Raw genomic sequence first — 57,671 nt, 5'->3', positions numbered from 1 at the left:
CATCATCATCCTGGGCTCCGGCCCCAACCGGATCGGCCAGGGCATCGAGTTCGACTACTCGTGCGTCCACGCCACCATGGCGCTGCGTGAGGCCGGCTACGAGACCGTGATGGTGAACTGCAACCCGGAGACGGTCTCCACGGACTACGACATCTCCACGCGCCTCTACTTCGAGCCGCTGACCCTCGAGGACGTCCTCGAGGTCATCGCCGCCGAGGAGCGCACCGGCGGCGTGCTCGGCGTCTTCGTGCAGCTCGGCGGGCAGACGCCGCTGAAGCTCGCCCAGGAACTGGCCGACGCCGGCATCCCGATCCTCGGCACGTCACCGGAGGCGATCGACCTCGCCGAGCACCGCGGTGCGTTCAGCCGCGTCCTCGACGCCGGCGGGCTGATCGCGCCCAAGAACGGCACCGCCGTCTCCTTCGAGGACGCCAAGCGCATCGCCGACGACATCGGGTACCCCGTTCTCGTCCGGCCGTCCTACGTGCTCGGCGGGCGGGGCATGGAGATCGTCTACGACGAGGCCAACCTCTCGCGCTACATCGCCAACGCGACGGAGATCACCGAGGCCCATCCCGTGCTGATCGACCGCTTCCTCGAGGATGCCATCGAGATCGACGTGGACGCCCTCTACGACGGCACCGAGATGTACCTCGGCGGCATCATGGAGCACATCGAGGAGGCCGGCATCCACTCGGGCGACTCCGCCTGCGTGCTGCCGCCGATCACCCTCGGCGCGGATGTGCTGCAGCGCGTCCGCGAGGCCACCCTCGCGATCGCCGAGGGCGTGGGCGTCCGCGGCCTCATCAACATCCAGTTCGCGCTGGCCTCCGACGTGCTCTACGTGCTCGAGGCCAACCCGCGGGCGTCCCGCACCGTGCCGTTCGTGTCCAAGGCCACCGGCGTCCAGCTCGCGAAGGGCGCCGCGCTGATCGGGACGGGAGTGACTGTCGCGGAGCTCCGGACCCGGGGACTCCTGCCCGCGCAGGGCGACGGCGGATCGCTGCCGCTGGACGCCCCGGTGTCCGTGAAGGAGGCCGTCCTGCCGTTCAGCCGCTTCCGCACCCCGGAGGGCACCGTCGTCGACTCGCTGCTGGGCCCGGAGATGCGGTCCACGGGCGAGGTCATGGGGATCGACAAGTACTTCGACACCGCGTTCGCCAAGAGCCAGGCCGCGGCCAACGCCGCGTTGCCCGTCGAGGGCAAGGTGTTCGTCTCCGTGGCGAACCGCGACAAGCGCGCCATCATCATGCCGGTCAAGCGGCTCGTGGACCTCGGCTTCGAGATCGTCTCCACCGGCGGGACGGCCGACGTGCTGCGTCGCAACGGCATCCAGGCCACGACGGTCCGCAAGGTCGCCGAGGGAACGGGAGCGGGTGGCGAGGGAACCATCGTCGACCTCATCACCGAGGGCGGGATCGACATGATCATCAACACGCCCTCCGGCGGCCAGGCGCGCGGTGACGGCTACGAGATCAGGGCCGCGGCGACGTCCTACGGACTGCCGGTCATCACGACCATCCCCGAGGTGGGAGCGGCCGTCCAGGCGATCGAGGCCATGCGCTCCTACGAGTGGTCGGTCACGAGCCTGCAGGAGCACGCCGCGAACCTCCGCGCGTCCACAGAGGCCCGCGATGCCTCCTGAGGCGGCTCCCCGGGCGCCGTTCGGTGAGCGGCTCGCCGCGGTACGCGCAGCCCGGGGGAGCCTCTGCGTGGGCATCGACCCGCACCCGGCACTCCTGGCAGCCTGGGGACTGGAGGATTCCCCCGCCGGCCTCGAGCGTTTCTCGCTCGCGGTGCTCGACGCCGTCGGGCCCGTGTCCGCGGCGCTCAAGCCGCAGGTGGCCCTGTACGAGCGGCACGGCGCCCGGGGGCTCGCCGTCCTCGAGACCCTGCTGTCCCGTGCACGCGACGCGGGCGTGCTCACCATCGCCGACGCGAAACGCGGCGACATCGGGTCCACCATGCAGGCCTACGCGGACGCATGGCTGGGGGAGGACCGGCCCCTCGCTGCGGACGCCGTGACCCTCAACCCCTACCTAGGCTTCGAGTCCCTCCGGCCCGCGATCGACCTCGCACGCGAGACCGGCAGGGGTGTGTTCGTCCTGGCCCTCACCTCGAATGCCGAGGGGCAGTTGGTGCAGCACGTGGGCGGCGATTCGTCGGTCGCACGGTCGATCGCGCACGCCGCGGCCGCCGAGAACCGCCGTGCCGGAGGCGCAGGCCATGTCGGCCTCGTGGTCGGCGCGACCATCGGCGACGCGGCCCATCGCCTCGGCCTCGACCTGGCCGCCCTGAACGGCCCGATCCTGGCCCCGGGTGTCGGGGCGCAGGGCGCAGGGACAGCGGAACTGAGGGCAGCCTTCGGCGACGCGCTGCCGTTCGTCCTGCCGACGTCGAGCCGTGCCATCCTCGCCGCGGGACCCGGTGCGGCGGAGTTGCGGGCGGCGGCCGAGCGGACGCGCGACGAGCTCGCCTGATCCCGCCGGTGCATTGATTTCAGTGCCGTGCGCCCGGTAGGTTCGGTTCGAGCCCGATCCCGGATCTTTGACCTGTCCATACGACGAGCGGTCGCCGCCATACGTGGTGCGTCCAGCGCAGGGAGCACCAGTGAGCCTGAAGCCATTGACGGATGTCGAACGAACCCAGGCGCGTGAGAAGGCGACGGCGGCGCGTGCGGTACGGGCGGACGTCAAGACCCGGCTGAAGACCGGTAAGCTCTCAGTGGCGGACGTGGTCGAGAACCACGACGGCGACGACGCCGTAGGACGCCTCAGGGTCCTCGATCTCCTCAAGGCGCTACCCGGTGTCGGCGACGTGCGGGCAGCAGCCATCATGACGGAGGTCGGCATCGCAGCGACGCGCCGCGTCCGCGGACTCGGTATCCACCAGCGCACAGCGCTGGTCTCGTATCTCGAACACCATCACACCGGCACGGCCGGTAAGTAAGGAACATCAGTGTCACAGCCGCGGTTGACAGTCCTCGCCGGCCCGACGGCGGTCGGCAAGGGGACGGTCTCCACCTACATCCGGGACAACTACCCCGAGGTGTGGCTCTCCGTCTCGGCCACCACCCGGCCCCCGCGGCCGGGCGAGGTGGACGGCGTGCACTACTTCTTTCTCTCGTCCGAGGAGTTCGACCAGCTGATCAGCGACGGACAGCTGCTCGAGTGGGCGGTGGTCCATGGACGGAACCGCTACGGCACCCTGCGCCGGACCGTCCAGGCCGCCATGGACGAGGGCCGGAGGGTGCTCCTGGAGATCGATCTGCAGGGCGCACGGCAGGTGAAGGAGACCATGCCGGACGCCACGTTCGTGTTCCTGGCTCCGCCCAGCTGGGAGGAGATGGTGCGCCGTCTGGTGGGCCGCGGCACCGAATCCGCCGAGGAACAGCAGCAACGGCTGGAAACGGCTAAACTGGAGCTTGCCGCTGAGCCGGAATTCACCCACACCGTCGTCAACGACACCGTGGAGCATGCGGCAGACGAGCTCGTATCACTGATGGGACTGCTTCCGCTGCAGCGCTGACAACGCCCTGCACCCGCCGTCCCGCCTAATATTTTTGGAGATTCTGTGTCAACTCAGCCCGAAGGCATCATCAACCCGCCGATCGATTCTCTGCTGGAGGCCTCGGACTCGAAGTACGCCCTCGTGATCTACGGTGCCAAGCGTGCCCGCCAGATCAACGCGTACTACTCGCAGCTCCACGAGGGCCTGTTCGAATACGTCGGCCCGCTCGTGGACACCAAGCTCAACGAGAAGCCACTCTCCATCGCGCTGCGCGAGATCAACGAGGGCATGCTCGTCTCGACGCCCATGGAGCAGTCGGAATAACGCGACGATTCTCGTAGGCGGCAGAGCAGGGTGCGCATAGTACTCGGTGTCGGAGGAGGGATCGCAGCCTACAAGGCTGCATCCCTCCTCCGTCTTTTCACGGAGGCCGGACACGACGTCACGGTGATCCCGACCGACGCGGCCACGCGTTTCGTCGGGACCGCCACCTGGGAGGCGCTGTCCGGCCATCCGGTGAGCAACAGCGTCTGGGACGACGTGGACAGGGTGAACCATGTGCGCCTGGGCCACGAGGCCGAGCTCATCGTCGTCGCGCCCGCCACCGCCGACGTGCTCGCGCGGGCAGCGGCGGGCCTCGCCAACGACCTCCTGACGGGAACCCTCCTGATGGCGCGCGGCCCCGTCGTCATGGCACCGGCCATGCACACGGAGATGTGGCAGCACGCTGCGACCCGCGCCAATGTCGAAACCCTCCGGGCACGCGGCGTGATCGTGCTCGAGCCGGCGTCGGGCAGGCTCACGGGATCCGACTCGGGGCCCGGACGGTTGCCCGAGCCCGCCGACATCTTCGCTGCTGCCCTGGCGGCCACCGCAGTAGCCACAGGGGATGCCGGGCCGATGACGGGGAAGCGGGTCACCATCTCCGCCGGCGGAACCCGCGAGGCGCTGGACCCCGTGCGGTTCCTCGGGAACCGGTCCTCCGGGAAGCAGGGCATGGCCCTGGCTGAGGCCGCGCTGGCGCAGGGCGCCCACGTGACCCTGATCCTCGCCCATGCCGAGGTCCCGCCGCCGGCCGGCTGCGACGTCGTCCGGGTGGACTCCGCGCTCCAGTTGCGTGACGCCGTCCTCGACGCACTGCCCACCACCGACGTCCTCGTCATGGCGGCTGCGGTGGCCGACTTCCGTCCGGCCGAGATGGTGGCCACCAAGATCAAGAAGACCGATGACGGCGCCGATCCGGTGATCACCCTCGTGCGCAACCCCGACGTGCTCCGGGAGGCCGTCGTCGCACGGGCCTCCCTTCCCGGGCCTCTCGTGATCGCCGGCTTCGCTGCCGAGACGGGGGACTCCTCTGCCGATCCGATCACGCACGCGCGGGCGAAGCTCGCGCGGAAGGGATGCGATCTCCTCGTCCTGAACGTCGTCGGCGCCGACCTCGTGTTCGGCGAGGACTCGAACGAGGTCACCATCCTGTCCGCCGACGGCAGCGAAGCGGCTCCTGTCCGCGGATCGAAGCGCGTGGTCGCGGACGCGGTCATGGAGCATGTCGCGCGCCTGATCGCACACTGACGCCCCCTGACGCCCCCTGACGCCCCTGACCCCGCCACCGCCGCCTGACCGCTTCCGTGCATGCTCCGGGATCCCTCGGCGGCCGTGTCGCACCGCGTCGTCCCCGGCAGGATCGTCCCACCGACCAAGTAGAGTGAGCACGTGAATTCACCCAGCACCGGTTCCCCCCTGCGCCTCTTCACCTCGGAATCGGTGACGGAGGGCCATCCGGACAAGATCTGCGACCAGATCAGCGACGCCATCCTCGACGGCCTGCTGCGGCAGGACCCCGATTCCCGCGTGGCCGTCGAGACGCTCGTCACCACCGGCCTCGTCCACGTGGCGGGTGAGGTCACCACCGAGGCCTACGTCGAGATCCCCGAGATCGTCCGCAAGACCATCCTCGGGATCGGCTACGACTCCTCCGCGAACGGCTTCGACGGCGCCCGCTGCGGCGTCTCCGTGTCCATCGGCCAGCAGAGCGCCGAGATCGCGTCCGGGGTCTTCACCTCCCTCGAGACCCGCGAGGGAACCGGCGTGGATCCATACGACGCGCAGGGTGCCGGCGATCAGGGCATCATGTTCGGCTACGCGAGCGATGAGACCCAGGTCCTCATGCCGACCCCCATCTGGCTCTCCCACCGGCTCTCCGAGCGCCTCACCACGGTGCGCAAGGACGGCACCCTTCCGTACCTCCGACCCGACGGGAAGACGCAGGTCACCATCGGGTACGACGGCGACCGCCCGGTCTCGATCGATTCGGTCGTCATCTCCTCGCAGCACTCGGCCGATGTGTCCCTCGAGGAGCTGCGCGCGGACCTCGCCGAGCACGTCATCGTCCCCGTGCTCGCGGAGGCGGACCTCGACACCTCGTCGGTCCGCCACATCCTGAACCCCGGCGGCGCCTTCGTGATCGGCGGACCCGTGGGCGACGCCGGCCTGACGGGACGCAAGATCATCGTCGACACGTATGGCGGGATGGCCCGCCACGGAGGCGGAGCCTTCAGCGGAAAGGATCCCTCCAAAGTAGACCGCTCCGCCGCCTACGCCATGCGCTGGGTGGCCAAGAACGTCGTCGCCGCCGGTCTGGCGAGGCGGGCGGAGATCCAGATCGCGTACGCGATCGGCATGGCGCAGCCCGTGGGCATCTACGTCGAGACATTCGGCACGGAGACCGTCGATCCGCAGGCGATCGGCGACGCCATCCGCGAGGTCTTCGATCTCCGCCCGCTCGGCATCATCAACGCCCTTGACCTGAAGCGGCCGATCTACCAGCGCACCGCAGCGCACGGCCACTTCGGCCGCGAGGAGGAGGGCTTCACCTGGGAGCGCACCGATCGCGTGGACAAGCTCCGGAGCTACTTCAACGCCTGACGCGGAAGGACAGCGCGTGCCGACCCAGCCGGCCCGCGGCGAGAGAATGACGGAGAACGCGAGCCACAGGACGCGGAAGCAGCCCCGGGAGCCCGAGGGGAGCGGGGGACAGCTGTCCCTCCTGCACGGGTTCGCAGCGGCGAAGCTCCCGCAGGCCGACCCCGAGCGGGCAGCATCCTTGCCCGTCGCGCGCGTGGTCCTGGATGCGCAGCTACCCCACCTCGACCGGTTCTTCGACTACTCGGTGCCCGCCGGAATGGATGCCGAGGCGCAGCCGGGCGTCCGGGTGAAGGTGCGCTTCGCCGGTCGTGAACACGCCGGATTCCTCGCCGAACGCGTGGCGGAGGCGAGCACGACGGCCACCCTGCTGCCGCTGGGGAAGGTCGTCTCGCCGCTGCAGGTCCTGACACCCGAGATCCTCGCCCTGTCAACGGCGATCGCAGCACGCTCCGTCGGTACCGTGAGCGACGTCCTGCGGTCCGCCGTCCCCCCGCGCATGGCCCGGGTCGAGAACGAATTCCTGCCGGGTTCCGCGTCCGAGAGCGTGCCGGGAACCGCGCCGGGCACCGCCGAAGAGGGCACGGCCGAACCAGGCGCACGACCGGCACCCTCCGGGAGCTTCCAGCGGTACACGAACGGGCCCACCTACCTCCAGCATCTCGCGGCCGGGGAGTCGCCTCGTGCCGTCCTCACGAGCCTCGGCGGGTACGGACCCACCGCCTGGCCGGAGGAGATGGCCGACGCCGTCGCCGCGACCGCCTCCTCCGGACGCGGCGCCCTCGTCGTCGTTCCCGACCAGCGCGACCTGGCACGCGTGGAGGCAGCGCTCGTGGCCCGGCTCGGTAGCACCGCGATCGCGCGGTTGACGGGGGAGGACGGAGCCACCCCTCGCTACCGCAACTTCCTGCGCATCCTGCAGGGTACGGCGAGGGTCGCGATCGGCACCCGCTCTGCCGCCTATGCGCCCGTCCGTGACCTCGGGCTCGTGTGCCTGTGGGACGACGGCGACGACCAGCACATCGAGCAGCGGGCGCCCTACCAGCATGCGCGCGACGTCCTGCTCCTCCGCGCGGAGCACGAGGGGGCGGGACTGCTGCTCGCCTCCGTCGGACGCTCCACGGAGGCACAGCGCCTCGTCGACACGGGCTGGGCGCGAGCCATCGAGGCCGACCGCCGCGAGGTCCGGCGTGCTGTGCCCCGCGTCGTCCACGCGACCGACGCCTATCAGATGGAACGGGACCCGCTCGCGGCTCAGGCCCGGATTCCCCACGCGGCCTGGGCCGCCGCGCAGGCCGGCCTGCAGCACGGTCCGGTCCTGCTGCAGGTGGCCCGCACCGGTTTCTCGCCGGCGCTCGCGTGCGATCGCTGCCGCCACCCGGCCCGTTGCCGCGCCTGCGCGGGGCCGCTGGCACAGTCAGGACGCCACGCGCCGCTCTCGTGCCGCTGGTGCGGGCGCCCCGACAACCACTGGGAGTGCCAGGAGTGTGGCGGGACGAGGGTTCGCGCAACGGTCGCCGGTGCCACGCGGACCGCCGAAGAGCTGGGCCGGGCCTTCCCTGGAGTGCCCGTGATCTCCTCGGCCGGCGCGCACATCGTCGACTCCGTCCGCGACGCGCCCGCCGTCGTCGTCGCGACACCCGGCGCCGAACCGGTGGCGCCGACCGGGTATGCGGCCGTGATCCTGCTCGACGGCAACGCCCTTCTCAGTAGGGAGTCGCTGCGCGCCGGCGAGGACGCGCTGCGCCGCTGGTTCTCCGCGGCCGTCCTGGCCCGCCCCGCGCCTGCCGGCGGCACCGTGGTGATCACGGGCGACGACGACGTCGCGGTGGGCCACCTCGTGCGCTGGGACCCTGCCGGGGCGGCCTCCCGCGAACTCGCCGAGCGTCACGTCCTGGGGCTTCCGCCCGCCGTCCGGTACGCCGTGCTGACGGGTACGCGGGAGGCTCTCACGCACTTCCTCGAGGGAGCGGAGCTCGAGGGGGCGGCGCGCGTCGTGGGGCCGGCTCCGGTGCCCCCGGACGTGCGGCGGGAAGCGATGCTCGCGGCCCGTGCGGCCGCCGCGCCGAACGGCTCCACCGGACCGGGACCGGCCGACACCCTCGCCGGTCACGGGAGCCACCGCGTCCTGGTGTTCTTCCCCTACCGGGCCGCCGGCGACATCACCCGCCGGCTCCGCGCCCGCCGGGCCGCGCTCTCGGCGAAACGCACGGGTGAGCCGGTGCACATCCGGCTGGATGCCCTGGACGTGCTCTGACGGGAATCACCGGTACACCCTGCCGTCACGACCTGCCGACACGACCTGCCGACGTGACCTGCCGACATGTGCGGAAGTCAGGCGCTCGGTGCGCCGGGGTGATCGACGGGCCGCCAGCCGTCGGCGTCGATCTCGACGACGGCCGGGAGATCACCCGGCAGGCCGCGAGAGCGGAGGACGAGCATCAGGTCGGCCATCGGGGCGAGGACCACGAAGGCCTCCCCGCGGTACTCGTCGGACTTCTCGTCGATCAGGACGCCGGCATCGTGCGGTGCGCTGAAGCGACCGGCGACCCTGAAGCGATCGAGCCAGGAGGGCAGGACGCCGTCCTCCGGGAGGAGGATGGCGGTCGCCGGGCACTGCAGATCACCCACGACGGCTTCTCCGCACGGCGTACTCCTCCATCGCGCGCCGGCATGCCGCCCTCAACTGGTCGGCGGAGGCGGTCCAGGAGTAGCTCCGGGCGCGCTCCCGACCCCGCCGGGAGGCCTCGGCCCACCGGTCGGGCTCCTCGAGGGACTGCACGGCGTCGGCGACGGCGCGGGGATCGTCCGGATCGACATAGAGCGCCGCGTCGCCCCCCACTTCGCGGAAGATCGGGATGTCGCTTGCGATGACGGGTGTGCCGGTGGCCATCGCCTCGATGATCGGCAGGCCGTACCCCTCGGCCCGGGACAGGGTGACCAGGGCCGTCGCGTCGTCGAGCAGGTCCTCGTACTCGGCGTCGGACACGCCGTCGTGGACGGCGAGCCGGGCAGGATCCGCCGTCAGGGCTTCGAGCTCGGCACGGCGCTCGGGGGTGATCCGACTGAGGAGGTGGAGCACATGCCCGGGCAGGTACGCCATCGCCCGGACGAGCGTCTCGACATTCTTGTACGGCATGAACGAGCCCATGTAGAGCAGGGAGGCCGAGCGCTGCGCCGCGGTGTCCCGGACGCGCGTCGCGGGCTGGGGAGCATTCCCCACGAGCATGACGGGGCGCCGCGTCAGCCGATGCTGTCGCATCAGCGCGGCCGTGGTGTGGGAGATCGTCGCGACGACGTCGGCCCGGTCCAGGAGGAGCCGCTGCGGCCAGTAGGCGAGGTGGTAGACCCGCCACAGGAGCCGGACGGGCAGGGGGAGGAACGAGGGCGCGGTCGGATTCTGGTAGTAGATCAGATCGTGCAGGGTCAGGACGAGGGGGTATCGCCGACCCCACGAACCCATGGTCTGCATGGGGCAGACGACGACGTCGGGCTGCAGCCGGTTGATCCGGCAGGCCACGAACAGCTCCCGCGGGGAGAGCGGACTGTTGATCAGTACGTGCGGCACATCGGGCAGGAGCGCGAGCTGCCGGACGTCGCTGACCATCATCACCACGTCGTCGGCGCCGGACAGTGCGGCGATGAGGCTCGCGCCGTAGCGGCTGATGCCGTCGTGGTGGTCGGTACGGGTGAAGCGTGCATCGAACAGGATCCTCATACGGGAACGGCCTCCAGGAAGGTGTCGATGAGCGCGGCCGCCTCGCGCGCCTTCTCGTAGTGGACGAGGTGTCCGACCTCGGGGATGACCGCGAGAGTCGCATCGGGCATCCGTGCGGCCAGGTCCTCCTGGCTCGCGACGGAACCGATGTCGTCCTGCGCGGCGGCCACGAGCAGGACCGGGAGGGTCAGGTCGGACGCACGGTCACGCACCGTGTCGGAGATCGATGCGCGGAAGGCCTCGAGGACCACGCGGCGGCTGGCGAATGCGCTGAAGTAGGACGCATGCTGGCCGTGGATCCAGCGCCGGAGCGTCCGGTCCCTCGTCTTCGCCATGAAGATGCTCATCATGCGCACGATCAGGGCATTCGACAGGAGTGCGCGGCCCGCGCGCTCGGGGAGGCGGTCCGCGGCCACGTAGTAGCCCTCCGCGATGCGCGATGCAGCACGGCTGGGGCCCTCGAGGGCGGGCGCGCTGATGGGATTGACAAGGACGAGGGCGGTCGCGAGGTCCGGTGTCACGGCGACGGCCTCGGACGCGACGATCGATCCGAACGAATGACCGAGGAGCACGCGCGGCCCGGGGGCGAACCGGAGTGCGACCTCGCGGATGAAACGTGCATAGGACGCGACGTCGTGCCGGCCCTCGAGCTCCTGGCCCTGGCCGAAGCCCGGAAGGTCCGGGAGCACGACCCGGTAGGCCGGCAGCTCCTCGACGAGCCGCAACAACCCGTGGTGATCCCCGCGGAAGCCATGGACCATCACGAGCGTGGGCCTCGCCGCAGCCCCCGGCGACCGGGCGGGCAGCACGGCCGGGAAGTCCCACACGCGCTGCAGAGTCCCGTCCCACGTGATCGTGGAGACGCGGGCGTCGCGCATCAACCCACCTGGTCCGGGTGGGAACCGAACCGCCGGTCCCGGTCGAGGGCGTCGAGCACCGCGAAATGTTCGTCCCCCAGCTCGAATCCGAAGATGTCGAGATTGGCTTCGATGCGGTCCCTCGGGCTGGCCTTCGGAATGGTCAGGACTCCGCGCTGGTGGTGCCAGCGGAGGATCACCTGTGCCGGAGTACGCCCGAGTTCCTCAGCCACCGCGAGGATGTCCGCGTCCGCCAGGACATGCCCCCGTCCGAGCGGGCTCCAGGCCTGTGTCGCGATGCCGTGGCGCTCGTGGAAGGTACGCAACGCCCGCTGCTGCAGGTACGGGTGCAGTTCCACCTGGTTGAGGACGGGGGCGGTCCCGGTCTCGGCGAGCAGCCGCTCCAGGTGTGCCTGCTGGAAGTTCGAGACTCCGATGGACCTGACCCTGCCGTCGTCCCGGAGACGCTCCAGGGCACGCCAGGTCTCGACGTACAGGTCCTTGGACGGGCACGGCCAGTGAATGAGGTAGAGATCGAGCTGGTCGAGGCCCAGCAGCTCCATGCTCGCGTCGAACGCCCGCAGGGTGGCGTCGAAGCCGTGGTCGTCGTTCCACACCTTGGAGGTGACGAAGAGCTCCTCGCGGGCATGGCTGCCGAGGAAGGCACGGGCTGCCGCGCCGACCCCCGCCTCGTTCCCGTAGAGGGCCGCGGTGTCGAGCAACCGGTACCCGGCGTCGAGCGCCGTCGCGCACAACGTCTCCGTGTCCTCGGGCGGTACCTTGTACACGCCGTACCCCAGCCTGTGGATCAGCGTTCCGTCGGCGAGCGCTGCGCGGGGAACGGGGTGAGGTGCTGAGGACGTCATGCGTGAACTCTATCCACCAGGCGTCGTCCGGGCGGGTCGGCGGATACGTGTCGGCCGCGCTGCAGCGTCGATATTCAGCTGTGCACGAGACGCCGGGCGGAGCCCTCGTCCAGGATCAGATCGGTGGCGAGCCCGGCCGCGAGGGCCCCGCGCAGCCCGTCGATCTTGGACTCGCCCGAGACGACGCAGATGCGCCGCCGGACCGTACCCAGACGGTCCAGGTCCGGGCCTGTGCTGCGGGAATTGAGTTTGATGTCCCGGTGGGTCCCGTCCGCCCTGAAGAACATGGTGGCGACATCGCCCACCACCTCGTCGGTCTCCAGGGTCGCGAGGTCCTCGCGGTCGAGATACCCGCCGCTGTACACGTGGCTGGGGATGCCGGCGCTGATGGATCCGACGCCGAAGATCGCCATGGTCATGCGGTGCTGCAGATCGAGGATGCGGCGGACGCTGCGTTCCTCCCACATGGCGGTCTTGGTCTCCGCGTGGTCGAAGAACGCCGGGACGGGGAACTGTTCCACGCGCGCTCCATAGGCCTGCCCGAAGCTCCGAAGGATCTCGCTCGCGTAGGTGATGCCCGTGGTCTGGGTGTTCCCCGCGCCGTTGAGCTGCACGATCGTGCTGTCATGTGTCTGCTTGCGGGTCAGGTGGTGGCTGACGGCGCTCAGGGTCGATCCCCAGGCCACACCGATGATCGCGTTCGAATCCACCAGGGGACCGATGGTCCGGGCGGCCTGGATGGCCACACGGTCCAGGACCTCCGAATCGTTGACCGAATCGGCGATCGGCACCACGTGGGCCTCGACGCCGAAGCGGCGCCGGATCTGCTGCTCGAGTGCCGGTGCCCGTTCCGAGGGGTTGTTGACCTGGATCTGCACGAGCCCGGTCTCCCGGGCGAGGGACAGCAGACGGGAGATCGTGGACCGCGATGTCCGCAGTTCGCGTGCGATCGCGTTCATGGTGAGGTCCTGCAGGTAGTACATCTGGGCGGCCCTCAGCGCGTCGCGCGATCGGTTGCCCGGGAGCCGCTCGTGGTCTGCGCCGTCATCCGACAGCGGGTCGCCCATCATCGTCATGGCGCCAGTCTGCCCGCGTCTGCACGTTTGTGCAATCGGGTTGACTGGTATTCCCACTCCTCGAAGAATTGATCCGGAGGAACCCTTCCAGACAGAGACGTTACGGAGAAGCACTGTGAGTACTGAAGCCGGCCGGACCAACGGCGAAGGCATGACCACTTCGACCCGCACCGTGGTGCAGACGCTCAGGGAGAACCCCCGCGCATCCGTGCTCATCATCGGTGGCGGCATCAACGGCGTCGGCACGTTCCGTGACCTCGCGCTGCAGGGTGTGGATGTCGCACTCGTCGAGCGGGGCGACTACTGCCAGGGCGCCTCCGGTGCGTCCTCGCACATGATCCACGGAGGTATCCGCTACCTCGAGAACGGCGAGTTCCGCCTCGTCCGCGAGTCAGTCATCGAGCGCAACGCCCTCATGAAGATCGCCCCCCACTACGTCAAGCCCCTCCAGACGACCATCCCCATCTACACCACCTTCTCGGGGATCCTCTCCGCCCCCCTGCGCTTCCTCACGCACAAGCAGGGCAAGCAGGTGGAGCGCGGCGCCTTCCTCATCAAGGCGGGGCTCACCATGTACGACTTCTTCTCGCGCGACGGCGGCAACGTGCCCCGCCACTCCTTCGTCGGTCGCAAGAAGGCGCTCGCCGCGATGCCGGATCTCCGCAAGGACGTCAAGTACGCGGCCACCTACTACGACGCCTCGGTGCACAACCCCGAACGTCTCACCCTCGACGTCCTGCGGGACGGCCAGGTGGCCAATCCCTCGGCGCGGGCCGCGAACTACGTGAGCGCCGTCGGAACCACGGAGGACGGCGTGCTGCTCCGCGACGAGCTCACCGGAGAGACCTTCGGATTCCGGGCCGATGTCGTGGTGAACGCCACCGGCGCCTGGACCGACGGCACCAATGCGGCGCTCGGAGCCGAGACGCTCTTCATGGGCGGCACCAAGGGTTCGCACATCGTCCTCGACCACCCCGAGCTCCTGAAGGCCTGCAACGGGACGGAGATCTTCTTCGAACACGTCGACGGCCGGATCGTGCTCATCTACCCGATGGGCGACCGCGTCCTCGTCGGCACCACCGACATCGATGTCGACGTCAACGAACAGGCCGTCTGCACCGACGACGAGATCGACTACTTCTTCGAGCTGATCGGGCACGTGTTCCCGGACATCGCGGTCTCGCGGGAGGACATCGTCTACAGCTTCTCCGGTGTACGGCCCCTGCCCCGGCACGATGACACCCAGCCGGGATTCGTCTCCCGCGACTACCGCATCGAGAAGCGCGAGGAGACGCTCGGTGGCCGCGCGGTCACGACCCTCAGCCTCGTCGGCGGCAAGTGGACGACCTTCCGGGCGCTCTCGGAGCACCTGGCGGACGACACCCTGGCCGCCCTCGGTGCCACCCGGAAGACCTCGACCGCCGGCGTGCCGATCGGTGGGGGCCGGGACTTCCCGACCGACGACGCCGGGGAGAAGGCGTGGATCCGGAAGGCCGTCCGGCCGGGTATCGACGAGGCCCGCGTGGAGGTCCTGCTCACCCGCTACGGGACACGTGCCACCGATGTCATCGATTACCTCGCCGGCGGCCCCGACACGATGTTTACTTCCACCAGGGAGCTGAGCACGCGCGAACTCGCCTACATGGTGGAGCACGAGCAGATCGGCCACCTGATCGACGTCCTGATCCGCCGGACATCCCTCGCGTTCCGGGGTCTCGTGTCCGAGGAACTCCTCGCCGAACTCGCCGAGACCCTCGCCCCGATGCTGGGGTGGGACGCCGCACGGTCGGCCGCGGAGATCGGGCTCGCCGGGAAGGTCCTCGCCGAGGCCCACAGGGTGCAGGTCAAGAGCCTGGTCCCGTAGGCGGCTTCCGCCACCTACGCGATCGAACCGCTGTCACTCGCAGCGGAGCAATGCCAACGGCAGCGGTTGCCGGGGGGAACCAACGGGTGCCGTCGAGGCGGCGGCACCCGTCGACAAATGAATAGATGAGGAGTCAACGATGTCTCTGGAAGTATTTGTTGCCGAAACTTTCGGCACCATGCTGCTGTTGTTGCTGGGTACTGGTGTGGTCGCGAACGTCGCGCTCGCCAAGACCAAGGGAAACAACGGCGGCTTTCTCATGGTCAACTTCGGCTGGGGCCTCGCGGTCTTCGCCGGTGTCTACGTGGCCGCTCTCTCGGGTGCGCATCTGAACTTCGCCGTCACCATGGGGCTGCTGTTCAACAGTGACGCTGCGGAGTACGCGCCCGGCGTGGACAAGACCTTCGCCACGACCCTGGCCTACCTCGCAGCCCAGATGATCGGTTCGATCATCGGCGCTGTGCTCTGCTGGCTCGCCTACAAGCAGCACTTCGACGAGGAGCCCGACCCCGCCAACAAGCTCGGTGTCTTCGCCACAGGTCCCGCCATCCGCTCGTACGGCTGGAATCTCGTGACCGAGATCATCGGCACCTTCGTGCTCGTCCTGGTCATCCTGTCCTTCGGCAACACACCTTCGGGACTCGGCCCGCTCGCCGTCGCGCTCCTCGTGGTCGGCATCGGCGCCTCGCTCGGCGGACCCACGGGCTACGCGATCAACCCGAACCGTGACCTCGGCCCCCGTATCGCCCACGCCTTCCTGCCCATCAAGGGCAAGGGCGGCAGCGACTGGGGCTACGCCTGGGTACCGATCGTCGGTCCGATCGTCGGCGGTGCACTGGCCGGCATCGTCATCCAGTTCATTTCGTTCCCGGCCGTCGCAGCCTAGAGCGTCCCGATCAGCGGCTGTGAATGGCCGCACCCACACGTCATCCAATGAAGGAGTAAGACATGTCGCAGCAGTACGTCATCGCCATCGACCAGGGCACAACCTCCAGCAGGGCCATCGTGTTCGACCACAAGGGAGACATCGTGTCCTCCGGTCAGAAGGAACACGAGCAGATCTTCCCGAAGGCCGGCTGGGTCGAGCATGATCCCGCCGAGATCTGGGACAACACCCGCGAGGTCATCGGTACCGCCCTGTCCAAGGCCAACCTCACGCGCCACGACATCGCCGCCGTCGGCATCACGAACCAGCGCGAGACCGCCGTCGTCTGGGACCGCACCACCGGCAAGGCCGTCTACAACGCGATCGTCTGGCAGGACACCCGGACGCAGAAGATCGTCGACGAGCTCGCCAAGGACGGCGGCGTGGAGCGCTACGAGCCCAAGGTGGGTCTGCCCCTCGCGACCTACTTCTCGGGCACGAAGATCAAGTGGATCCTCGACAACGTCGAGGGCGCGCGGGAGAAGGCGGAGGCCGGGGACCTCATCTTCGGCAACACCGACTCCTGGGTCACCTGGAACCTCACGGGCGGTACCGACGGCGGCGTGCACATCACCGATGTCACCAACGCCTCGCGCACGCTGTTCATGGATCTCGAGACCCTCTCGTGGGACGAGTCGATCCTCGCCGACTTCGGCGTCCCCGTGTCGATGATGCCGAAGATCAAGTCGTCCTCCGAGGTCTACGGCACCGTCCACACGTCGCAGCTGCTGCGCGAGACTCCCGTCGCCGGCATCCTCGGCGACCAGCAGGCGGCCACCCTCGGTCAGGCGGCCTTCGACAAGGGTGGCGCCAAGAACACCTACGGCACCGGCAACTTCATGATCGTGAACACCGGTGAGGAGATCGTCCACTCGAAGAACGGCCTGCTCACCACGGTCTGCTACCGGCTCGGCGACGCGAAGCCGGTCTACGCGCTCGAGGGTTCCATCGCCGTCACCGGCTCGCTCGTGCAGTGGCTCCGCGACAACCTGGGCATCATCAAGAGCGCCCCCGAGGTCGAGCAGCTCGCCACGACGGTCGAGGACAACGGTGGGGTCTACATCGTCCCCGCCTTCTCCGGCCTCTTCGCCCCGTACAGGCGTTCCGACGCCCGCGGCGCGATCGTGGGGCTGACCCGCTTCGTCAACAAGGGTCACATCGCCCGTGCGGCCCTCGAAGCGACGGCGTTCCAGACCCGCGAGGTGCTGGATGCGGCCAACGCCGACTCCGGCGTCAACATGGAGGACCTCCGGGTCGACGGCGGAATGGTCGCCAACGACGCCCTCATGCAGTTTCAGGCGGACATCCTCGGCATCCCCGTGATCCGGCCGAAGGTCACGGAGACCACGGCGCTCGGGGCGGCCTACGCAGCCGGCCTCGCGGTCGGCTTCTGGAAGGACACCGACGAGCTGGCCACCAACTGGGCCGAGGACAAGCGATGGGAGCCCTCGATGGACGAGGCCGAGCGCGAGCGTCAGCTCCGACTCTGGAAGAAGGCCGTCACCAAGACCTTCGACTGGGTCGACGAGGACGTCAACTAGGACGTCAATTGGGACGGAGCCCACGGGTTCCGCAGCACGCTGCAGGGGCACGCGCCCGGTCCGTCGACAGACGGACCGGGCGCGGTCGTTCCCGGCACGGGTCCCCGCGCGACGCACTGCTAAAGTAGGTCCATGCCGTCGACCCTCCTGCTTACCTAGCCGTACGGTCTCGACCGTACGGCGGCCCCTCCTGCGTGAGGGGCTTTTGTGTGTCCGGCGCCGTCCGCGCAGGACCACCCCTTCACCGGCAGCAGGGCCGGCAGGGCAGATGCAGCACCAGGCTCCACCAGGTTCCACCGACAGGACAGGTCATACAGTGAGCAGCAACCCCGAGGTCGCCCAGCCCGACGAGAACACCTACGACGTCGCGGTCATCGAAGCGCGGTGGCCCGCAGTCTGGGACCGGCTTCGGCCCTTCACGCCGGCGGACGACGGCAGCCGCGAGCGGCGCTACGTCCTCGACATGTTCCCCTACCCGTCGGGCGATCTGCACATGGGGCACGCGGAGGCCTTCGCCATGGGCGACGTCGCCGCCCGCTACTACCGGCAGAAGGGCTTCGACGTCCTCCACCCGATCGGCTGGGACTCGTTCGGCCTGCCTGCGGAGAACGCCGCGATCAAGCGCAATGCCCACCCCGCCGAGTGGACCTACGCGAACATCGACACCCAGGCCACCTCCTTCAAGCGGTATGCCATCAGTGCGGACTGGGAGCGTCGCCTCCACACCTCGGACCCCGAGTACTACCGCTGGACGCAGTGGCTGTTCGTGCGTTTCTTCGAGAAGGGCCTCGCGTACCGCCGCAATTCGCCGGTGAACTGGTGCCCGAAGGACCAGACCGTCCTCGCGAACGAGCAGGTCATCAACGGGGCGTGCGATCGCTGCGGCACCCTGGTGACCAAGAAGAACCTGAACCAGTGGTACTTCAAGATCACGGATTACGCCGACCGCCTGCTGGACGACATGGAGCAGCTGAAGGGCCACTGGCCCGAGCGTGTGCTCGCGATGCAGCGCAACTGGATCGGTCGGTCCGAAGGCGCGCACGTGCGCTTCCGCATCGAGGCCGTCGGTGAGCAGCCCGCGTCGGACGTCGCCGTGTTCACCACCCGGCCCGACACGCTGTACGGAGCGACCTTCTTCGTCGTCGCCGCCGACGCCGACCTCGCCCTGGACCTGGTCACGCCCGAGAACCGTGCCGCGCTGGACACCTACCGCGAGCAGGTCAAGGGACTGTCGGAGATCGAGCGGCAGGCCACCGAGCGCGAGAAGACCGGTGTCTTCACGGGGCGGTACGCCGTCAATCCCCTCACCGGCGAGAAGCTGCCCGTGTGGGCCGCCGACTACGTGCTGGCCGATTACGGGACGGGCGCGATCATGGCCGTGCCGGCCCACGACCAGCGCGACCTCGACTTCGCCCGTGCCTTCGACCTGCCCGTGCGGACCGTCGTGGACACGGGGGCGGAGGATGCGGCCGTCAGCGGTATCGCGACGACCGGAGAGGGAACCCTCGTCAACTCCGGTGAACTCACCGGGCTGGACAAGCCCGCCGCCATCCGACGCGCCGTCGAACTCATCGAGGGACAGGGGACCGGCGAGCACACCATCAACTACCGCCTGAGGGACTGGCTGCTGTCCCGCCAGCGCTTCTGGGGTACGCCCATCCCGATCATCCACTGCCCGTCCTGCGGTGAGGTGCCGGTACCGGACGACCAGCTGCCGGTGACGCTGCCCGAGGGGTTGCGCGGCGAGTCGCTCGCCCCGAAGGGCACCTCGCCGCTGGCCGCCGTCGAGGACTGGGTGAATGTCTCCTGCCCGTCCTGCGGTGGTGCTGCGAAACGCGACACCGACACCATGGACACCTTCGTCGACTCGTCCTGGTACTACCTGCGCTTCGTGAACCCCGACCTGGAGACGGCCCCCTTCGACACGGAGGCGGTCAACCGCTGGCTGCCGGTCGGTCAGTACGTCGGCGGGGTGGAGCACGCCATCCTGCACCTGCTGTACAGCAGGTTCTTCACCAAGGTCCTCTTCGACCTCGGCATGGTCGGCTTCACGGAGCCCTTCAGCGCCCTCCTCAACCAGGGGCAGGTCCTCAACGGCGGCAAGGCCATGAGCAAGTCGCTCGGCAACGGCGTGGACCTCGGCGAGCAGCTCGACCGGTACGGCGTCGACGCCGTGCGCCTCACCATGGTCTTCGCCTCCCCACCCGAGGACGACGTCGACTGGGCTGACGTCTCGCCGTCCGGTTCCGCGAAGTTCCTCGCCCGGGCCTGGCGGCTCGGCAACGACGTGACGAGTGCGGTCGGCTCGGAGCCGGCGTCGGGGGACCGCACCCTGCGGTCGGTGACGCACCGCACCGTCGCCGACGCCGCGGAGCTCATGGAGGCCAACAAGTTCAACGTGGTCATCGCGAAACTCATGGAACTCGTCAACGCGACCCGCAAGGCCATCGACACCGGTGCCGGCGGGGCCGATCCCGCGGTCCGTGAGGCAGCCGAAGCGGTCGCCGTTCTCCTCAGCCTGTTCGCGCCCTACACCGCCGAGGACCTGTGGAACCGGCTTGGACGCGAGGCGACCGTGGCAACAGCCGGATGGCCCGTCGTCGACCCCTCGCTCCTCACCCAGGAGACGGTCGTCGCCGTCGTGCAGGTGCAGGGCAAGGTCCGCGACCGCCTCACCGTGTCTCCGGACATCGGCGAGGACGAGCTGCGCGAGCTGGCGATGGCCAGCGAACACGTCCAGCGCGTCCTCGACGGGCGGGAGGTCCGTACGGTGATCGTCCGGGCTCCGAAGCTCGTCAACATCGTCCCGGCCTGATGATCGCCACCCAGCCGTCGTCGTCCCGGTCCGGGGCGCGCCGGGCAGCGGGGCGCCCGTGCGGGTAGCCGTCGTCACCGACTCCGCGGCCGGGTTCGCCCCCGGCTGGACCGCGGCCGGGGGGCGAGCCGCGGGCGTGCGGGTGGTGGCCATGCCCGTCCTCATCGCGGACGACATCCTGACGGGGGAGCACGACGACGTCACCGGGCCCCTGATGGTCGCCCTGGCTGCCGGATCCGAGGTGAGGACCTCCCGGCCGTCGCCGGGGCAGTTCGACCAGGCCTACCAGAGCCTCGCGGACGAAGGGTACGACGGCGTCGTCTCCGTCCACCTCTCGGGCCAGCTCTCGGGAACCGTGGAGGCGGCCCGGCTCGCAGCGACCAGGGCCGGGATCGCGGTCGAGGTGATCGACACGCGGACGGCAGGCATGGCGCAGGGCCGTGCCGCCATGGCGGCGCAGGATGCGGCGAACGCCGGCGCCGACCTGCAGGCCGCCGCAGCAGCGGCAGCGATGGCGGCCCGTGCCTCGGCGCTCTACTTCTATGTGCCCAGTGTCGAGCAGCTGCGGCGCGGAGGGCGGATCACCGCCGCTGCCGGCTGGCTCGGTACCCTGCTCTCCGTCCGCGTGATCCTGCACGTGCAGGGCGGGCGCCTCGTGCCGCTGGAGCGGATGCGGTCCGCCGCCCGCGGGCTCCAACGGCTGCAGGACCTCGTCGAGGCGGATCTCACCGCGCGGACCGGGCGCGTGTGGCTGACCGTGCACTACTTCGGGAACGAGGACGCTGCCACGGCACTTGCCGGGCGTCTCGAGGCGATCGCCGGAGCCGGATGCGTCACGACGGCGCCCTGCCCGTCCGTCCTGGCCGCCCACGCCGGTCTCGGGGTGCTGGCCGTGACGGTCAGTCCTGCCGACGCCTCGTGAGCGCGCCCGCGCCCCGATCCGGGCGTCGCCGCTGATCCACGTGTCGGGCTCGGTCCTCGTCCTCGTCGTCGGGCTCGGTCCTCGTCCCCGGCCGGCTCCGACAGGTGCGGCCCCGTCCTCTTCCCGGGGCCGGGCGGCCGGGTTGTCCACATAGCAGCTGCGACGATCGGGTGGACCTGCGCGGGCTCCTACCGTTGCCCCATGGGAAAGCATCAATGGCCGACAACCGGGGATGCCCCTGCCGACGCCCTCGGAAGCCGGTGGTCGACCGGCTCCCGCCGGCAGGACGCACTTCAGGACGTGCCTCAGGACGCACCGGAGGAGGACGCCGCCGATGGTCCAGATGCTCCCGGTGGGCCGGTGGCTTCCCGGCCTGCCGGTGTCCAGTGGCGGGTGGCGCGATCAGCGGCGCTGGTCTTCCTCGGCATCGCCCTCGCCATCGGTGCCGCCCTGTTCCTGGTCAGGAGTTCCGAGCCCTCCGCCGCAGCAGTATCCGTGGAGCTCGGAGCCGACGCACCAGGGGGCGGGGAGATCGAGTCGGCGACCGGCGGCGCTGGGACAGGTCGCGAGACCGGCGGCGACGGTGACGGCGTGGCGGAGGGTCCTGCGGCAGCGCCCGGGAGTCCGGACATTAGAGCGACCGCCCTTCCGGGCGTCGACGTGACCCCGGAGAGCCCGGTCGTCGTCTACGTCACAGGAGCCGTCGGCAGCCCGGGCGTCGTCGAGGTGCCGCCGGGCACCCGCCTCTTCCAGATCATCGAGGAGGCGGGAGGAGCGCTACCCGACGCCGATCTTGAGGGGATCAACCTCGCGGCTACGGTCGCGGACGGCCAGCACGTCCACGTCCTCGGCGTCGGAGAGGAACCCCGGCCGGAGGTACCCGACAGCGCCGTCCTTCCGTCGACGGTCACTCCCGGTGGGGCGACCGATCCCACGCTCCCCGGTTCGCCGGGTGCGGCGGCGGCAATGATCGACATCAACACGGCGACCCTGGCGGAGATCGAGTCGCTGCCGCGGGTGGGTCCCGTGCTGGGCCAGCGCATCATCGACTGGCGGGACCAGAACGGCCCGTTCCTCGCACCCTCCGACGTCGATGCGGTCCCGGGCATCGGGCCGGCACTGCTCGAGGGAATCCTCCCGCTCATCGTCGTCCGGTGAGGAGCACCGGCGCAGTCCGCCGCACGCAGGACAGCTCGCGCCGGTGGACAGGTGATCTGCGGCTGCTTCCCGCGGCGGTCACCGCCTGGGTCGGCGCCGCGCTTGCCGTCCAGGCTTCCGCCGTGGTCGCGACGGCGGCAGGTCTGGCGGTCGCCGCCTGCGCATTCGTCCTCGTCACCGTGGTCCTCGTCGTACCCGGCAGGACGACGGCGAACTGGAGGACGGCGAACAGCGCGCCGCTCGCGGTGCAGGGCCTCGCCCCCCTTGCCGCCGGAATGCTCGTCCTGCTCTCAGCCGGTGGGAGTCTGGCCCGGGCGGAGGCAGGGCCCGTCGACCAGGCCATGCGGAACTCCTCCACCTTCACGGCCGTCCTGCGGATGACGGGGGAGCCCTCGGTGCTCCCGCCCAGCGGGTTCAGCCAGGAGGAGAACATCCTGGTCGACGCCGACATCGTCGGAGGGGTCCTCGGCGGGTCGCGGTTCGCCTCGACCACGCCGGTGGTGGTGATCGCGTCGATGGCGTGGGCCGACATCGGCTGGGGTGACACGGTGCGGGTCCTCGGTACCGTCGAACCATCGGATCGCGTGGGCAGGGCGAGGGCTGTGTTCCTGCCGTCGGCGAAGCCTGTGATCAGGGACGCCGGAGGGTGGCTCGGCTACTCCAACGGCCTGCGGAACAGCTTCCGGGAGACGTCCGAGCGGGCCGGGCGCGACCGCGGGCTGCTTCCCGGCATGGCGCTCGGGGACCGCTCACCGCTGGACCCCGACCTCGAGGAAGCCATGAAGCTCACGGGGCTCACGCACCTCACGGCGGTGAGTGGGGCCAACTGCTCCTACGTGGTGGCCTTCGCCTTCGTCGGCCTGCGCTCGCTGAGACTCCCGAGGGCTGCAGCAGCAGGAGGCGCGGTCGCGGCCCTCACCTGCTTCGTCCTGCTGGTGCGGCCGGAACCGAGCGTCCTGCGAGCTGCCGTCATGGGCGGAATCGGCGTGCTGGCCATCCTGTCCGGACGGGGAAAGGTCTCCGTGACCGTGCTGCTGCTCTCGATCATCGTCCTGCTCGCGATGGACCCCTGGTTGTCCGTCTCGTTCGCCTTCCAGCTCTCCGTCGCCGCAACGCTGGGGCTGGTCGTCGCCGGACCCGCGATGGTCGCCTCGCTCGCCCGCGTTCTTCCTCTGAGAGTCGCCCAGCTGCTCGCCATCCCCCTGACCGCGCAGGTGTTCTGCACGCCGATCATCGTCCTGATCCAGCCCTCTCTCCCGGTGTACGCACTCCCCGCGAACGTCGCAGCCGCCCCCGTGGTGCCGGCTGTCACGCTGCTCGGCATGGCGGCGGTCCTCGCGCTGGCGACGGCACCGGTCCTCGCCGTCCCCCTCGTGGTCGCCGCCCAGGCGGGGACACGGTGGGTGGGCGGGGTCGCCGATGCCCTTGCCCGCGCGCCTGCCGCATCCCTGCCCTGGCTGGACGGTGCGCCAGGGGCTGTGCTCGCAGCACTGTTCTCCCTCACCGTCCTGGCCGCGCTGCTCCTCCGCGCCCCTGGGGTCGGCGCGTCCGCGGACGCTCCGCGTGCGCGGGGTACCGGAACCATCGGAGACCGGAACCAGGACACAACAAGCGGTGGACCGGGCAGCCGGGCCCCGGAGCTGCATCCTCGTAAGCCCCGGGCAGCCGCAGCGGCACCACGCGGCCGTAGGCCGCAGGCCTGGACGCACGACGCGAAGCAGGACTGGAAGTATGACTGGAAGCACGACTGGAAGCACGACTGGAAGCACGACCGGGCGCACGACCGGAAGCCGGGCTGGACCCGGCCCACCGTCGTCGTCCTCACGGTCATGCTGCTGGTGTTCGTCGCGGCCGTGACCGTCCTGGTGCGAGGTCTCCTCCCTACCCCTCCGTCCGGCGGCATCATCACCGTGTGCGACGTCGGCCAGGGCGACGGGCTCGTCCTGGGGACAGCTCCCGGCCACGCGCTCGTGGTCGACACGGGGCCGGACCCCGATGCCATGGACCGCTGCCTCGACGCGGTATCCGTCGAGGTGATCGACGCCCTCGTCATCACGCACCTGCACGACGACCACTACGGCGGGATCGAAGGAGCCGTCCGTGGGCGGAGCGTAGCTGCCCTCTACTACTCCACGGGTGAGGACCGTCTGCCGGACGAGGTGACGGAAGCGGCACACGCCGCGGGAGTGGAGGCGGAACGGCTCTCTCCCTCCACGGTGTTCGATCTGCAGCATGTCGAGGCACGGGTCCTGTGGCCGCAGGGACCTGCGGACACCACCGAGGAGAACAACGCGAGCGCCGTGCTCGACGTCGTCCTGCAGACGCCGGACCGGGACGTGCGTCTTCTCCTGACAGGTGATCTCGAGGAGGACGCCACGGACAGGCTCCTGGCCGCGACGCCGGAGCTGGCCGGCGGGGGAGTGGACATCCTGAAGGTGGCGCATCACGGAGCGCGGAACGGTGGTTCCGCCGTGATCGAGACCGTGGCTCCTCGCCTCGCGGTGATCTCCGTGGGGAAGGGCAACGATTACGGACATCCGCACCCGGCCATCCTGCAGGCCCTGACAACCGCGGGAGTGGTGGTCGTCCGCACGGACGAGATCGGTTCCTTCACCGTCGGGGTATCGGGGAACCGGCTCGAGGTACGGCAGCTCCGGTGAACCGCCGTGCCGGGATGCCATGGCTTTGAGGTGGGTCGGGGCCGTGCGACAGTAGGAGCTGGCGGACGATTGGGAGTACAGCATGGCAACGAGAACGACCACCGGGCGCGCGGGCGGCGGGGGTCAGCAGGCCTCCTCGTGGCGGGACGTCCGACCGGCCGGCATCGTCCTGCTCGCCGGGCCCGAGGAGTACCTCGCGTCCAGGGCGGCGGAATCGATCCGGCGGCAGGTCCGCACCGCGCAGCCCGAGGCGGAACTGGTCCGGTTCGATGCCGGAACCTACGAGGCCGGGACACTGTCCATGCAGGCCAGCCCCTCCCTCTTCGGCGACTGGAAGATCATCGAGGCGGCGGGCCTCGCCCAGATGAACGACGCCTTCCTGGTCGACGCCCTCGACTACGCCTCCGATCCTGCCCCGGACGTGGTCCTCGTACTGCGCCACGCGGGCGGCAACCGCGGCAAGAAGCTGCTGGACGCCCTGAAGGCGGGCCCGGCCACCATCGTCGATTGTCAGCCCCTCAAGAAGGACGGTGACAAGGCTGAGTTCGTCACCACCGAGTTCCGGCTCGCCCGCCGCCGCATCGACCCCGATGCCGTCCGTGCGCTCGTCGGATCCGTCGGCTCGCAGCTGCCGGAACTCGCGGCCGCATGCCAGCAGCTGATGGCCGATACCGCCGGCGATGTGTCCGCCGAGACCGTCGAGAAGTACTACGGGGGTCGCGTCGAGGCGACGGGCTTCAAGGTCGCCGATGCTGCGCTCGCCGGGCGGACGGCGCAGGCCCTGTCGATGCTGCGGCACGCGCTCGCGACGGGCGCGGATCCCGTGCCCATCGTCGCCGCCCTGGCCATGAAAGTCCGGGCCGTGGCCAAGGTGCACGGCGTACGGGGTTCCTCAGGACAGCTGGCGAAGGACCTCGGAATGGCTCCCTGGCAGGTGGACCAGGCACGGAGGGAGGCCCAGCGCTTCAGCGCCGACGCCCTGGCGCGGTCCATCCGGGCGCTCGCCGACGCGGACGCCCAGGTGAAGGGCGAATCCCGCGACCCCGTGTATGCGGTGGAGCGGGCGGTGACCGTGATCGCTCTGGGCGACGGCTGATCGGCGGAGGCTCAAACCGGAGCCGACAGGGGCCCAGAGGGCGCCGAGAGTTCCGCCGTGAACGCTCCGGCCCTGATGCCTCGAGAGAGTGAACGCTCCGGCCCTGATGCCTCGAGAGAGCTGGCATGCCTTAAAAGAGGAAGGGCCGGCTCCCGCGGGAGCCGACCCTTCTTCGAAAGTGTCGCGGACTACAGCGCGTTGACCTTCTTGGAGATGGCAGACTTGTGGTTCGCTGCGTTGTTCTTGTGCAGCACACCCTTGCTGACAGCCTTGTCGAGCTTGCGGCTGGCTGCCTGCAGAGCCGTTGCGGCAGCATCCTTGTCAGCGCCGTCGACGGCCGTGTTCACGGCGCGGATAGCGGTCTTCAGCTCGGACTTGACCGAGTTGTTGCGCTGCCTCGCCTTTTCGTTGGTGAGGATGCGCTTCTTCTGGGACTTGATATTTGCCACGTATGAGAACTTTCTTTGTATTGCGGACTGGGTCGTGAGGGTATTTCAGCCGATCGAAGACTGAGCGGCGTGGGGATACCGTGTGGCGATCGGCCAAAGTGCCCGGAGACCTGCGCGGACACACAGCTGTAAAGATTACCAGAAGCAGCTGACGAACCAGACCCGATGCGGTGCGGGCGGACGTGCCGGCGTCGATGCGCGCGCTAGGGATGCGGCGACGGGCGGATGTGCCGGCGCGTCAGTGCACGCGCTGGGTATGCGCGGAGTGCTCCGGTTTGCTTCCCCGGCCTGTGGGGCTACGCCAGGAGCTCGGCAGGTACTGCCGCGATGACCCGCTCGAACTGGTGGCGGGGGAGGACGGCCCCCTCGCGTCGGATGTCACCGGGCTCGATCCTGAGCAGTCGATCGACTTTCACCTCGCTCGGTCGGCCCTGCCGGTCCCAGGCGCCCGTCCCGATGTCCACGTAGCGGTCGTCGTGATCGCGGGCGTTGTTCCGATCCCTGCTCGTGAGCATGAGGCCGAGCAGGGCACCGCCGGAGGTGCCGATCAGCAGGACCGGCCGGTCCTTGCCCTGGGCGGGATCCTCCTCGTAGGGCACCCAGGTCCACACGATCTCACCAGGATCGGGCCTGCCGTCGGCGGACGGCGAGTAGGCCAGTACCACCGACCGCCGCGCCGCCGATGCCCGTCGGGCAGGCACGCGGGCGGGGCCGGAGCGGCGCACCGGCGACCGGCGGGTCCCGGGCTGCGCCGGGCTGGTGCCGACCACCCGGGCGATGCGGTGCGCGAGCGACAGGAGCGTGCGGACGGTGAAGGCCATGCAGCGATCCTAACGACACACACCGCGGGAGCCAGGGCCGCGCGCGACGGCGGATTGCCGGGGCTGCGCGGGGCCGTGGGAGACTAGGGGAACGAAACGGCGCGGACCTGCGCCGGTTGCCCACGAGGCCGACCGGTTGCCTGCCGCACGCCGGACCTGTCCCGTAACAGTGAGGAACGTACGTGTCACCCATGGCCCGCACCGCTCCGGTGCCTGCCGCCACCGATCCGGCGATCATCAGGAACTTCTGCATCATCGCCCACATCGATCACGGGAAGTCCACACTGGCCGACCGCATGCTCCAGCTCACCGGCGCCGTCGAGCAGCGGGACATGAAGGCCCAGTACCTCGACCGGATGGATATCGAGCGGGAACGCGGTATCACCATCAAGTCCCAGGCGGTCCGTCTGCCCTGGGAGGTCGACGGAACGTCCTATGCACTCAACATGATCGACACTCCCGGACACGTCGACTTCACCTACGAGGTCTCGCGATCACTCGCCGCGTGCGAGGGAGCGATCCTCCTCGTCGATGCAGCGCAGGGCATCGAGGCGCAGACCCTGGCCAATCTCTACCTGGCCATGGAGAACAACCTCACCATCATCCCGGTGCTGAACAAGATCGATCTGCCGGCCGCCCAGCCCGAGAAGTACGCAGCCGAGCTGGCGAGCCTGATCGGCGGTGAACCCGAGGACGTCCTGATGGTGTCCGGCAAGACCGGCGTCGGCGTCGAGGCGCTGATGGACAAGATCGTGCGGGACCTGCCGGCGCCGACCGGGGATCCCGATGCTCCGGCCCGTGCCATGATCTTCGATTCCGTCTACGACACCTACCGTGGCGTGGTCACCTACGTCCGCGTGGTGGACGGCAAGCTCAGCCCCCGCGAGCGCATCCAGATGATGTCCACCCGCGCGAGCCACGAACTCCTCGAGATCGGTGTCAGCTCGCCGGAACCGAAGCCGTCGAAGGGACTCGGCGTCGGTGAGGTGGGCTACCTCATCACCGGTGTGAAGGACGTCCGCCAGTCGAAGGTCGGCGACACCGTCACCAACCTGCATAAGCCGGCCGCCGAGTCGCTCGGAGGGTACGAGGACCCGAAGCCCATGGTCTTCTCCGGGCTCTACCCGCTGGACGGCACGGATTACCCCGTCCTCCGCGACGCACTGGCCAAGTTCACGCTGAACGACGCCGCGCTCGTCTACGAGCCGGAGACCTCGGCTGCGCTCGGGTTCGGGTTCCGCGTCGGGTTCCTCGGTCTGCTGCACCTCGAGATCACGCGGGAACGCCTAGAGCGCGAGTACAACCTCGACCTCATCTCGACGGCACCGAACGTCGAGTACGACGTCACGCTCGAGGACAAGCGCGTCCTGAAGGTCACCAACCCGAGCGAGTACCCGATGGGGAAGATCGCCGAGGTGCGCGAGCCCATGGTGTCGGCCACGATCCTCGCGCCGTCGGAGTTCGTCGGAGCGATCATGGAGCTGTGCCAGCAGCGCCGCGGTGTGCTGGGTGGCATGGACTACCTGTCCGAGGATCGCGTGGAGATCCGGTACAGGCTTCCGCTGGCGGAGATCGTGTTCGATTTCTTCGATCTCCTGAAGTCCAAGACTCGCGGCTACGGCTCGCTCGACTGGAAGGCCGACGGCGACCAGGTCTCGGACCTCGTCAAGGTGGACATCCTGCTGCAGGGCGAGCAGGTGGACGCCTTCAGTGCCATCACGCACCGTGACAAGGCATACGCGTACGGGGTGATGATGACGGGCAAGCTGCGCGAACTCATCCCTCGCCAGCAGTTCGAGGTCCCGATCCAGGCGGCCATCGGCGCCCGTATCATCGCCCGCGAGAGCATCCGCGCCATCCGCAAGGACGTCCTCGCGAAGTGCTATGGCGGCGACATCACCCGGAAGCGGAAGCTGCTCGAGAAGCAGAAGGAGGGCAAGAAGCGCATGAAGATGGTCGGTCGCGTCGAAGTGCCCCAGGAAGCCTTCATCGCAGCGCTCTCGTCGGACGAATCGAAGGACAAAGCCAAGAAGTGACGTTCCACCCCTCGAAGGAGGCCAGGAGTGCCTAGCGCCCTGCCACTCGGCCTTCCCGCTCCCGAGGACGGGATCCTGCCGACAGACGCCGCCGTCGGCGCCGACGCGCGCGACTTCGGACTCTACGTCCACATCCCGTTCTGTGCGGTGCGCTGCGGCTACTGCGACTTCAACACCTACACGGCCACCGAACTGGGCGGGGGAGCGTCACAGGACGCCTACGCCGGTTCGGTACTGACCGAGCTCGGCCTCGGCGCGGTGGCGCTGGAGCGATCGGGCGTCCCGCGCCGGCCGATGTCCACGGTCTTCTTCGGGGGCGGCACGCCGACCCTGCTGCCGGCCGAGGACCTCGCGGCGATCCTTCGGGCGGCCACCGCGACCTGGGGATTGGAGCCCGGTGCGGAGGTGACCACGGAGGCGAACCCCGATTCGGTGACCCCGGAATCCCTGCGGATCCTGCGTGACGCGGGCTTCACGCGCGTGTCCTTCGGTATGCAGTCCGCGGTTCCCCACGTGCTCGCAGTGCTGGACCGGACGCACGCGCCCGAGCGCGTTCCGCAGGCAGTGCAGTGGGCCAGGGACGCAGGTCTGAAGGTGAGTCTTGACCTCATCTACGGCACCCCCGGCGAATCGATCGACGACTGGCGTGCCTCGCTGACCACAGCGCTGTCCTACGGACCGGACCACATCTCCGCGTACGCCCTGATCATCGAGGAGGGCACCCGCCTCGCGTCACAGATCCGCCGCGGGCAGGTCCCACCCATCGACGACGACGACCACGCGGACAAGTACGCGCTTGCCGACGAGCTGCTGACGGCTGGGGGACTGCACTGGTACGAGGTGAGCAACTGGGCCAGGACGCCCGACGACGCCTGCCGGCACAACCTCGCCTACTGGCGTGGGAGCGACTGGTGGGGCGCCGGACCGGGCGCGCACTCGCACGTCGGCGGAACCCGCTGGTGGAACGTCAAGCACCCCCGGGCCTACTCCACCGCACTCGACACAGGGAAGTCGCCCGCAGCGGGCCGCGAGATCCTGACGACCGCGGACCGGTACGTCGAGGACGTGATGCTCCGCGTGCGCCTGCGCGAAGGACTCCCCACCGGGAAGCTCGCACCGGCTGGGCGGACGGCCGTCGCGGGTCTCATCGCCGACGGTCTCGTCGAGCCCGCCGCCGCCTTCGCGGGACGCGTGGTGCTGACGTTCAGGGGACGCCTGCTGGCCGACGCCGTCGTGCGCCGCCTGCTGCCTGACTGATCGTGCTGTCCCGATCCGCCTCACTGATCGGCCGAACATAGCTTTAGGACCGGGCAGACTTCCAAGGCCGGGTACAGCTCTCGGCCGTGCGCGTCTTCGATTGGGACCGACGACCGGGCGTCGGGCCGGCGCGGGATGCGGCGGCTAGCCGATCAGGCGCAGGTTCACCGGGTAGCGGTAGGGCCTGCCCCGATTGACCTGGATACCGGCATTCACCGAGAACACCGTGATGGTGACCCAGAGCAGGGCGTTGACGACGGCGAAGATCCCGCCGACGACCGGCAGGAGGGACAGCAGCCAGGCAGCGAGCGCGAGCACGGTCGGAGGCAGGGTGAAGTTCAGCGCTTCCTTGGCTTCCTGGGCGGTGAACGGACCTCGGTCCTTGAAGATCAGCAGGATCAGGAGCGAGGGGACGAATCCTAGGATGCCGCCGAAGTGCGCAAGGGTGGCGAACTGCCGGTCCTCGGATGCCGTGAGGGGCAGAGCGTCGGCCGGCGTCCCCTCGAACGCTGGCTCGACCCCTTGATCGTGCTGGTGGTCGGCGGTGTTGGACAACGGTCTTCCTTTGCTCACGTGGGGGAGGTCACCCCTTGAGGAACCTGCTCCAAGGATACGTGGTGGTGCGGTGCGAGGGCATCAGGCGGCTCACACGGGCGCCGTCAGGAAGTCGATGACCTCCTCCACACGCCCGAGCAGTGAGGGCTCGAGATCCGCATAGGTGTGCACACGCGAGAGGATGCGCTTCCACCCGTGGGCCACCGCGGCCTGGTCCCGGTGCGGCCAGCCGAGCCCGGCGAGGATGCCGGTCTTCCAGTCCTGCCCCCTCGGCACCACCGGCCATGCGTCGAGGCCGAGGGCCCCCGGCTTCACGGCCTGCCACACGTCCACGTAGGGGTGCCCGACGATCAGGACGTGGCCGCGCGCGCCGGGGACGGTCATGGCCTGCTGTGCGATCCGCGATTCCTTGGTCCCGGGTAGCAGGTGGTCCACGAGGATACCGAGCCGCCGCGTGGGCCCGGGAGCGAAATCGCGGATGGCGCCGTCGAGATCGTCGACGCCGTGCAGAGGTTCGACGACGATCCCCTCCAGCCGCAGGTCGTCACCCCATACCTTCTCCACGAGTTCGGCGTCGTGCTGACCCTCGACCCAGATCCTGCTTGCGCGGGCGGTCCGGGCCCGTGCGTCGGCCACGCGGACGCTGCCCGATGCCGTGCGTGTGGACTCCCGAGCCGGGGCGACGACGGGCGCCACCACCTTGACGGGCTCACCTTCCACCAGGAAGCCGTGACCGAGCCTGAAGGTCCGCTGCTTGCCGCGCCGGTCCTCGAGCACCATGACGTGGAGTCCCCCGGATTTTTCCACACGGACCACAGCTCCCACGAAGCCGGTCTGCACGTCCTCGAGCACCAGGTCCTTCTCCACGGGGACATCCCTCAGAGCCACCCGCTTCGGTGCTGCGATGTCCTGTGCGCCCCAGCCGTAGTCCATCTGCCAGAGTGTCCTTCCACGGGGGCCCGGCGGTGTCCCGGGCACGGGTCTGCAATGCTAACAATCCGCTGCAACGTATTAGACTTGGCACTTGGGCGTGTCGAGTGCTAATCCTTCGGCATCACCCGCGACCGACGCAGCACGAGGCAGGGACGGACCCGGAGGTGACCTGAGGAATGAGTGAACCACGACGCCTGGAGGTACTTCGGGCCATCGTCGAGGACTACGTCCATTCCCGCGAGCCGGTGGGCTCGAAGGCGCTGGTCGACCGGCACCGCCTCGGAGTCTCCTCCGCCACCATCCGCAATGACATGGCCGTCCTCGAGGAGGAGGGCCTCATCGCGGCGCCGCACACGAGCTCGGGGCGCATTCCGACGGACAAGGGCTACCGCCTCTTCGTCGACCGCATCTCCGAGGTGAAGCCGCTGTCCGCGGCCGAGAAGAAGGCGATCCAGACCCTGCTCGAGGGAGCGGAGGATGTCGACGACGTCATGGACCGGACCGTGCGGCTGCTCGCTCAGCTCACCAACCAGGTGGCCGTGGTGCAGTTCCCGCGGGTGGGCGGCGCTTCCGTCCGGCACATCGAGTTCGTGCTCCTCGCACCGCAGCAGGTTCTCGTGGTGCTGATCGCGACCAACGGGACGGTCCAGCAACGGATCGTGCGCCTGCCCTCCGACATCCAGGAGGGCGGTCTCGCCGAGATCAAGCAGCGCGTCCTCTCGGCGGTGTCCGGGGCGAAGCTCGAGGCCCTGCCCTCCGACCTCGGGTCGGTCGCATCGCAGCTGCCCCCGGGCATCCGCGCCCACGGGAGTACGATCGTCAAGGCCCTCGAGCAACTCGCCGGTCTCGGTCGCGAGGATCGGATGCTGCTCGCGGGTACCGCGAATCTCGCGCGGTCCACGGGCGATTTCCCCCTGAGCATCGGACCCGTCCTCGAGGCACTCGAGGAACAGGTGGTGATGCTGCGGCTCCTCTCCGAGATGGAGTACGACGCCCGGGGCATCTCCGTGCGGATCGGCAGCGAGAATCCGTACGGCGGGCTGTCCGGGGCTTCAGTGGTGGCCACGGGCTACGGACCGGACGCGGGCGCGAAGCTCGGCGTCCTCGGACCCACCCGGATGGACTATCCGACCACCATGGCGGCCGTGCGCGCCGTCGCCCGCTATCTGTCGAGGATCCTCGACGAGTAGCAGGGCTCCCAGTAGTGCGCCGGTTCGGCCGGCGAGCAGCAGACAGATGTCTCCAACAGGAAGTGATGTGCACGAGTGAGTAATCACTATGAGGTCCTCGGTGTTTCGCAGGGTGCGACCGGGGAGGAAATCAAGAAGGCGTACCGCAAACTGGCGCGCAGGCTCCACCCCGACGTCAACCCGGGTGATGACGCCGCCGAGGAGTTCAAGCTCGTCACGCGCGCCTACGAGGTGCTGTCGGACCCGCAGAAGCGGCGTGTGTATGACACCACGGGGAACGAGAACGGCACGGACACCGGCTACCCGGGTGCCGGCTACTCCGGCTCGGGTTTCGCGTTCCAGGACATCTTCGAGACCTTCTTCGGGGGCGGCGGCCAGCAGTCCGGCGCTCCCTCGCGCGTGCGCCGGGGGCAGGATGCCCTCATCAACGTGCGGATCGATCTGAAGGATGCCGTCTTCGGCGCCAACAAGAAGATCGAGGTGGACACGGCTGAGGTCTGCCCGACGTGCGACGGCTCCTGCTGCCAGCCCGGTACCTCACCGCGGACGTGTGACATCTGCGGAGGATCCGGACAGGTCCAGCGCGCCGTCCGCTCGATCCTCGGACAGGTCATGACCAGCGCGCCGTGCGGCACCTGCCAGGGCTACGGAACGGTCATTCCGAGCCCGTGCCACGAGTGCAGCGGCGAGGGCCGCATCCGGGCCCGCCGCACCCTCACCATCAAGGTCCCCGCCGGCGTCGGCACGGGCACCCGGATCCAGCTCTCGGGCCAGGGCGAAGCCGGCATCGCCGGTGGTCCGCAGGGCGATCTCTACGTGGAGATCCGGGTCAACACGGATTCGACCTTCCTGCGCGACGGCGACGACCTCCACGTGACCCTGAGCGTGCCGATGACCGCCGCGGCCCTCGGCACCTCGGTGCACCTCGACACGTACGACGGCGACCAGGAGCTCACCATCAAGCCGGGCACGCAGTCGGGCGAGATCCTCACCCTCCGCGGGCTCGGAGTCACCCACCTCCGCAACCAGGGCAGGGGGGACCTCCGCGTCCACCTCAACGTCGAGACGCCCCGGAACGTCGACCACCAGCAGGAGGAGTTGCTGCGCAAGCTCGCGGAGCTGCGGAACGAGGAGTACACGGACGGCCAGCTGGCCAGCAGCGGTTCCGGTGTCTTCGCCCGCCTGCGGGAGCGGCTCGGGAACCGCTGAGCATGACGCGCCCGCTGTTCTTCGCCCCCGCCGCGGATGTCCAGGCAGCGCGCCCCGGTGCGGTCTTCGTCCTCGGCGGTGACGAGGGACGGCACGCTGCCACGGTGCGCCGCCTCACGGTCGGGGAGCGGATCGACATCTCGGACGGCGACGGAGCGCGTCTCGGCGGGGTGATCGCCGCGGTCGGCGCCGGTACCGTCGAGCTGGTCATCGAGACCACCGAGCGCGATCCATCGCCGCGGCATCGCCTTGTCCTCGTGCAGGCCCTCGCCAAGGGTGGCCGCGACGAGCAGGCGGTCGAGGCGGCCACCGAACTCGGCGTGGACGCCGTCGTCCCGTGGCACGCGGAGCGGAGCATCGTGCGGTGGCGCGGGGACAAGGCCGAGAAGGGCCGTCAGAAGTGGGCCACGCTCGTGGGAGCGGCCTCGAAGCAGTCGCGGCGATCCTTCGTCCCGGACGTCCATCCGGTCCTGGACACGGCGGGGCTCGCCGTCTGGGCGGCGTCCATCGACCATGTCCTCGTCCTGCACGAGGACGCCGATCTGGCCCTGGCCGGCAGGGCCGTCGCCATCGGAGCCGAGCCCGCGGGCGGGGGCCCGGTGACCACCGCGGTCGTGGTCGGTCCGGAGGGCGGGATCAGCGATACCGAGGTGGCGAGACTCGCGGCTGCCGGTGCCGGCACCGTCCGGCTCGGCCCGCACGTCCTGCGATCGTCCTCGGCCGGCCCGGCGGCCCTCGTGCTGCTCAACCAGCTGCTGGGCCGCTGGTAGGGCGTCCGCTTCACCGGACGACGACGGACTTCGTGTCCTGCGCCGCACCGTCCTCCGCCACCACCGAGACCGTGATCCCGTAGCGACCCGGGGGAAGGGTGACGGAGAAGGAGTAGGTGCTCTGCCCACCCTCTCCCGCTGAGACGGACGCCCGTCCGTCGCGGAACAGCTCGGAGCCGCCCTCCGTCGATCCGTTGGCGGAACGGTCGATCTGCCATGACACGAATTCTGCCGCGTCCGGAGCGACGCCGTGCACGGTCACGCTCCCGGCGTCCGCCTCGACGCCCTCCTGCGGATCGATGATCCATACCGGTGCCAGGGTGGCGGGGTCACGGGTCCATTCGCCGCCGATGTCGACGGCGCCGAACGCCCTGTACTGCGCCGCGCCGTCGATCAGCACGACGACGGAGCTGGCCTCACCGCCCGTGATGAGACCCGCGTTCGAGGCCGCTGCCGTGGCGGTGTAGACGAGTTGCTGGAGGGCCAGCCGGGCGTCGGCCTCCTCGAGTTGTTCGGATACGGCATCGGAGGAGATGTCGACCGTGATCACATTCTTGGTCGAGATGGAGGAGGTAATCCTCGACGCCGGACGCCAGGGTGAGTGATAGTCGGGATCGAGCGGCTGCCCGGCCGTCATGAGCTGGACGGCGTCGGAGATCGGTTCTCGCGCCGCGCCCTGCGGAGCCGGCAGATACTCCCGGAACAGTCGTTCGGAGTCGCCGACCTCACCCAGCCAGTAGACGGGCAGGAGCGTGCCGGACTCCTCGGTGGGCCCCGCCGCCGCTCCCTGGCTCCGGATGGAGGATTCGGCCGCGCCCTCGCGAACCGTGGCGCCGTCGCTGGGAGCGGCAGTGGTGCGGGGCTGCGCGAGCGCCGTCGTCGGAGTACTGTCGCCGACGTCGCCGATGTTGGGGATGAAGAACACGCTGCTGGCCACCAGGACTCCTCCGCACGCCAGGAGGATCCCACGCAGCCCGAGTCGGCTCTTCTTGAGGGGGTCCTGCTGGCTCATCTCCGACCCCCTTCCCTGAGGCGCGTGCGTGCTCGGTCCGTCTGCCCCTTCCGTAGTGGCGAATGCCGTGGATGGTGCGTCCTGCTGGTGGTACTGGTGTCGCGGGGTCCGGTGTCGACGTGCGTCTGCCTCTGGGCTCGTCGACGAGCTCCAGCACCCGTTCGGTCGCGTGAGCCGGGCCGCACCCGGCCCTCGGTTCGATCAGGACGCGATTCAGCTTGGCACAGCGCACACAGGCGCTCGGTACGAATTCGGGCCGGAGCCGCGACTGAGACACGATCGATACGAACCCGTTGCCGGTTCGCGACGAAAGCGCGCCCGCCGCGCCGTGCTGGTGGGCGGAGGAGGGCGGAATGTCCATCCTTCCTTCGACCGTCATGCCGTAACATTGGGGTCGCCGCCGTTGTCTGCGGGCGGTCACGGATCACGACCAGCAGCACTACTCGTACGAGGGGCGATCGAAGGCCGCATGGCCGACATATGAGCGAATCTTCACTAGGCATCAACGCGGTGGGACTGGACAGCAGGACCGTCGTCTTCGACTCGACGGAACAGATGGTGCAGGCTCTGGGGTCGAACGACGAGGCACTCCGACTCATCGAGGAGTCCTTCCCCGGCGTAGGCCTCCAAGCGCGCGGGAACGAACTCACCATCACCGGGCCGTCCGCGGACGTGCTGCGCACCGAGCGCCTCGTCGGAGAGGTCCGGACCATGGCGAGCAACAACGCCACGGTGTCGCCGCAGGTCCTCGAACAACTCGTGACGATGCTCAAGACACAGAGCGCGGCGAAGCCTTCCGAGGTGCTCTCGGTCACCATCCTGTCCTCGCGCGGCAAGACGATCCGCCCCAAGACGCTGAACCAGAGCACCTACGTGGATGCCATCGACCGCAACACGATCGTCTTCGGCATCGGGCCGGCCGGTACGGGCAAGACGTATCTCGCCATGGCGAAAGCCGTCCAGGCCCTCCAGCACAAAGAGGTCAACCGCATCATCCTGACGCGGCCCGCGGTCGAGGCGGGGGAGCGCCTGGGCTTCCTGCCGGGGACGCTCAACGACAAGATCGACCCCTACCTGCGACCATTGTACGACGCGTTGCACGACATGATGGACCCCGATTCCATTCCGCGGCTCATGGCGGCGGGCACCATCGAAGTGGCACCCCTCGCCTACATGCGCGGCCGGACGCTGAACGACGCGTTCATCATCCTCGACGAGGCGCAGAACACGACGCCGGAACAGATGAAGATGTTCCTCACCCGGCTCGGTTTCGGGTCGAAGATGGTGGTCACGGGCGACGTCACGCAGGTCGACCTGCCCAACGGCACCAGTTCCGGCCTCAGGATCGTCAGCGAGATACTCCGCGACGTCGACGACGTCTACTTCAGCGAACTGGATGCCTCCGACGTCGTACGTCACCGATTGGTGGGGGACATCGTCAGCGCCTACAGCACCTGGGACGAGGAGCAACGGTCGGGCCCGTCCCGCTCCGGGCGGCAGGAAGGTACCCGATGAGCGTCGAGATCAACAACGAGTCGGGCCACGACGTGGACGAGGAGTCGCTCGTCCGCCTCGCCCACTTCCTCTTCGACGCCCTCTTCATCCATCCCGAGGCGGACCTGTCCGTGATCCTGGTGGACACGGCCGCGATGGAAAAGCTGCACGTCGAGTGGATGGACGAGCCGGGCCCCACCGACGTCCTGTCCTTTCCCATGGACGAGCTGAGGCCGGGCACGCCAGGACGCGTCACGCCTGCCGGGCTGCTCGGCGACATCGTCCTCTGCCCGGAGGTGGCCGCGGCCCAGGGTGCCGCCGCCGGCCACGGGACCCGTGACGAGCTCCTGCTCCTGACCACGCACGGCGTGCTCCACCTGCTCGGATTCGACCACGCGGAGCCCGAGGAGGAGAAGGAGATGTTCGGTCTGCAGCGGCAGCTTCTCTCCGACTTCCTCGGCGGGGACGCACCTCAGGAGACGCGCGCTTGACCATCTGGCTCCTCGCGCTCATGGGTCTGCTCTTCGCCCTGACCGCCGCCCTCGTCACGGCTGCGGAGGCGGCCTTCAGCTACCTCCCCCGGCAGGAGGGCGAGGCACTCCTGGCAGGGTCGCGTACCTCATCGCTCCGCAGGATCCTCGACGCGCCTGTCGCCCACATGCACGCACTGCGCTTCTGGCGCGTCTGGTTCGAGATGGCGGGGGCAGTGGCCGTCGCCATCCTCCTCCACGACCTGCTGGACAACGTGTGGCTCGCTGGGCTCCTCGCCACCGCGGTCATGGCGGCCATCGGCTTCGTGATCGTCGGCGTGTCCCCCCGCCAGCTCGGACGGACGCACGCGCCCGCCGTCGTCCGCATGACCGCTGGACTCGTCTCGTTCCTGTGCGCGGTCCTCGGACCGGTGCCCCGCTGGCTGGTCCGGATCGGGAGCTCCATCACGCCGGGTGCCGCCCGCGACGAAGCAGCCTTCTTCACCCAGGAGGAATTCCGGGAACTCCTCTCGCGGGCCTCCGACGCCGAGATGATCGAGGACAACGAAGCCGAACTCATCCATTCGGTGTTCGAACTCGGTGACACCAAGGTCCGCAGCGTCATGGTGCCGCGTACGGACATGGTCACCATCGACTCCGGGTCGACGCTGAGCCAGGCAATGGCGCTGTTCCTCCGCTCCGGCTACTCGAGGATCCCCGTGATCGGCGAGAGCTCGGACGACATCCGCGGGCTGCTCTACCTCAAGGACGTGGTCGCGAATCTCCACGGACGGCCGGCGTCGAACCTCACGCGTCCCGTGGATTCGGAGTGCAGACCCGCGCGGTACGTACCGGAGTCGAAGCCGGTGGGGGACCTGCTGCGCGAGCTCCAGCGCGAATCGACGCACGTGGCCATCGTGATCGACGAATACGGTGGAACCGCCGGGCTGGTCACGCTGGAGGACCTCATCGAGGAGATCGTCGGTGAGATCGTGGACGAGTACGACTCCGAGGTGCCGGAGCAGGAGCGGCTCGACGACGGTGAGTTCCGGGTCAGTGCGCGCATGGGCATCGACGACCTCGGCGAGCTGTTCGGCCTCGATCTCGACGACGAGGAGGTCGATACGGTGGGCGGCCTGCTGGCGAAGACCCTGGGCAGGGTGCCGATCGTCGGCTCAGAGGTGACAATTGACGGTATCGGTCTCCGCGCGGAGCGGGTCGAGGGACGGCGCAACAGGGTGTCCCACGTCATCGCCTACCGCGCTCCGACCGACTACGCACACCTTTCCCAGCACGGCCGGCACACGGCGCAGGACGACCGAGAAACGATAGAGGCAGACCATGAGCGACGCTGAGCACAGGGCAGGATTCGTCTCCCTCGTCGGGCGGCCGAACGCCGGCAAGTCAACCCTCACGAACGCCCTCGTGGGCCAGAAGGTCGCAATCACCTCCGCGAAACCGCAGACCACGCGCCACACCATCAGGGGGATCGTGAACCGCGAGGACTCCCAGCTCGTGCTCGTGGACACGCCGGGACTCCACCGGCCCCGGACCCTGCTGGGCCAGCGCCTCAACGACCTCGTGGCCGACACGCTCGCCGAGGTGGACGCCGTCGGGTTCTGCCTTCCCGCCAACGAGAAGATCGGACCGGGCGACCGCTTCATCGCCGAGCAGCTGGCGCGACTGCGCCGCAAACCGCTGATCGCGGTGGTCACCAAGACCGACCTCGTGGACCGACAGGCCCTCACGGAGCAGCTGCTCGCGGTCGCGAAGCTCGGCACGGAGGTGGCAGGACCCGACGGCTGGGCGGACATCGTGCCCGTGTCGGCCGCGGACGGATTCCAGGTCGGGACGGTGGCGGACGTCTTCAGCCGTCACATGCCGGAATCGCCCGTGCTGTACCCGGACGGCGAGCTGACCGATGAGCCGGAGGCCGTCATGGTCGCGGAACTCGTGCGGGAGGCCGCGCTCGAGGGAGTGCGCGACGAGCTCCCGCACTCCCTCGCGGTAGTCGTCGAGGAGATGATCCCGCGGGAAGGCCGGAGCGAGGACAACCCGTTGCTCGACGTCCACGTGAACCTCTACGTCGAGCGCCCGTCGCAGAAGGCGATCATCATCGGCAAGGGTGGGGCGAGGCTGCGTGAGGTCGGTACGAATGCACGCCGTGGGATCGAAGCCCTCCTGGGTACGAGGATCTACCTCGATCTCCACGTCAAGGTCGCGAAGGATTGGCAGCGGGATCCGAAGCAGCTCGTGAAGCTCGGCTTCTGACCGGCACGCCGCGGGCCGGCCGGTCGTTGTCAGCCACAGGCGGCAGCAACTCGCCGTCGGGCCCGCCACCGCCGGTGCGCGCCCCCGATCCGACGTCTCCTGGGCAGATCCTGTCGGGGACGGCGCGGAGCGCTGCGCGTCTGCACCGTCCGGACGGTGACAGAATGATCCACAACCGTGCAGCCGTCCAGCCATCCGAAGGAGCCCCGGCATGATCCGCCGATCGTCCCGCGAGAGCGCAGACCGCGCGAGTGACGCCTCCTCCGCCGCTGGTGGTGCCGCGACCGGGGCGGCGGAACCTGCGGGCAGGCACCTCGGTGGTCCGCGGTACCACCGCGGACTGAAAGTCGCTGCGATCGTGATGGCCTCCGTGGTGGCTGCCACGATCGCCTTCGTCGCCGTGCAGGTGCTCCGGCTGCAGCAGAACGTGGAGACCATGCCGCTGAACCTCGGCGAGGGCCAGGAATCCGCCCTGCCGGTGGACTCCAGCAGGGACCCGTTGCAGATCCTGATCCTGGGGTCGGACACCAGGACGGGGAACACGGGCGAATTCCTGGGGAGCGAGGAGGACTCCTCCGGGGAGGGCAACTCGGACGTGATGATGCTCCTCACGCTCTCGGCGGACCGTGAGAACGTCACCGTCGTGTCCTTTCCGCGCGATCTCCTGGTGCCGCTGCCGGCCTGCGTCGATCCGGAGACGGGAGAGCTCTCCGAAGCCGTCGAGCTGGGTCAGCTCAACGCGGCGCTCGGGGAGGGCGGTCCCGGCTGCACCGTGGCGGCCATCAACGACCTGACCGGGCTCTCCGTGGACCACTTCATGATGGCGGGATTCAATGCCGTCAGCGAACTTTCATCCGCCGTCGGAGGAGTGGAGGTCTGCGTCCAGGAACCGGTCGACGACGAATTCTCGGGGCTCGAACTGCCGGCCGGCACCAGCGAGGTGGAGGGGGACCAGGCGCTTGCTTTCCTCCGGACCCGGCACAGCTTCGGCGACGGCGGCGACATCGGCCGCATCGCAGCCCAGCAGTCCTTCATGGCGTCACTCGCACGCAAGGTACGCGCAGAGGGAACGCTGACCAACCTGCCCAAGCTCTACTCGATCGCCGAGGTCATCACGCGGAATCTGACCGTGGACGAAGGACTGTCGAAGCCTGTCGAGATCCTGAGGATCGCCGACCGGCTGAAGAACGTCGACCTCGGCAACATGGCGTTCGTGACCGTCCCCGTCCAACCCTGGGACCAGGACCCGAACCGCCTCGTGCTCGACGAGGAGGCCGCCGCCCCGCTGTTCGACGCCCTACGGGCGGATCGTGGGCTGACCGAGGACGCACCGGCGCCGTCGGCCTCCGCATCCGAGCCGACGGATGCCTCGGATGCGCCGAGCCCGCCCGAGGAAACGGAAACCCCTGCCCCGGCACCGGCCTCGGTGCCGATCGTCGTCGTGAACGCGACCACGGACGAGGACCGCGCCGCGGAGGTGGAGCAGCTGCTCCTCGAGGCCGGCTACGCGCAGACCTCCACCTTCGAGTCGACACCGGCCGATGCCACGCTCGTGGTGTTCGGCCCGGGCTATGCTGCCGCCGCGGCCGAACTCGCCGACAGATTCGGTGTCGCCGCGTCGAACATCCTGCCGGACGCCGGCCTCGTCGGCATCCAGCTGCAGGTCGGCGCGGATCTCCGCTCGAGGGACACCGTCGCGGCATCGCCGCTCGGACCCGCACTTGAGGGGCAGACCGCGGACCAGGTCACCTGCCAGGCGTCCTCGGGCCTGTAGGAGGCGGTTCGGGCGTACATCGGTGCGCCCGAACCGTGCGCCCGAACCGTGGGACCGCGACGGCGGGCCTGCGCCAGTAGGCCTGCGCCGATGGGCCCACGCGTGATTGCGAGGACCCATCGGAGCGGTCTCACCAGATGCGGACGCGGTCCTCGGGGTCCAACCACAATCCGTCGTCGTGCACGAGGTCGAAGGCCTCGTGGAACTCGTCGAGATTCCGTACCACCTGGTTGCACCGGAATTCGTTGGGGGAGTGAGGGTCGACCGTCAGGCGCCGACGGGCCTCCTCGGGCCGGATCTTCTGCTGCCAGCACGTGGCCCACGAGAGGAAGAAGCGCTGCGCGCCCGTCAGCCCGCCGACCACCGGAGCGTCCCTCCCGCCGAGGCTGAGGAGGTAGGCCCGGTAGCTGATCCCGAGTCCGCCCAGGTCGCCGATGTTCTCACCGAGAGTGAGTTCACCGTTGACCGTCTGTCCGGGTACCTCCGACGGCTCGAGCGCCGCGTACTGCGCGACGAGGCGCCCCGTCAGGGCGTCGAAGGCCTTCCGGTCGTCCTCGGTCCACCAGTTCGAGAGCATTCCGGTCCCGTCGAACTGCGAACCCTTGTCGTCGAAACCGTGCCCGATCTCGTGCCCGATCACCGCGCCGATCGCCCCGTAGTTGACGGCGTCGTCGGCCCCGATGTCGAAGAATGGCGGCTGGAGGATCGCCGCGGGGAACACGATCTCGTTCATGGTGGGCATGTAGTAGGCGTTGACGGTCTGCGGCGTCATGAGCCACGCGCCCCGGTCGATGGGCCCGCCGAGCTTCTCCAGCTGCCGGCTGTGCTCGAACTCGGCGGCGCGGAGGACGTTGGCCAACAGGTCCGAGGGAGTCACCTCGAGGGAGGTGTAGTCGATCCACTCCTCCGGGTACCCGATCTTCGTGGTGAACTGTGACAGCTTCTCCAGAGCCCTCGACCGGGTCTCGTCGGTCATCCACGAGAGGCCGCGGATGCTCGTCTCGTAGGCCGCGATGAGGTTCCGGACGAGAGCCATCATCGCGTCCTTGTGGGTGGCGGGAAAATGCCGTTCGACGTATTTCTGGCCGATCGCCTCGCCCATGGCACCCTCCACGAGGGCGACCCCGCGCTTCCAGCGGTCCTTCAGGCGCGGTGTCCCGGCCAGGTGGGTGCCGTAGAACGCGAAGGTGGCCTCGACGAAGCGGTCGTCGAGGTAGTCGGCCGCATGCAGCAGGACCCGGCTAGCGAGCCACTCGCGCCACGTCCCGAGATCCTCCTCGCCGAGCGCGGCGTCCAGCCCGCGCACGAAGTCGGGCTGGTTGACCACGAGTTCGGCGGACTGCGCCGGAGTGTCCGTCACGATGGCGAGCCAGGGTGCCAGGTGGGCGGAGAGAACCACGGCGTCTTCGTGCCCGAGGAGGTTGTAGGTCTTCTGAGGATCCCGGCGCTCCACCGAGCCCATCGACGACGACGCGAGGCGCGTCTCCAGTGCGAAGACCCGCGCGCCCGCTCCGGCTGCGTCGGGAGCCTCGACGAGTGAGAACAGCCGCTCGAGGAGTGCCTGGTACTTCTGCCGCGTCTCGGCGAAGCCCTCCTCGCGGTAGTAGGACTCGTCCGGCAGGCCCAACCCGGACTGGTAGAGGTGCAGCAGGTAGCGTGTCGGGTTCCCGGCGTCGTTGCTGACGTACGGCGCGAGGAGACCCTGCACGCCTGAGCGCGAGAGGCCTGCGCTGAGTTCCACCAGCTCACCGGCCGTCGTGACGGCGGCGATGCGCTCGAGGAGGGGCAGGACGGGCGCCGAACCGTCCCGGGTGATGCGGTCCGCGTCCATGAAGTCTGCGTAGAGCGTGCCCAGCTTCGCGTCGATCCCGTCCGTGGGCGCCCCGGCGTCTTCGGTCGATCGTGCAGCGGCCTCCTCGATGATCGCGCGGACGGCGAGCTCCGAGGCGTCGCGCAGCGCAGTGAAGGACCCGGACAGGGGGCGGTCCTCGGGAATGACGGCGTCCTTCAGCCAGGCTCCGTTGGCATGGCGGAAGAGATCGTCCTGGGGACGGACCGTCCCGTCGAGATCGTGTGGATCGAAGGTGCTGACTGTCATCATCGCGTCCTGATTCTTCATGGTGCATGGAACGACGGCGCCCGTCCGGCGCCCCGAAATCCATCCTAGGGGCCGTGCTAGGGTGACAACGTGCGCGCACAGACGACTCTTCTTCGGTGCCGCGGCGAGGCCTAGAACGCAGTAGAGCTACTGGCCGTCCCTCGCCGCGGAGTCCGTGATGCCCGGCCGCCAGCACCTCACTTCCGACAGACAAGGCCGCTTTCCATGGACAACGCTCAGAAGACCTCCGGTATGGCGTTCGGCAAATATCTGCCGTTCCAGGACCAGATCGCCGTCGACCTCCCTGACCGCACCTGGCCCGACCGCGTGATCACCAAGGCGCCGCGCTGGTGCGCCGTCGACCTCCGCGACGGCAACCAGGCCCTCATCGACCCGATGAACCCCGAACGCAAGCACAAGATGTTCGATCTGCTGGTCCGCATGGGCTACAAGGAGATCGAGGTCGGATTCCCCTCCGCCTCACAGACGGACTTCGACTTCGTGCGGCAGCTGATCGAGGGCGATCGCATCCCCGACGACGTCACGATCCAGGTCCTGACGCAGTCCCGTGAGCATCTGATCGAACGGACGTACGCGTCCCTCGAGGGTGCCGACCGCGCCATCGTCCATCTCTACAACTCCACCTCGGTCCTGCAGCGACGCGTGGTGTTCAACCAGGACCAGGACGGGATCATCGACATCGCGACGCAGGGCGCCCGCCTGTGCCGCAAGTTCGAGGAGAACATGGGGGACACGCTGATCACCTACGAGTACTCGCCGGAGTCCTTCACGGGCACGGAACTCGAGTTCGCGGCACGCATCAGCAACGAGGTCTCGGCCGTCTTCGAGGCATCCGCCGACCGCCAGATGATCCTCAACCTGCCGGCCACCGTCGAGATGGCCACGCCGAACGTCTACGCCGACTCCATCGAGTGGATGAGCCGCAACCTGGCGGACCGGGACAGCATCATCCTGTCGCTGCACCCCCACAACGACCGCGGTACCGGCGTCGCCGCCGCAGAGCTCGGCTACCTCGCAGGCGCGGACCGGATCGAGGGCTGCCTGTTCGGCAACGGCGAGCGGACCGGCAACGTGGACCTCGTGACCCTCGGCATGAACCTGTTCAGCCAAGGCATCGACCCGCAAATCGACTTCTCCGACATGGACTCCATCCGCCGTACCGCCGAGTACTGCAACCAGCTCAGCGTGCCGGAACGTTCACCCTACGGAGGCGACCTCGTCTTCACCGCCTTCTCGGGCTCGCACCAGGACGCCATCAAGAAGGGGTTCGAGAGCATGGAGCGAGATGCCGCGGCGGCGGGCGTCGGCGTGGACGACCTGACGTGGGCTGTCCCGTACCTGCCCATCGACCCCAAGGACATCGGCCGGTCCTACGAGGCCGTCATCCGCGTGAACTCCCAGTCGGGCAAGGGAGGCGTAGCGTATCTGCTCAAGAACGAGCACAGCCTCGACCTGCCGCGGCGGGCGCAGATCGAGTTCTCGGGGGTCATCCAGCGCCGTACCGAGACGCAGGGTGGTGAGGTCAGCGGCGCCCAGTTGTGGTCCGTGTTCCAGGACGAGTACCTGCCGACGCGCGCGGACGGTGGCACCGAGGCGTGGGGCCACTACGAGCTGACCTCCGTCAACACGGACACGGCCGAGGACGGCTCCTTCAAACTCGTGGCGACCCTGCTGGTCGACGGCGTGCAGCAGCGCAAGGCCTCCCAGGGGAACGGCCCGATCGACGCGCTGCTGACCATCCTCGGCCAGGACGGCGTCGACGTCAGGGTGCTCGACTACACCGAGCACGCCCTGTCCTCGGGAGGCAACGCCCGGGCCGCCGCCTATGTCGAGTGCGCAGTCGGAGAGCGGGTGCTGTGGGGCGTAGGGATCGACGCCAACACCACGATGGCCGCCCTCAAGGCCGTCATCTCCGCTGTCAACCGCGCCATCCGCGACGCCGCCTGACGTCCGCGCCGAGCCCGGACCGGCGATGCCGGCGCGCGCGGCCGGATCAGGCGGCGGGCTCCCCGACCCGGCCGCAGGTGCAGTCTGCGCGATTTCGGCGTGAGCCGGGTGGGAGAATGGAACCGTGCCTTCCTCGTCCGCATCGCGAACCTACCGCGCCGTCGGCGTGGTGCTGCGTACCTACAAGCTCGGGGAAGCGGACCGCATCATCGTGCTGCTGACGCGGGAGCAGGGACAGGTGCGGGCCGTCGCCAAGGGCGTACGCCGGACGAGCAGCAAGTTCGGCTCGAGGCTGGAACCGTTCATGTCGGTGGATCTGCAACTCGCTCACGGACGGAACCTGGACGTCATCACGCAGGTGGAGACCAAGGGGGCCTACGGCTACGGGATCGCCGCCGACTACGCGAGCTACACCGCCGCGACGGCGATCGCGGAGACGGCGGAGCGGCTGACCGATATCGGTGAGACCGGAGGAGCGCAGTACGCACTCGTCGTGGGCGCGTTCTCGGCCCTGAGCCGAAACCTCCACCCGTCCGAACTCATCCTCGACTCGTATCTGCTGCGCGCACTGGCGACGGCGGGCTGGGCGCCCAGCTTCACCGACTGTGCACGCTGCGGTGCGCCCGGTCCCCACACGGCGTTCTCCGCCCCGCTCGGCGGAGCCGTCTGCCCCGCCTGCCGGCCGCCGGGCGCCGCATCGCCGTCCTCCGCCACCATGGATCTGCTCGGAGCCCTCCTGACCGGGGACTGGGCCATCGCCGACGCCTCCGACGCCGGGGCCCGGCGCGAGGCAGCCGGGCTGGTGGCGGCCTACCTGCAGTGGCACCTCGAACGCGGGGTCGCCTCCCTCAAATATGTGGAGCGTGTATGAAGCCCGACCGACCCGTAGCACCCTGGCCGCATCCCAGCGGTGACCAGGTGCCCGGCATCCCCCGCGACTTCGTCCCGCAGCACGTGGCGATCGTCATGGACGGCAACGGACGCTGGGCCAACCAACGGGGCCTCCCACGGACCGAGGGCCACCGGGCAGGAGAAGCCGCGCTGCTCGACGTCATGGCGGGAGCCATCGAGATCGGGGTGCGGCACGTCTCGGTCTACGCGTTCAGCACGGAGAACTGGAAGAGGTCTCCCGAGGAGGTCCGCTTCCTGATGGGGTTCAACAAGGACGTGCTGCGCCGCCAACGGGATCAGCTCCACGAGTGGGGCGTCCGGATCCGGTGGTCCGGCCGCCGGCCCCGCCTGTGGCAGTCGGTCATCCGGGAGCTCGAGGAGGCGGAGCGCCACACGGTCGGCAACACCACATGCACGCTCACGATGTGCGTCAACTACGGGGGTCGCGCCGAGATCGCCGACGCCGCCCGGGCTATCGCCGAGGACGTCGCGGCCGGGAAGCTCAGGGCATCCTCGGTCAACGAGAAGACGATCCAGCGGTATCTCGACGAGCCGGACCTCCCCGACGTCGACCTGTTCCTGCGGACGTCGGGCGAGCAGCGGTTCTCGAATTTCATGCTGTGGCAGTCCGCCTACGCAGAGATGGTGTTCATGGACACCCTGTGGCCCGATGTCGATCGCCGGACGCTGTGGCGGGCGATCGAGGAGTACGCAGCGCGGGACCGGCGGTACGGGGGAGCAGTGGACCGGTCGCAGGTCCCCCGGGCCCAGCGCCTCCCTTAGGGCCCGGGGGACCTGCCCCGCGCGTCGCTCCGCCGGCCTCGATGTCGCGGGCCTCGATGTCGCGGGCGGAGCCGGCCTCTGCGTCGAGGGCGAGGGCACGCGTGGGAGGTTCCGCTGATGGGAAGTGCGCGTCGAGCCACCGGATGAGGGCGTCCATCGCCTCCCGGCGTGCCTCGCTGCGGGAGAGGAAGACATCGTGGAGGGCCCCCCATACCCGCCGGATGGTGACGTCTCCACCGAGCTCCGCGGCCCGGCGCACCATCGCCGACACGTCGAGGACGCTGTCCGTCCGGAGCATCTCCTCGCTCCAGGTCGGACTGATGGTGGACGCCGTGGAGCAGAGGACGAGGACGGGCGCGTCCACCGACACTCCCCGCGCAAGCGCCGCATGTCCTGCCAGTACGGCGGCGAGCCAGCCCGCTCGGATCGGGAATCCGGACTCCGGTCGCCAGACGGGATTGATGAGCCATTCCCCGTCGCGGGTGTCACTCAGGCTGCGGAAGTAGAAACCCAGTTCAGGCAGCCGCAGGCGGGCCTTCGGCCGGCGCCGCGACACGGTGTCGAGGATTCCCTGCGCGGCGGAGCGCAGGAGAGCGCTGCCCTGCGTGTCGAGCCAGGGGCTGTTGAGTACCAGGCCGGCCACTCGCCCCGGGTTCCGGGCGGCCCACAGCGCGGCGGTCAGGCCGCCGGTCGAGTGGGCCATGAGGACCACCTCGATCCGGTCCGGCGTTCCTGGCGTCGGCGCCTGCGCGGACCCGCCGGGCCGTGACGCCAGACGGTGCCGGACGGCGGCCAGGCCGCGTTCGAGATCCGCGTCGTAGTCGTCGAGGGAGGTGACGAAGCCCGGTGTCTGACCGGGCAGGAGGCTCCGGCCGTGCTTGTGCAGGTCGAGCGCGAAGAACGCCCAGCCGCGCTGGTGGAGTTCTGCGGCCACATGGGCCTGCAGGAAGTAGTCGCTGAATCCGTGGAGATAGAGGACGGCCCGTTCGGGAGGGCGCTGTCCCGCTCGCTCGTCCTCGTCCTGGTTCTCCGGTTCGTAGGACACCAGCGTGGCGACGCGTGGTCCTTCGTCGTCGGGCTCGAGGGGGAGGGTCAGGCTGCGGAAGGGCGGACCGAGGAGGTCCTCCGTCCAGGTCTCGTCCATGCCACGACCCTATCGCCGTCCTGCGCTCCCGCGGAGACGACCGCCGTCGGGAATTGGTCCGGGTCGCGGGCCCGTGGGATTCTTGGACCATGCGCATCTACCCGACCTTCTTCCGGATCGTCTTCTCCGGGATGGACGCCGAACGGGCCCACCGGATCGGGTTCGCCCTGATCCGCGCCGCGGACCGAACGCCCGTGGGCTGGGCGCTCCGCCGCTTCTGCGCTCCCCACCCGGCGCTGGCCACCTCGGCATTCGGCGTGGACTTCCCGTCGCCGTTCGGTCTCGCCGCCGGCTTCGACAAGGCAGGCACGGGAGTCCTCGCCCTCACCGCCCTCGGGTTCGGGCACGTGGAGATCGGGACCGTCACGGGGCAGGCGCAGCCGGGCAACCCGAGACCGCGACTCTTCCGCCTGGTCGAGGACCGGGCCGTGATCAACCGCATGGGCTTCAACAACGACGGCGCTGCCGCCGTCGCTCCGCGCCTGGAATCCGCCCGGCTCGGGCTCGCCAAGCGCTACGGATCCCGAGGACGCCCCGTCGTGGGGGTGAACATCGGGAAGACGAAGAAGGTCGACCTGACGGATGCCATCGGCGACTATCTCGTGAGCGCGGAGCGGCTGGCCCCGACGGCCGACTATCTCGTGGTGAACGTCTCCTCGCCGAACACGCCGGGCCTCCGGCTGCTGCAGAGCGTCGAGTCGCTGCGACCGCTGCTCGAGGCCGTGCGTCGGACCGCCGACGCCGCAGCAGGACGGCACGTCCCCCTGCTGGTCAAGATCGCACCGGATCTGATGGATCAGGACATCGACGACGTCGGGGCTCTCGCCCTCGATCTCGGCCTCGACGGCATCGTGGCGACGAACACGACCATCACGCGGCAGAATCTCCGCACGGATCCCTCAGACGTGATGGCCAAGGGTGTCGGCGGGTTAAGCGGAGCGCCGCTGAAGGCCCGATCACTCGAGGTCGTGAAGCGGCTCCGGGCCGCCGTGGGCGACGAGCTGGCGATCATCGCCGTCGGGGGAGTCGAGACCCCCGACGACGTCCTCGAGCGGCTCGACGCCGGCGCCACCCTCGTGCAGGGCTACACGGCCTTCCTCTACGAAGGGCCGTTCTGGTCCCGCCGGATCAACAGGGGCCTGCTGCGGGCGCAGCGGACCGCTGCGGCCTGAGGCCCGTCAGCGACAGGGGCTCCGGGTCAGGCCGGGTACTGGCCCCGGCGCACCTGGGGCTTCGGCAGGCGCAGCCGCCGCAACTGCAGGGCACGCGTGACGCCGTACCAGAGGTCCCCCTGGTTCGGTGCTCCGAACTTCTCCGTCAACCTCTTCTTCAGCATGCGTCGCAGCAGGACGCAGTCGACGATCACCGCCACGATGAGTATCCAGAAGGCCATCAGGACGGCGCTCTGCACCGCGAGAGACTGGAAGAAACTGAGGACCACGAACACCAGGGCCGCGATCATGAGGAACTCTCCGATATTGATGCGCGCGTCGACGAACTGACGGATGTACCGGCGGTTCGGTCCCTTGTCGCGCAGGGGGAGATAGCGCTCGTCGTCGGTGTCGAGCGCCTGGCGCATGCGCGCCCGCTCGTCGCGGACCGTCGAACGGCTCTGCTCACGTGCGGCCTTCCGGTCATTCGGAACGAGCGGTCGCTTGCGGGCTGCCTCCTGGACGCTCCGCTTGGGAGTGGGCACACCCTTCCCCTGCGCGCGCAGGGCCTCGGGGGTCGGTGAAGCGTCATCGACGACTTCCTGGGCGGGGGTGGCTGCTTTATTTCGTCCGAACACACCCACAGGATACCGGCTTCGCCCGAGGAATCGGCCCGCCGGCCACCTCGGGCCCGTGCGCCCGGACGCCGTGTGTAGGGTTCTGGCATGACGTCGATCACCCCTCCTTCCCATGACCGGACCGAGCACTCTTCCACCAGCGACGGCCTGCGGGCATCCGTGGATACTGCCTTCCCCCGCATCGTCGAGCACCTGTCCGAGCTCGTCGCCATCCCCGGTATCGCCTGGGACGCCTTCGATGCGCACGAGCTGGACCGCAGCGCCGAGGCCGTCGCGACCCTGATCCGGGAGACAGGCCTCGACGACGTCCGGATCCTCCGGGTCGACAACGACGGGACGCCCGGAGGCCCCGCCGTCGTCGCCCGCCGCCCGGCCGCCGAGGGCAAGCCGACCGTGCTCCTGTACGCGCACCACGACGTCCAGCCGCCCGGAGACCCCGACCTGTGGGATTCCGAGCCCTTCGTGGCCACGGAACGCAACGGCAGGTTGTACGGGCGTGGCGCCGCTGACGACAAGGCGGGCATCATGGCGCACATCGGTGCCGTCGGCGCCCTGACCGAGGTCCTCGGCGAATCGTTCGGAGTCGGCGTGACCCTGTTCATCGAGGGCGAGGAGGAGGCCGGATCGCCGACCTTCCGCTCCTTCCTCGAGACCTATCGCGACGACCTTGCTGCTGACGTAATCGTCGTGGCGGACTCCAGCAACTGGAAGGTCGGTGTTCCGGCGCTCACCACGAGCTTGCGCGGCCTCGTGGACGGCACCATCGAGGTGCAGGTCCTGGATCACGCCGTGCACTCGGGCATGTTCGGCGGCCCGGTGCTCGACGCACCCACCCTGCTGGCTCGCCTCATCGCCACCCTGCACGACGACGCGGGTGACGTCGCGATCGACGGTCTCGTCGGCGGCGACAACGCGACGGTCGAGTACGACGAACAGGACTACCGCTCGGACGCGTCGGTGCTCGACGGTGTGCAGCTGGCCGGCACCGGTTCCCTGGCCTCCCGCCTGTGGCACAAGCCCGCGCTGTCCATCATCGGCATGGACATCCCGAGCGTCGCCCTGTCCTCGAACACCCTGCTCCCGAGGGCCCGCGCCAAGTTCAGTCTCCGTCTGGCCCCGGGACAGGACCCCGGCGCTGCCATGGACGCCGTCCGTGCGCACGTCGAGCGGCATGCGCCGTTCGGTGCGACGGTGACGTTCACGCCCGGTGAGACCGGCAGCCCGTTCCTCACGGACACCTCGGAGCCCGCGTCGCGGCTGGCCCTCGAAGCTCTCCAGGAGGCGTGGGGCGTGGCGGCCGTCGAAGCCGGCATGGGAGGCTCCATCCCGTTCATCGCGGACCTCACGGAACTGTTCCCGTCGGCGCAGATTCTGATCACCGGCGTCGAGGATCCGGACTCGAGGGCGCACAGCGCCAACGAATCGCTGCACCTCGACGAGTTCCGCAAGGCCGTCCTGGCCGAGGCGATCCTCCTCGCCCGGATCAACGAGGGCGGACTGGAGGCGTCCTGACCGGTCTCGCATCCCGGCGGTCGGCAGGTAGCGCTGGGGAGCGCGGGGGAGCGCGCCCGTGGAAATGTTTCCTCTCCTCCATCCGTTATGACAGGAGCGGGCCCGGCGTACCATGGAATGAAGCCGTGCGCGCGACACCGCGGACAGCAATGCGAGCGGACACACCGAGCGTGGAGTCCGAGCTAGGAGAAGAACTATGAGCACATCGACCACCGAGACAGGATCCCTGCAGGAGTCCACGGAGCTCCCTGTGCACGAGGTCGACCTATCGGACGTCGCGGCAGGCAAGGTACGCAGCCTCCTGGAGCAGGAGGGACGCACCGATCTGCGACTGCGCGTGGCCGTGCAGCCCGGCGGATGTTCCGGACTGATCTACCAGCTGTACTTCGACGAGCGGGTGCTCGACGGTGATGCGGTCCGCGACTTCGACGGCGTCGAGGTCATCGTGGACAAGATGAGCGTCCCGTACCTCTCGGGCGCCTCGATCGACTTCGAGGACACCATCTCCAAGCAGGGTTTCACCATCGACAACCCGAATGCGGGCGGCTCCTGCGCCTGCGGCGACTCGTTCCACTAGGGACGAAAGAGGCGCCCCTACCACGGGGTGCGAGGCCCGGAGCGGCACGCTGGACGTGTGTTCCGGGCCTCTTGCATGTCACCAGATCGTCGGTGTTACAGGTAAGCTCTACAGTGAGTAGTAAAACTGGATGTGCACCCCGGGCGGCTTCATCGGCGGGTGGCAACGCACGTAGAAAAGGAAGGTCCGTCTGTGAGTTCGCAGGACCGAACCGGTAGCAAGCGCGTCAGGATCGCGAAGATCTCCAGCATCTCGCTGGCCGGCGCCCTCCTACTGACCGGCTGTTCGGCTGAAGCCCAAAAGGGCTGGCTTCCGGCTGACCGGGACAATACCAACCACACGGGGATCATCACCGATCTCTGGGTCAACTCGTGGATCGCGGCCCTCGCGGTCGGCATCATCACGTGGGGACTCATCATCTGGTGCATGGTGGCCTACCGTCGCCGCAAGAACGACACCGGCTACCCCCGGCAGCTGAGCTACAACCTGCCACTCGAGATCTTCTACCTGACGATCCCGCTGTTCATGGTCCTTGTGTTCTTCTACTTCACGGAACGCGACATCGCGACGATCGACGCCCGGGTGGACGACCCCGATGTGATCGTGGATGTGCGCGGCAAGCAGTGGTCATGGGACTTCAACTACGTCAAGGAAGACAAGTACTCGACGGGTGTCCAGGCGAATCTGAACGGTGAGGAAGGTGTTCCGGAGAACCTCCCGACGCTGTACCTGCCGGTCAACAGGAGCGTCGAGCTCCAGCTCAACGCCCGCGACGTCCAGCACTCCTTCTTCGTCCCCGCCTTCCTCCAGAAGCGCGACCTCTACCCGGGGCGCACCAACTACATCAACCTCACTCCCACCAAGGAGGGTGTGTTCGCCGGCAAGTGCGCGGAGCTGTGCGGTCAGTACCACTCGGAGATGCTCTTCAATGTCGCCGTGGTCTCGCAGGAGGAGTTCGACGCGCAGATGGCGCAACTGGAGGACGGGCAGCTCGGTGACGAGTACGACCGCGACTCCTACCCGGAGGATGACCCCGATACCGACCCAGCCAGGAGCAGCAGCTGATGTCCACCTTCGAATACACCCTTGAGGAAGCCGGCACCGTTGCCGCCCCGCGTGTTGTTCCGAGGTCCAAGGGGCGCATCGTCGTCAACTGGATCACCTCCACGGACCACAAGACGATCGGGTACATGTACCTGATCGCCTCCTTCGTCTTCTTCTGCTTCGCCGGTGTGATGGCGCTGATCATCCGTGCCGAGCTCTTCGAGCCGGGGATGCAGATCCTGCAGACCAAGGAGCAGTACAACCAGCTCTTCACCATGCACGGCACTGTGATGCTCCTGATGTTCGCGACGCCGCTGTTCGCAGGATTCGCGAATGTGATCATGCCCCTCCAGATCGGTGCACCCGACGTCGCCTTCCCGCGGCTGAATGCCCTCGCCTTCTGGTTCTTCCTCTTCGGCAGCACCATCGCGGTGTCCGGCTTCATCACCCCCCAGGGTGCTGCGTCCTTCGGCTGGTTCGCCTACGCGCCGCTGTCCAGCACCACGTTCTCGCCGGGTGTCGGTGGCGATCTCTGGGTCTTCGGCCTGGCGCTGTCCGGCTTCGGTACCATCCTCGGTGCCGTCAACTTCATCACGACGGTCATCTGCATGCGGGCCCCCGGCATGACGATGTGGCGCATGCCGATCTTCACCTGGAACGTGCTCATCACCGCGATCCTCGTCCTCATGGCCTTCCCGCCCCTCGCAGCAGCGCTCTTCGCCCTCGGCGCGGACCGCCGTTTCGGAGCACACATCTTCGACCCCGAAGCCGGCGGCGCCATCCTCTGGCAGCACCTGTTCTGGTTCTTCGGCCACCCCGAGGTCTACATCATCGCCCTGCCGTTCTTCGGCATCGTCTCGGAGATCTTCCCGGTCTTCGCCCGCAAGCCGATCTTCGGCTACAAGGGCCTGGTCTACGCGACGATCTCTATCGCGGCTCTCTCCGTCACGGTCTGGGCACACCACATGTACGTGACCGGAGCGGTGCTCCTGCCGTTCTTCGCCTTCATGACGATGCTGATCGCAGTACCGACCGGCGTGAAATTCTTCAACTGGATCGGCACTCTCTGGCGCGGCTCCCTGACCTTCGAGACGCCGATGCTCTGGAGCCTCGGGTTCCTCGTAACTTTCCTCTTCGGTGGTCTCACAGGAATCATTCTCGCGTCGCCTCCGCTCGATTTCCACGTCTCGGACACCTACTTCGTGGTGGCGCACTTCCACTACGTGGTCTTCGGCACCGTGGTGTTCGCGATGTTCGCAGGGTTCTACTTCTGGTGGCCCAAGTTCACCGGCAAGATGCTGAACGAGCGTCTCGGCAAGATCCACTTCTGGATGCTGTTCCTCGGCTTCCACGCCACATTCCTCATCCAGCACTGGCTGGGTGTCGAGGGCATGCCGCGTCGCTACGCGGACTACCTGCCCGAAGACGGCTTCACCGCCATGAACCAGTTCTCCACCATCGGCTCGTTCGTCCTCGGCGCGTCGCTGATCCCGTTCTTCTGGAACGTCTACATCACATGGCGCACCGGCAAGAAGGTGGAAGTGGATGATCCGTGGGGCTTCGGAGCTTCCCTGGAGTGGGCTACCTCGTGCCCGCCTCCGCGCCACAACTTCACCTCGCTGCCGCGCATCCGGTCGGAGCGTCCCGCGCTGGACCTGCACCACCCCGAACTGCAGCAGACGCACACGCCCGATGACAGCGCCGCAGGATTCATGGGCGCAGCCGATCGACAGGATGCCAAAGCATGAAAATCGAGAAGAACCTGTTCCTCTACGGAGTCCCGATCTTCATCCCCGTAGCCTTCATCTACGGCTGGCTCACCGAGTGGTCGGAGTGGGTCGGTTTCCTCGGCATCATGCTGGTGGGCGGGCTCGCGGGCATGATCGGCTTCTACCTCGCCTTCACCGGCAAGCGAGTGGGAGCGCGTCCGGAGGACCGCCTGGACGCCGAGATCCATGAGGGATCGGGGGAGCAGGGCCACTTCAGCCCCTGGAGCTGGTGGCCTCTCGTTCTCGGGCTGTCGGCCGCCACCGGATTCCTCGGCATCGCCATCGGCTTCTGGATTCTCTACATCGGTATGGGCCTGGCGGTCATCGCGCTGGTGGGCTGGGTCTTCGAGTACAGCCGCGGATACCACGCGCACTGAGAGCACGCTGAGGTCGTCGTGAGCAACAGGAGAGGGAGTTCGCGGAAGCGGACTCCCTCTCCTGTCTGTCGTTGCCGGCACATCATTCGGTAGCACCGAGGAGGGAGGGGAGCGGGACATGGAGATACTGCCCAGACCGTTCGATGCGCAGCCGTTGGACGGTACCTCGACCGTACCGAAGCACGTGCAGTTGAGGGAAAGCCTCCGCAGCTACATCGTGCGCTCCGGAGAACCCGGAGCCGCCATCCCGTCGGAGCGGCTGCTGGGCGAGTACTTCGGTGTGGCTCGAATGACCGTCCGCCAGGCCGTCGACTGCCTGGTCGCGGAGGAAGTCCTCGAGCGTGTCGTAGGACTCGGAACATTCGTCGCCCGCGCGAAGGTCGATCTCCACATGAAGATGACCTCGTACACGGAGGAGATGATTCGGCGGGGGATGGTCCCGGACGCCCGCGTGCTCAGCTTCGAGCAACAGGGTGCATCGCCGCTCGTGGCGCGCGAGCTGCAGATCGAGATCGGGCAGCCCGTGGTGCGGTTCCGCCGGCAACTGCTGGCCGACGGGGAACCCATGAGCGTCGACGAGAACTTCATTCCGGCCCACCGCGTGGTCGGCATCTTGGACGATCCACCGCCGACCTCCCTCTACAGCGTCCTCAGCGAGAAGTACGGGCTCGTCATGGAGTGGGGCGAGGACACCATCGAAGCCACTGCGGCGTCACCGTCGATCGCCCGGCTCCTCAATGTCGAGATGAACGCTCCGCTCCTCAAGATCCAGCGCCACGCCTACGTGGCACGGGCGATGATCGACTACTCCGTGTCCTACTACCGCGCCGACCGTTACAAGCTCTGGGTGCCCCTGCAGCGGCCCGGCGTCCGCTCGCCCCGGGCCTACAGCTCCAAGCGGCTCGGCTGACGCTGAGGCCGCCAGGCAGGGCTCCACGCGTCTCCAGCAGCCCGTCCGCGGCGTCACCGTCGGCTCAACAGGCTGTCCGGCGGGCTCCACGCGTCTCCAGGGGCCCGTCCATCGCGTCACGGGCGGATCCACCAGGCTGTGCGTCGGGCTCCACGCGTCCCAGGGACCCGTCCACGGCGTCACGGGCGGATCCGCCGGGCTGTAGGGCAGGCTCTACGCCCTCCAGTGACTTGTCCCGCGGGCTCCGGTAGCCGGACGCGTACACACCCAGCGCCGACAGCGGTTTCCCGCCTCTCATCCTTCACCGACCGCCCGAGGGCGATCGAGCCTTCTACCCCGGAGCGGTTGCTGCCTACTCTCGGTGCCGCCGTCCGGAGAGCATGCGGTCGGCTGAAGGCTGACTGCATTCGTCGATGCCCCGTTCCCTGATCGACCCCGCACACGAAGGAGGGGCTGGACGCGAGTCCAACCCCTCCTGGGATGAAGCTGATGCCGGTGTCGGCGCCCTAGTTGTACTGCCCAGGGAGGTTGGTTAGCCGGGTGATGGGTGGTTTGCCTCCGATGGCGGTGTGGGGCCTGTGGTGATTGTATTCGTGGAGCCAGCCCGGTAGTGCTGCCCGGCGGGCTGATTCGCTGGT

At 68.8% G+C, this 57,671-nt stretch carries 48 protein-coding genes and 2 pseudogenes (1 of these 50 running past the window's edge); 36 read left to right on the top strand and 14 right to left on the bottom strand.

Features of this window, described 5'->3' with window-relative positions:
- The 8 genes and pseudogenes from carB to FJV46_RS14355 form a co-directional block, all read left to right on the top strand.
- On the top strand, positions 1-1,645 hold the 3' end of the coding sequence (gene carB, locus FJV46_RS14390) for a carbamoyl-phosphate synthase large subunit (protein WP_087025966.1). 1,664 nt of this gene lie to the left of the window's left edge; 1,645 of the gene's 3,309 nt are visible here — the last part of the coding sequence; its start codon lies off the left edge, out of view; its stop codon occupies positions 1,643-1,645.
- Positions 1,635-2,480, top strand: a complete 846-nt coding sequence (gene pyrF / locus FJV46_RS14385; protein WP_087025964.1) for an orotidine-5'-phosphate decarboxylase — start codon at positions 1,635-1,637, stop codon at positions 2,478-2,480. Before carB ends, pyrF begins: the two co-directional genes overlap by 11 nt.
- A gap of 130 nt (positions 2,481-2,610) precedes the next feature.
- A complete protein-coding gene (gene mihF / locus FJV46_RS14380; RefSeq protein WP_087025961.1) occupies positions 2,611-2,949 on the top strand; it encodes an integration host factor, actinobacterial type in 339 nt (112 codons plus the stop codon).
- Positions 2,950-2,958: 9 nt separating this feature from the next.
- On the top strand, positions 2,959-3,528 hold the full coding sequence (gene gmk / locus FJV46_RS14375) for a guanylate kinase (RefSeq protein ID WP_087025958.1): 570 nt from the start codon (positions 2,959-2,961) through the stop codon (positions 3,526-3,528).
- 45 nt (positions 3,529-3,573) lie between these two features.
- Positions 3,574-3,834, top strand: coding sequence for a DNA-directed RNA polymerase subunit omega (gene rpoZ / locus FJV46_RS14370; protein ID WP_087025955.1), 261 nt, complete (start codon positions 3,574-3,576; stop codon positions 3,832-3,834).
- Between the two features lie 21 nt (positions 3,835-3,855).
- Positions 3,856-5,082: pseudogene (gene coaBC / locus FJV46_RS14365) on the top strand (bifunctional phosphopantothenoylcysteine decarboxylase/phosphopantothenate--cysteine ligase CoaBC); the annotation flags it as partial.
- A 141-nt stretch (positions 5,083-5,223) separates the two neighbouring features.
- Complete coding sequence (metK, locus tag FJV46_RS14360) at positions 5,224-6,435, top strand: methionine adenosyltransferase (RefSeq protein WP_087025949.1); 1,212 nt, start codon at positions 5,224-5,226, stop codon at positions 6,433-6,435.
- A 46-nt stretch (positions 6,436-6,481) separates the two neighbouring features.
- Positions 6,482-8,689, top strand: a complete 2,208-nt coding sequence (locus FJV46_RS14355) for a primosomal protein N' (RefSeq protein WP_158250099.1) — start codon at positions 6,482-6,484, stop codon at positions 8,687-8,689.
- A 77-nt stretch (positions 8,690-8,766) separates the two neighbouring features.
- Here FJV46_RS14355 and FJV46_RS14350 read toward each other — a convergent pair whose 3' ends face one another.
- The 5 genes from FJV46_RS14350 to FJV46_RS14330 form a co-directional block, all read right to left on the bottom strand.
- On the bottom strand, positions 8,767-9,063 hold the full coding sequence (locus tag FJV46_RS14350) for a hypothetical protein (protein WP_087025946.1): 297 nt from the start codon (positions 9,061-9,063) through the stop codon (positions 8,767-8,769).
- The gene (locus tag FJV46_RS14345; protein WP_087025943.1) at positions 9,056-10,150 is read right to left on the bottom strand and encodes a glycosyltransferase family 4 protein; all 1,095 of its coding nucleotides are present in this window, start codon (positions 10,148-10,150) and stop codon (positions 9,056-9,058) included. Before FJV46_RS14345 ends, FJV46_RS14350 begins: the two co-directional genes overlap by 8 nt.
- On the bottom strand, positions 10,147-11,028 hold the full coding sequence (locus FJV46_RS14340) for an alpha/beta fold hydrolase (RefSeq protein ID WP_087025940.1): 882 nt from the start codon (positions 11,026-11,028) through the stop codon (positions 10,147-10,149). Before FJV46_RS14340 ends, FJV46_RS14345 begins: the two co-directional genes overlap by 4 nt.
- Positions 11,028-11,873 carry an aldo/keto reductase gene (locus tag FJV46_RS14335; protein ID WP_087025937.1) on the bottom strand — a complete coding sequence of 282 codons (846 nt, stop codon included), beginning with the start codon at positions 11,871-11,873 and terminating at the stop codon, positions 11,028-11,030. Before FJV46_RS14335 ends, FJV46_RS14340 begins: the two co-directional genes overlap by 1 nt.
- Positions 11,874-11,947: 74 nt before the next feature.
- Entirely contained in the window at positions 11,948-12,940 is a 993-nt protein-coding gene (locus FJV46_RS14330; protein WP_087025933.1) for a sugar-binding transcriptional regulator, read from the bottom strand.
- A 160-nt stretch (positions 12,941-13,100) separates the two neighbouring features.
- Between FJV46_RS14330 and FJV46_RS14325 the strand changes: the two genes are divergently transcribed.
- The 8 genes from FJV46_RS14325 (at position 13,101) to holA (ending at position 25,930) form a co-directional block, all read left to right on the top strand.
- Positions 13,101-14,813, top strand: coding sequence for a glycerol-3-phosphate dehydrogenase/oxidase (locus FJV46_RS14325; RefSeq protein WP_087026107.1), 1,713 nt, complete (start codon positions 13,101-13,103; stop codon positions 14,811-14,813).
- Between the two features lie 139 nt (positions 14,814-14,952).
- The gene (locus tag FJV46_RS14320; protein WP_087025929.1) at positions 14,953-15,699 is read left to right on the top strand and encodes an MIP/aquaporin family protein; all 747 of its coding nucleotides are present in this window, start codon (positions 14,953-14,955) and stop codon (positions 15,697-15,699) included.
- 62 nt (positions 15,700-15,761) lie between these two features.
- Positions 15,762-17,279, top strand: a complete 1,518-nt coding sequence (gene glpK, locus FJV46_RS14315) for a glycerol kinase GlpK (protein ID WP_087025926.1) — start codon at positions 15,762-15,764, stop codon at positions 17,277-17,279.
- A gap of 316 nt (positions 17,280-17,595) precedes the next feature.
- On the top strand, positions 17,596-20,094 hold the full coding sequence (leuS, locus tag FJV46_RS14310) for a leucine--tRNA ligase (protein WP_232008647.1): 2,499 nt from the start codon (positions 17,596-17,598) through the stop codon (positions 20,092-20,094).
- 58 nt (positions 20,095-20,152) lie between these two features.
- Positions 20,153-21,016 (top strand): DegV family protein, encoded by an 864-nt coding sequence (locus FJV46_RS14305; RefSeq protein WP_087025920.1) that lies wholly within the window; start codon positions 20,153-20,155, stop codon positions 21,014-21,016.
- Between the two features lie 201 nt (positions 21,017-21,217).
- Positions 21,218-22,174: a ComEA family DNA-binding protein gene (locus FJV46_RS14300; RefSeq protein WP_087025917.1), complete on the top strand. Its 957-nt coding sequence runs from the start codon at positions 21,218-21,220 to the stop codon at positions 22,172-22,174.
- Positions 22,171-24,834: a ComEC/Rec2 family competence protein gene (locus FJV46_RS14295; protein WP_087025914.1), complete on the top strand. Its 2,664-nt coding sequence runs from the start codon at positions 22,171-22,173 to the stop codon at positions 24,832-24,834. The genes FJV46_RS14300 and FJV46_RS14295 overlap by 4 nt, the downstream gene beginning before the upstream one ends.
- An 82-nt stretch (positions 24,835-24,916) precedes the next feature.
- Positions 24,917-25,930, top strand: a complete 1,014-nt coding sequence (gene holA, locus FJV46_RS14290) for a DNA polymerase III subunit delta (protein WP_087025911.1) — start codon at positions 24,917-24,919, stop codon at positions 25,928-25,930.
- Between the two features lie 188 nt (positions 25,931-26,118).
- Here the strand turns inward: holA and rpsT are convergent, their stop codons facing one another.
- Together rpsT and FJV46_RS14280 are read right to left on the bottom strand one after the other, a co-directional pair.
- Positions 26,119-26,379: a 30S ribosomal protein S20 gene (gene rpsT / locus FJV46_RS14285; RefSeq protein ID WP_087025908.1), complete on the bottom strand. Its 261-nt coding sequence runs from the start codon at positions 26,377-26,379 to the stop codon at positions 26,119-26,121.
- 296 nt (positions 26,380-26,675) lie between these two features.
- Entirely contained in the window at positions 26,676-27,200 is a 525-nt protein-coding gene (locus tag FJV46_RS14280; protein ID WP_087025906.1) for a type II toxin-antitoxin system PemK/MazF family toxin, read from the bottom strand.
- Between the two features lie 182 nt (positions 27,201-27,382).
- Here FJV46_RS14280 and lepA point away from each other — a divergent pair, with 182 nt between their 5' ends.
- Both lepA and hemW read left to right on the top strand, forming a co-directional pair.
- Positions 27,383-29,236, top strand: a complete 1,854-nt coding sequence (gene lepA, locus FJV46_RS14275; protein ID WP_179195183.1) for a translation elongation factor 4 — start codon at positions 27,383-27,385, stop codon at positions 29,234-29,236.
- Between the two features lie 27 nt (positions 29,237-29,263).
- Positions 29,264-30,493, top strand: coding sequence for a radical SAM family heme chaperone HemW (gene hemW / locus FJV46_RS14270; protein ID WP_087025900.1), 1,230 nt, complete (start codon positions 29,264-29,266; stop codon positions 30,491-30,493).
- A 144-nt stretch (positions 30,494-30,637) separates the two neighbouring features.
- On the opposite strand, the gene FJV46_RS14265 is transcribed toward hemW, so the two are convergent.
- Both FJV46_RS14265 and FJV46_RS14260 read right to left on the bottom strand, forming a co-directional pair.
- A complete protein-coding gene (locus FJV46_RS14265; RefSeq protein ID WP_087025897.1) occupies positions 30,638-31,048 on the bottom strand; it encodes a DUF4870 domain-containing protein in 411 nt (136 codons plus the stop codon).
- 90 nt (positions 31,049-31,138) lie between these two features.
- Positions 31,139-31,981 carry a DUF3097 family protein gene (locus tag FJV46_RS14260; protein WP_087025894.1) on the bottom strand — a complete coding sequence of 281 codons (843 nt, stop codon included), beginning with the start codon at positions 31,979-31,981 and terminating at the stop codon, positions 31,139-31,141.
- Between the two features lie 176 nt (positions 31,982-32,157).
- On the opposite strand from FJV46_RS14260, the gene hrcA reads away from it, so the two are divergent.
- The 3 genes from hrcA (at position 32,158) to FJV46_RS14245 (ending at position 35,150) form a co-directional block, all read left to right on the top strand.
- Positions 32,158-33,171 carry a heat-inducible transcriptional repressor HrcA gene (gene hrcA / locus FJV46_RS14255; RefSeq protein WP_087025891.1) on the top strand — a complete coding sequence of 338 codons (1,014 nt, stop codon included), beginning with the start codon at positions 32,158-32,160 and terminating at the stop codon, positions 33,169-33,171.
- A 75-nt stretch (positions 33,172-33,246) separates the two neighbouring features.
- On the top strand, positions 33,247-34,380 hold the full coding sequence (gene dnaJ, locus FJV46_RS14250; protein WP_087025888.1) for a molecular chaperone DnaJ: 1,134 nt from the start codon (positions 33,247-33,249) through the stop codon (positions 34,378-34,380).
- Between the two features lie 2 nt (positions 34,381-34,382).
- A complete protein-coding gene (locus FJV46_RS14245; RefSeq protein WP_087025886.1) occupies positions 34,383-35,150 on the top strand; it encodes a 16S rRNA (uracil(1498)-N(3))-methyltransferase in 768 nt (255 codons plus the stop codon).
- Positions 35,151-35,160: 10 nt separating this feature from the next.
- Here the strand turns inward: FJV46_RS14245 and FJV46_RS14240 are convergent, their stop codons facing one another.
- Positions 35,161-36,162, bottom strand: coding sequence for a GerMN domain-containing protein (locus FJV46_RS14240; RefSeq protein ID WP_087025884.1), 1,002 nt, complete (start codon positions 36,160-36,162; stop codon positions 35,161-35,163).
- A 480-nt stretch (positions 36,163-36,642) separates the two neighbouring features.
- Between FJV46_RS14240 and FJV46_RS14235 the strand changes: the two genes are divergently transcribed.
- From FJV46_RS14235 to FJV46_RS14215, 5 genes are all read left to right on the top strand, one after another.
- The gene (locus tag FJV46_RS14235) at positions 36,643-37,677 is read left to right on the top strand and encodes a PhoH family protein (RefSeq protein ID WP_087025881.1); all 1,035 of its coding nucleotides are present in this window, start codon (positions 36,643-36,645) and stop codon (positions 37,675-37,677) included.
- Positions 37,674-38,147, top strand: a complete 474-nt coding sequence (gene ybeY, locus FJV46_RS14230; protein WP_087025877.1) for an rRNA maturation RNase YbeY — start codon at positions 37,674-37,676, stop codon at positions 38,145-38,147. The genes FJV46_RS14235 and ybeY overlap by 4 nt, the downstream gene beginning before the upstream one ends.
- On the top strand, positions 38,144-39,481 hold the full coding sequence (locus tag FJV46_RS14225; RefSeq protein ID WP_087025874.1) for a hemolysin family protein: 1,338 nt from the start codon (positions 38,144-38,146) through the stop codon (positions 39,479-39,481). The genes ybeY and FJV46_RS14225 overlap by 4 nt, the downstream gene beginning before the upstream one ends.
- A complete protein-coding gene (era, locus tag FJV46_RS14220) occupies positions 39,468-40,397 on the top strand; it encodes a GTPase Era (RefSeq protein WP_087025872.1) in 930 nt (309 codons plus the stop codon). The genes FJV46_RS14225 and era overlap by 14 nt, the downstream gene beginning before the upstream one ends.
- A gap of 211 nt (positions 40,398-40,608) precedes the next feature.
- On the top strand, positions 40,609-42,171 hold the full coding sequence (locus tag FJV46_RS14215; RefSeq protein WP_087025870.1) for an LCP family protein: 1,563 nt from the start codon (positions 40,609-40,611) through the stop codon (positions 42,169-42,171).
- Between the two features lie 130 nt (positions 42,172-42,301).
- Here FJV46_RS14215 and FJV46_RS14210 read toward each other — a convergent pair whose 3' ends face one another.
- Positions 42,302-44,269 carry a M13 family metallopeptidase gene (locus FJV46_RS14210; RefSeq protein WP_197715714.1) on the bottom strand — a complete coding sequence of 656 codons (1,968 nt, stop codon included), beginning with the start codon at positions 44,267-44,269 and terminating at the stop codon, positions 42,302-42,304.
- Between the two features lie 225 nt (positions 44,270-44,494).
- Between FJV46_RS14210 and leuA the strand changes: the two genes are divergently transcribed.
- The 3 genes from leuA to FJV46_RS15650 all read left to right on the top strand — a co-directional run bounded on the left by leuA (position 44,495) and on the right by FJV46_RS15650 (position 47,911).
- Entirely contained in the window at positions 44,495-46,237 is a 1,743-nt protein-coding gene (leuA, locus tag FJV46_RS14205; RefSeq protein ID WP_087025868.1) for a 2-isopropylmalate synthase, read from the top strand.
- A 124-nt stretch (positions 46,238-46,361) separates the two neighbouring features.
- On the top strand, positions 46,362-47,108 hold the full coding sequence (gene recO / locus FJV46_RS14200) for a DNA repair protein RecO (protein WP_087025866.1): 747 nt from the start codon (positions 46,362-46,364) through the stop codon (positions 47,106-47,108).
- Positions 47,105-47,911 carry an isoprenyl transferase gene (locus tag FJV46_RS15650; protein ID WP_087025863.1) on the top strand — a complete coding sequence of 269 codons (807 nt, stop codon included), beginning with the start codon at positions 47,105-47,107 and terminating at the stop codon, positions 47,909-47,911. The genes recO and FJV46_RS15650 overlap by 4 nt, the downstream gene beginning before the upstream one ends.
- A gap of 322 nt (positions 47,912-48,233) precedes the next feature.
- On the opposite strand, the pseudogene FJV46_RS15645 reads toward FJV46_RS15650, so the two are convergent.
- Positions 48,234-49,055: pseudogene (locus FJV46_RS15645) on the bottom strand (alpha/beta hydrolase); the annotation flags it as partial.
- 89 nt (positions 49,056-49,144) lie between these two features.
- Between FJV46_RS15645 and FJV46_RS14185 the strand changes: the two are divergent.
- The gene (locus FJV46_RS14185) at positions 49,145-50,227 is read left to right on the top strand and encodes a quinone-dependent dihydroorotate dehydrogenase (protein WP_087025857.1); all 1,083 of its coding nucleotides are present in this window, start codon (positions 49,145-49,147) and stop codon (positions 50,225-50,227) included.
- A 26-nt stretch (positions 50,228-50,253) separates the two neighbouring features.
- On the opposite strand, the gene FJV46_RS14180 is transcribed toward FJV46_RS14185, so the two are convergent.
- Positions 50,254-50,844: a DUF3043 domain-containing protein gene (locus FJV46_RS14180; RefSeq protein ID WP_087026103.1), complete on the bottom strand. Its 591-nt coding sequence runs from the start codon at positions 50,842-50,844 to the stop codon at positions 50,254-50,256.
- A gap of 87 nt (positions 50,845-50,931) precedes the next feature.
- Between FJV46_RS14180 and FJV46_RS14175 the strand changes: the two genes are divergently transcribed.
- The 6 genes from FJV46_RS14175 (at position 50,932) to FJV46_RS14150 (ending at position 57,033) form a co-directional block, all read left to right on the top strand.
- Entirely contained in the window at positions 50,932-52,356 is a 1,425-nt protein-coding gene (locus tag FJV46_RS14175; RefSeq protein ID WP_087025854.1) for a dipeptidase, read from the top strand.
- A gap of 196 nt (positions 52,357-52,552) precedes the next feature.
- Positions 52,553-52,933, top strand: a complete 381-nt coding sequence (locus FJV46_RS14170) for a HesB/IscA family protein (RefSeq protein ID WP_087025851.1) — start codon at positions 52,553-52,555, stop codon at positions 52,931-52,933.
- 192 nt (positions 52,934-53,125) lie between these two features.
- Entirely contained in the window at positions 53,126-53,998 is an 873-nt protein-coding gene (ctaC, locus tag FJV46_RS14165) for an aa3-type cytochrome oxidase subunit II (RefSeq protein WP_087025848.1), read from the top strand.
- Positions 53,998-55,725 (top strand): aa3-type cytochrome oxidase subunit I, encoded by a 1,728-nt coding sequence (ctaD, locus tag FJV46_RS14160; protein WP_087025844.1) that lies wholly within the window; start codon positions 53,998-54,000, stop codon positions 55,723-55,725. Before ctaC ends, ctaD begins: the two co-directional genes overlap by 1 nt.
- Complete coding sequence (locus FJV46_RS14155; RefSeq protein ID WP_087025842.1) at positions 55,722-56,123, top strand: cytochrome c oxidase subunit 4; 402 nt, start codon at positions 55,722-55,724, stop codon at positions 56,121-56,123. The genes ctaD and FJV46_RS14155 overlap by 4 nt, the downstream gene beginning before the upstream one ends.
- A gap of 118 nt (positions 56,124-56,241) precedes the next feature.
- Complete coding sequence (locus tag FJV46_RS14150; protein WP_087025839.1) at positions 56,242-57,033, top strand: GntR family transcriptional regulator; 792 nt, start codon at positions 56,242-56,244, stop codon at positions 57,031-57,033.
- Positions 57,034-57,539: 506 nt separating this feature from the next.
- Here the strand turns inward: FJV46_RS14150 and FJV46_RS14145 are convergent.
- The coding region (locus FJV46_RS14145; RefSeq protein ID WP_140995582.1) for an integrase core domain-containing protein at positions 57,540-57,671 on the bottom strand (132 nt) is incomplete at its 5' end.

Source organism: Arthrobacter agilis (assembly GCF_006494655.1).
Lineage (GTDB): Bacteria > Actinomycetota > Actinomycetes > Actinomycetales > Micrococcaceae > Arthrobacter_D > Arthrobacter_D agilis.
Note: the sequence above shows the minus strand (reverse complement) of the source record. Positions and strands in the feature narration are given on the sequence as shown.

Coding starts and splice junctions, on each gene's coding strand:
- pyrF (WP_087025964.1), top strand. CDS start 1,635: ATGCCTCCTGAGGCGGCTCCCCGGGCGCCGTTCGGTGAGCGGCTCGCC.
- FJV46_RS14355 (WP_158250099.1), top strand. CDS start 6,482: ATGACGGAGAACGCGAGCCACAGGACGCGGAAGCAGCCCCGGGAGCCC.
- FJV46_RS14345 (WP_087025943.1), bottom strand. CDS start 10,150: ATGAGGATCCTGTTCGATGCACGCTTCACCCGTACCGACCACCACGAC.
- FJV46_RS14340 (WP_087025940.1), bottom strand. CDS start 11,028: ATGCGCGACGCCCGCGTCTCCACGATCACGTGGGACGGGACTCTGCAG.
- FJV46_RS14335 (WP_087025937.1), bottom strand. CDS start 11,873: ATGACGTCCTCAGCACCTCACCCCGTTCCCCGCGCAGCGCTCGCCGAC.
- FJV46_RS14330 (WP_087025933.1), bottom strand. CDS start 12,940: ATGGGCGACCCGCTGTCGGATGACGGCGCAGACCACGAGCGGCTCCCG.
- FJV46_RS14325 (WP_087026107.1), top strand. CDS start 13,101: ATGACCACTTCGACCCGCACCGTGGTGCAGACGCTCAGGGAGAACCCC.
- FJV46_RS14320 (WP_087025929.1), top strand. CDS start 14,953: ATGTCTCTGGAAGTATTTGTTGCCGAAACTTTCGGCACCATGCTGCTG.
- glpK (WP_087025926.1), top strand. CDS start 15,762: ATGTCGCAGCAGTACGTCATCGCCATCGACCAGGGCACAACCTCCAGC.
- FJV46_RS14300 (WP_087025917.1), top strand. CDS start 21,218: ATGGGAAAGCATCAATGGCCGACAACCGGGGATGCCCCTGCCGACGCC.
- holA (WP_087025911.1), top strand. CDS start 24,917: ATGGCAACGAGAACGACCACCGGGCGCGCGGGCGGCGGGGGTCAGCAG.
- FJV46_RS14280 (WP_087025906.1), bottom strand. CDS start 27,200: ATGGCCTTCACCGTCCGCACGCTCCTGTCGCTCGCGCACCGCATCGCC.
- FJV46_RS14260 (WP_087025894.1), bottom strand. CDS start 31,981: ATGGACTACGGCTGGGGCGCACAGGACATCGCAGCACCGAAGCGGGTG.
- hrcA (WP_087025891.1), top strand. CDS start 32,158: ATGAGTGAACCACGACGCCTGGAGGTACTTCGGGCCATCGTCGAGGAC.
- FJV46_RS14245 (WP_087025886.1), top strand. CDS start 34,383: ATGACGCGCCCGCTGTTCTTCGCCCCCGCCGCGGATGTCCAGGCAGCG.
- FJV46_RS14240 (WP_087025884.1), bottom strand. CDS start 36,162: ATGAGCCAGCAGGACCCCCTCAAGAAGAGCCGACTCGGGCTGCGTGGG.
- FJV46_RS14235 (WP_087025881.1), top strand. CDS start 36,643: ATGAGCGAATCTTCACTAGGCATCAACGCGGTGGGACTGGACAGCAGG.
- ybeY (WP_087025877.1), top strand. CDS start 37,674: ATGAGCGTCGAGATCAACAACGAGTCGGGCCACGACGTGGACGAGGAG.
- era (WP_087025872.1), top strand. CDS start 39,468: ATGAGCGACGCTGAGCACAGGGCAGGATTCGTCTCCCTCGTCGGGCGG.
- FJV46_RS14215 (WP_087025870.1), top strand. CDS start 40,609: ATGATCCGCCGATCGTCCCGCGAGAGCGCAGACCGCGCGAGTGACGCC.
- FJV46_RS14210 (WP_197715714.1), bottom strand. CDS start 44,269: ATGACAGTCAGCACCTTCGATCCACACGATCTCGACGGGACGGTCCGT.
- leuA (WP_087025868.1), top strand. CDS start 44,495: ATGGACAACGCTCAGAAGACCTCCGGTATGGCGTTCGGCAAATATCTG.
- FJV46_RS15650 (WP_087025863.1), top strand. CDS start 47,105: ATGAAGCCCGACCGACCCGTAGCACCCTGGCCGCATCCCAGCGGTGAC.
- FJV46_RS14185 (WP_087025857.1), top strand. CDS start 49,145: ATGCGCATCTACCCGACCTTCTTCCGGATCGTCTTCTCCGGGATGGAC.
- FJV46_RS14175 (WP_087025854.1), top strand. CDS start 50,932: ATGACGTCGATCACCCCTCCTTCCCATGACCGGACCGAGCACTCTTCC.
- FJV46_RS14170 (WP_087025851.1), top strand. CDS start 52,553: ATGAGCACATCGACCACCGAGACAGGATCCCTGCAGGAGTCCACGGAG.
- ctaD (WP_087025844.1), top strand. CDS start 53,998: ATGTCCACCTTCGAATACACCCTTGAGGAAGCCGGCACCGTTGCCGCC.
- FJV46_RS14155 (WP_087025842.1), top strand. CDS start 55,722: ATGAAAATCGAGAAGAACCTGTTCCTCTACGGAGTCCCGATCTTCATC.
- FJV46_RS14150 (WP_087025839.1), top strand. CDS start 56,242: ATGGAGATACTGCCCAGACCGTTCGATGCGCAGCCGTTGGACGGTACC.